Source organism: Kitasatospora sp. NPDC028055, from assembly GCF_040637885.1.
Taxonomy (GTDB): domain Bacteria; phylum Actinomycetota; class Actinomycetes; order Streptomycetales; family Streptomycetaceae; genus Kitasatospora.
Genome location: NZ_JBEZXE010000011.1, coordinates 136174 through 183535 on the forward strand (window position 1 = coordinate 136174; position 47362 = coordinate 183535).

The 47362-nt window shown below is 71.8% G+C and carries 41 protein-coding genes and 2 pseudogenes (1 of these 43 cut by a window edge); 29 read left to right on the forward strand and 14 right to left on the reverse strand.

Annotated features, from left to right (window positions below; genetic code table 11):
- The 5 genes and pseudogenes from lepB to AB0F71_RS15205 all read left to right on the forward strand — a co-directional run.
- Positions 1 to 315, forward strand: partial view of a signal peptidase I gene (gene lepB / locus AB0F71_RS15185; protein WP_360233168.1) — the final stretch only. Its footprint begins 441 nt before the window's first position; 315 of the gene's 756 nt are visible here — the last part of the coding sequence; the start codon falls outside the window, past its left edge; its stop codon occupies positions 313 to 315.
- A 112-nt stretch (positions 316 to 427) separates the two neighbouring features.
- Positions 428 to 901 (forward strand): NUDIX domain-containing protein, encoded by a 474-nt coding sequence (locus AB0F71_RS15190; protein ID WP_360233171.1) that lies wholly within the window; start codon positions 428 to 430, stop codon positions 899 to 901.
- Positions 902 to 956: 55 nt separating this feature from the next.
- Complete coding sequence (locus AB0F71_RS15195; protein ID WP_030056781.1) at positions 957 to 1283, forward strand: DUF2469 domain-containing protein; 327 nt, start codon at positions 957 to 959, stop codon at positions 1281 to 1283.
- Positions 1284 to 1481: 198 nt separating this feature from the next.
- Entirely contained in the window at positions 1482 to 1970 is a 489-nt protein-coding gene (locus AB0F71_RS15200; protein WP_360233283.1) for a YraN family protein, read from the forward strand.
- A gap of 1 nt (position 1971) precedes the next feature.
- Positions 1972 to 2130 (forward strand): annotated as a pseudogene (locus AB0F71_RS15205) (magnesium chelatase domain-containing protein); the annotation flags it as partial.
- 114 nt (positions 2131 to 2244) lie between these two features.
- On the opposite strand, the gene hemC (AB0F71_RS15210) reads toward AB0F71_RS15205, so the two are convergent.
- A complete protein-coding gene (hemC, locus tag AB0F71_RS15210) occupies positions 2245 to 3183 on the reverse strand; it encodes a hydroxymethylbilane synthase (RefSeq protein WP_360233174.1) in 939 nt (312 codons plus the stop codon).
- A gap of 99 nt (positions 3184 to 3282) precedes the next feature.
- Here hemC (AB0F71_RS15210) and hemC (AB0F71_RS15215) point away from each other — a divergent pair, with 99 nt between their 5' ends.
- Positions 3283 to 4209 (forward strand): hydroxymethylbilane synthase, encoded by a 927-nt coding sequence (gene hemC / locus AB0F71_RS15215; RefSeq protein ID WP_360233177.1) that lies wholly within the window; start codon positions 3283 to 3285, stop codon positions 4207 to 4209.
- Here the strand turns inward: hemC (AB0F71_RS15215) and AB0F71_RS15220 are convergent.
- From AB0F71_RS15220 to AB0F71_RS15230, 3 genes are all read right to left on the reverse strand, one after another.
- Positions 4206 to 5165: a hypothetical protein gene (locus AB0F71_RS15220; protein WP_360233180.1), complete on the reverse strand. Its 960-nt coding sequence runs from the start codon at positions 5163 to 5165 to the stop codon at positions 4206 to 4208. The genes hemC (AB0F71_RS15215) and AB0F71_RS15220 overlap by 4 nt on opposite strands.
- A 125-nt stretch (positions 5166 to 5290) precedes the next feature.
- Positions 5291 to 5467, reverse strand: coding sequence for a hypothetical protein (locus tag AB0F71_RS15225; protein ID WP_360233183.1), 177 nt, complete (start codon positions 5465 to 5467; stop codon positions 5291 to 5293).
- Entirely contained in the window at positions 5464 to 5880 is a 417-nt protein-coding gene (locus tag AB0F71_RS15230; protein WP_360233186.1) for an ATP-binding protein, read from the reverse strand. Before AB0F71_RS15230 ends, AB0F71_RS15225 begins: the two co-directional genes overlap by 4 nt.
- Before the next feature lie 283 nt (positions 5881 to 6163).
- Between AB0F71_RS15230 and AB0F71_RS15235 the strand changes: the two genes are divergently transcribed.
- The gene (locus tag AB0F71_RS15235; protein ID WP_360233189.1) at positions 6164 to 7498 is read left to right on the forward strand and encodes a tetratricopeptide repeat protein; all 1335 of its coding nucleotides are present in this window, start codon (positions 6164 to 6166) and stop codon (positions 7496 to 7498) included.
- A 58-nt stretch (positions 7499 to 7556) separates the two neighbouring features.
- Here the strand turns inward: AB0F71_RS15235 and AB0F71_RS15240 are convergent, their stop codons facing one another.
- The 4 genes from AB0F71_RS15240 to AB0F71_RS15255 all read right to left on the reverse strand — a co-directional run bounded on the left by AB0F71_RS15240 (position 7557) and on the right by AB0F71_RS15255 (position 13379).
- Entirely contained in the window at positions 7557 to 7961 is a 405-nt protein-coding gene (locus AB0F71_RS15240) for a hypothetical protein (protein WP_360233192.1), read from the reverse strand.
- Positions 7958 to 10099: an integrase gene (locus AB0F71_RS15245; protein WP_360233195.1), complete on the reverse strand. Its 2142-nt coding sequence runs from the start codon at positions 10097 to 10099 to the stop codon at positions 7958 to 7960. The genes AB0F71_RS15240 and AB0F71_RS15245 overlap by 4 nt, the downstream gene beginning before the upstream one ends.
- Positions 10096 to 11742, reverse strand: coding sequence for a hypothetical protein (locus AB0F71_RS15250; protein WP_360233198.1), 1647 nt, complete (start codon positions 11740 to 11742; stop codon positions 10096 to 10098). The genes AB0F71_RS15245 and AB0F71_RS15250 overlap by 4 nt, the downstream gene beginning before the upstream one ends.
- Positions 11743 to 11825: 83 nt before the next feature.
- Positions 11826 to 13379 (reverse strand): integrase, encoded by a 1554-nt coding sequence (locus AB0F71_RS15255; RefSeq protein WP_360233201.1) that lies wholly within the window; start codon positions 13377 to 13379, stop codon positions 11826 to 11828.
- Between the two features lie 47 nt (positions 13380 to 13426).
- Here AB0F71_RS15255 and AB0F71_RS15260 point away from each other — a divergent pair.
- From AB0F71_RS15260 to AB0F71_RS15275, 4 genes and pseudogenes are all read left to right on the forward strand, one after another.
- Positions 13427 to 14860 (forward strand): annotated as a pseudogene (locus AB0F71_RS15260) (YifB family Mg chelatase-like AAA ATPase); the annotation flags it as partial.
- 119 nt (positions 14861 to 14979) lie between these two features.
- Positions 14980 to 16164, forward strand: a complete 1185-nt coding sequence (dprA, locus tag AB0F71_RS15265; protein ID WP_360233204.1) for a DNA-processing protein DprA — start codon at positions 14980 to 14982, stop codon at positions 16162 to 16164.
- 376 nt (positions 16165 to 16540) lie between these two features.
- On the forward strand, positions 16541 to 17587 hold the full coding sequence (whiG, locus tag AB0F71_RS15270) for an RNA polymerase sigma factor WhiG (protein ID WP_360233207.1): 1047 nt from the start codon (positions 16541 to 16543) through the stop codon (positions 17585 to 17587).
- Positions 17588 to 17699: 112 nt separating this feature from the next.
- The gene (locus AB0F71_RS15275; RefSeq protein ID WP_360233286.1) at positions 17700 to 18284 is read left to right on the forward strand and encodes a helix-turn-helix domain-containing protein; all 585 of its coding nucleotides are present in this window, start codon (positions 17700 to 17702) and stop codon (positions 18282 to 18284) included.
- 23 nt (positions 18285 to 18307) lie between these two features.
- Here AB0F71_RS15275 and AB0F71_RS15280 read toward each other — a convergent pair whose 3' ends face one another.
- Entirely contained in the window at positions 18308 to 18994 is a 687-nt protein-coding gene (locus tag AB0F71_RS15280; protein ID WP_360233210.1) for a M23 family metallopeptidase, read from the reverse strand.
- A gap of 593 nt (positions 18995 to 19587) precedes the next feature.
- Here AB0F71_RS15280 and rpsB point away from each other — a divergent pair.
- From rpsB to rlmN, 6 genes are all read left to right on the forward strand, one after another.
- On the forward strand, positions 19588 to 20460 hold the full coding sequence (rpsB, locus tag AB0F71_RS15285; RefSeq protein ID WP_360233213.1) for a 30S ribosomal protein S2: 873 nt from the start codon (positions 19588 to 19590) through the stop codon (positions 20458 to 20460).
- 129 nt (positions 20461 to 20589) lie between these two features.
- Entirely contained in the window at positions 20590 to 21429 is an 840-nt protein-coding gene (gene tsf / locus AB0F71_RS15290; protein WP_360233216.1) for a translation elongation factor Ts, read from the forward strand.
- 262 nt (positions 21430 to 21691) lie between these two features.
- Positions 21692 to 22456 (forward strand): UMP kinase, encoded by a 765-nt coding sequence (gene pyrH, locus AB0F71_RS15295; protein WP_030056790.1) that lies wholly within the window; start codon positions 21692 to 21694, stop codon positions 22454 to 22456.
- A 96-nt stretch (positions 22457 to 22552) separates the two neighbouring features.
- Positions 22553 to 23110 (forward strand): ribosome recycling factor, encoded by a 558-nt coding sequence (frr, locus tag AB0F71_RS15300; RefSeq protein ID WP_360233219.1) that lies wholly within the window; start codon positions 22553 to 22555, stop codon positions 23108 to 23110.
- Between the two features lie 251 nt (positions 23111 to 23361).
- Positions 23362 to 24588 carry a phosphatidate cytidylyltransferase gene (locus tag AB0F71_RS15305; protein WP_360233289.1) on the forward strand — a complete coding sequence of 409 codons (1227 nt, stop codon included), beginning with the start codon at positions 23362 to 23364 and terminating at the stop codon, positions 24586 to 24588.
- Positions 24589 to 24669: 81 nt separating this feature from the next.
- On the forward strand, positions 24670 to 25770 hold the full coding sequence (gene rlmN, locus AB0F71_RS15310) for a 23S rRNA (adenine(2503)-C(2))-methyltransferase RlmN (RefSeq protein ID WP_360233222.1): 1101 nt from the start codon (positions 24670 to 24672) through the stop codon (positions 25768 to 25770).
- A 53-nt stretch (positions 25771 to 25823) separates the two neighbouring features.
- Here the strand turns inward: rlmN and AB0F71_RS15315 are convergent, their stop codons facing one another.
- The 4 genes from AB0F71_RS15315 to AB0F71_RS15330 all read right to left on the reverse strand — a co-directional run bounded on the left by AB0F71_RS15315 (position 25824) and on the right by AB0F71_RS15330 (position 29865).
- Positions 25824 to 26975, reverse strand: a complete 1152-nt coding sequence (locus AB0F71_RS15315; RefSeq protein WP_360233225.1) for a hypothetical protein — start codon at positions 26973 to 26975, stop codon at positions 25824 to 25826.
- A gap of 44 nt (positions 26976 to 27019) precedes the next feature.
- Positions 27020 to 27775: an ATP-binding cassette domain-containing protein gene (locus AB0F71_RS15320; protein WP_360233228.1), complete on the reverse strand. Its 756-nt coding sequence runs from the start codon at positions 27773 to 27775 to the stop codon at positions 27020 to 27022.
- Positions 27776 to 28000: 225 nt separating this feature from the next.
- Entirely contained in the window at positions 28001 to 29395 is a 1395-nt protein-coding gene (locus AB0F71_RS15325) for an aspartate aminotransferase family protein (protein ID WP_360233231.1), read from the reverse strand.
- Positions 29392 to 29865, reverse strand: coding sequence for an Lrp/AsnC family transcriptional regulator (locus tag AB0F71_RS15330; RefSeq protein ID WP_030306695.1), 474 nt, complete (start codon positions 29863 to 29865; stop codon positions 29392 to 29394). Before AB0F71_RS15330 ends, AB0F71_RS15325 begins: the two co-directional genes overlap by 4 nt.
- Positions 29866 to 30115: 250 nt before the next feature.
- Here AB0F71_RS15330 and AB0F71_RS15335 point away from each other — a divergent pair, with 250 nt between their 5' ends.
- The 3 genes from AB0F71_RS15335 (at position 30116) to AB0F71_RS15345 (ending at position 34433) form a co-directional block, all read left to right on the forward strand.
- Positions 30116 to 31609 (forward strand): gamma-aminobutyraldehyde dehydrogenase, encoded by a 1494-nt coding sequence (locus tag AB0F71_RS15335; protein ID WP_360233234.1) that lies wholly within the window; start codon positions 30116 to 30118, stop codon positions 31607 to 31609.
- Between the two features lie 175 nt (positions 31610 to 31784).
- Positions 31785 to 33143, forward strand: a complete 1359-nt coding sequence (locus tag AB0F71_RS15340) for an aspartate aminotransferase family protein (RefSeq protein WP_360233237.1) — start codon at positions 31785 to 31787, stop codon at positions 33141 to 33143.
- Positions 33144 to 33215: 72 nt separating this feature from the next.
- Complete coding sequence (locus tag AB0F71_RS15345; protein WP_360233240.1) at positions 33216 to 34433, forward strand: spermidine/putrescine ABC transporter substrate-binding protein; 1218 nt, start codon at positions 33216 to 33218, stop codon at positions 34431 to 34433.
- Between the two features lie 74 nt (positions 34434 to 34507).
- Here AB0F71_RS15345 and AB0F71_RS15350 read toward each other — a convergent pair whose 3' ends face one another.
- Positions 34508 to 36163, reverse strand: a complete 1656-nt coding sequence (locus tag AB0F71_RS15350) for a PucR family transcriptional regulator ligand-binding domain-containing protein (protein ID WP_360233243.1) — start codon at positions 36161 to 36163, stop codon at positions 34508 to 34510.
- 256 nt (positions 36164 to 36419) lie between these two features.
- Here AB0F71_RS15350 and AB0F71_RS15355 point away from each other — a divergent pair, with 256 nt between their 5' ends.
- The 9 genes from AB0F71_RS15355 (at position 36420) to AB0F71_RS15395 (ending at position 46849) form a co-directional block, all read left to right on the forward strand.
- A complete protein-coding gene (locus AB0F71_RS15355) occupies positions 36420 to 37931 on the forward strand; it encodes a gamma-aminobutyraldehyde dehydrogenase (protein WP_360233246.1) in 1512 nt (503 codons plus the stop codon).
- A gap of 62 nt (positions 37932 to 37993) precedes the next feature.
- Positions 37994 to 39253, forward strand: coding sequence for a spermidine/putrescine ABC transporter substrate-binding protein (locus tag AB0F71_RS15360; RefSeq protein WP_360233248.1), 1260 nt, complete (start codon positions 37994 to 37996; stop codon positions 39251 to 39253).
- Between the two features lie 37 nt (positions 39254 to 39290).
- Positions 39291 to 40430 (forward strand): ABC transporter ATP-binding protein, encoded by a 1140-nt coding sequence (locus AB0F71_RS15365; protein ID WP_360233251.1) that lies wholly within the window; start codon positions 39291 to 39293, stop codon positions 40428 to 40430.
- The gene (locus AB0F71_RS15370) at positions 40427 to 41356 is read left to right on the forward strand and encodes an ABC transporter permease (protein WP_360233254.1); all 930 of its coding nucleotides are present in this window, start codon (positions 40427 to 40429) and stop codon (positions 41354 to 41356) included. Before AB0F71_RS15365 ends, AB0F71_RS15370 begins: the two co-directional genes overlap by 4 nt.
- Positions 41356 to 42159, forward strand: a complete 804-nt coding sequence (locus AB0F71_RS15375) for an ABC transporter permease (protein ID WP_360233257.1) — start codon at positions 41356 to 41358, stop codon at positions 42157 to 42159. The genes AB0F71_RS15370 and AB0F71_RS15375 overlap by 1 nt, the downstream gene beginning before the upstream one ends.
- 60 nt (positions 42160 to 42219) lie before the next feature.
- Positions 42220 to 43614, forward strand: a complete 1395-nt coding sequence (locus tag AB0F71_RS15380) for an FAD-dependent oxidoreductase (protein WP_360233260.1) — start codon at positions 42220 to 42222, stop codon at positions 43612 to 43614.
- 132 nt (positions 43615 to 43746) lie between these two features.
- Positions 43747 to 44178 (forward strand): hypothetical protein, encoded by a 432-nt coding sequence (locus AB0F71_RS15385; RefSeq protein WP_360233263.1) that lies wholly within the window; start codon positions 43747 to 43749, stop codon positions 44176 to 44178.
- 133 nt (positions 44179 to 44311) lie between these two features.
- A complete protein-coding gene (locus AB0F71_RS15390) occupies positions 44312 to 45076 on the forward strand; it encodes a nucleotidyl transferase AbiEii/AbiGii toxin family protein (RefSeq protein ID WP_360233265.1) in 765 nt (254 codons plus the stop codon).
- Positions 45077 to 45325: 249 nt separating this feature from the next.
- Positions 45326 to 46849, forward strand: coding sequence for a CoA-acylating methylmalonate-semialdehyde dehydrogenase (locus AB0F71_RS15395; RefSeq protein ID WP_360233268.1), 1524 nt, complete (start codon positions 45326 to 45328; stop codon positions 46847 to 46849).
- Positions 46850 to 47362: the final 513 nt, after the last annotated feature.

Here is a 47362-nt window from a genome sequence, read left to right on the forward strand (position 1 = left end):
CGGCTGTTCGTGCTCGGTGACAACCGGGTCGGCTCGCTGGACTCCCGCACCCACCTGGAGGTCGACGGGGGGACCGTCCCGGCCACCGCCGTCGAGGCGAGGGTCGAGGCCACCCTGCTGCCCCTCGGCCGGACCGCCCTGCTGGAGCGGACCTCGGCCTTCGACGGCTTCGCGGGCCCCCGGGCCGCGGAGCCCGGCCCGCTGGAGCCCGCCGCCTACGCGACCGTCGCGGGCGCGGCGCTGATCGTGCTGACCTCGGCGGTGGGCGGGGTGGCCGGCCTGGCGCGCCGCCTCCGCCGGGGGCGCAGCTCCTGAGCGCGGCCGTCGCAGGTCGGGCCGCTCTGTCGAACATCGCCCCGGACGGACGCGCCGGGTGGCAGGATCGGTAGCGCCACCGATGCGAACGGAAGGAGCGTGGAGCGCTGCCATGACTGCACAGCGTCGCCGGGCGGCGCGGATCCTGCTGCTGGACGGGCTGGACCGCATCCTCCTGTTCCTGGGCGTCGATCCCGCGGTGCCCGACGAGACGTGGTGGTTCACGCCCGGGGGCGGCTTGGAGCCGGGGGAGGACGTGCGGGCGGCCGCCGAGCGGGAGCTCGCGGAGGAGACCGGCTTGCGGGGTGTGGCCCTGGGGCCCTTGGTGGCGTACGGCACGGTGTCGTTCTCCTTTCGGGGACAGCGTTACGAGCAGGAGCAGTGGTTCCACCTGGCCCGGACCACGGAGACGGGCCTGGACCACTCGGGCATGGGCGAGGACGAGCACGCCCAGCTGCTCGCGGCGCGCTGGTGGACGGTCGAGGAACTTCGGGGGACCGCCGAGACGGTCTATCCGGCCGGACTGGCGGGCTTCCTGGAGCGACTGCTCGCAGAGGGCCCGCCGGTCGATCCGGTACGGCTCTGAGCGTGGGTGCGGTGGTCCACAATGGGTGGACGTGACAAGTTGAGGGGACGCCTGGATGAGTGCCGAAGATCTCGAGAAGTACGAGACCGAGATGGAGCTCAAGCTCTACCGGGAGTACCGGGACGTCGTCGGCCTGTTCAAGTACGTGATCGAGACCGAGCGACGGTTCTACCTCACCAACGACTACGAGCTGCAGGTGCACTCGGTCCAGGGCGAGGTGTTCTTCGAGGTGTCGATGGCGGATGCGTGGGTCTGGGACATGTACCGGCCGGCCCGGTTCGTCCGTAAGGTCCGGGTGCTGACCTTCAAGGACGTGAACATCGAGGAACTCGCGAAGAGCGATCTGGAGCTGCCCTCGGACGAGTCCGGCTTCGGGAACTGACGTTGAACGACTCCGTCCCGCGTTGTCCAGCCGAATTTCGCGTGACGGGGGCTTCTCACTCCTGCGGGTGACAAGAGTTGTCCACAGGCCCGGGTTATCCACAGGGGAACGGAATTTCCCGGCGTCGGTGTGCACGGTGGTGCAGCCTCCTCGGCGGAGGTGGTCACCGTGCAGAACACCATCGTGCAGGACCAGACCGTGCAGGAGCGGGCCGTACCGAACGCGGCCGCGACCGGGGCGGACGGCGGGGCCGGGGAGGACCGCGGCACCAGGAACGGGCTCGGCCGCTACGGCGAGCGGGTCGCCGCCCGGCACCTCACGGACACCGGGCTCCGCATCCTCGACCGCAACTGGCGCTGCGCCGAGGGCGAGCTGGACATCGTCGCCCTGGACGGCGACACCGTCGCGGTCTGCGAGGTGAAGACCCGCTCCGAGCGGGGCTTCCAACAGCCCAGCGAGGCCATCGACCGGGCCAAGGCCGCCCGGCTGCGGCGGCTCGCCGAGCGCTGGCTGGCCGAACGCTGGCCCGAGCACTTCGCCCGGCTGGCCGGGCCCGGGTACGACCCCGGGCCGTCCGATCCGCAGTGGCCGCCCGCCCCACCGGGCGGGGTGCGGATCGACCTGGTGGCCGTGGTCAACCGGGCCCGGGGTGCGGCCCTGGTCGACCACCTGCGGGGGGTGGTCTGAGATGGCCTTCGCCCGTACCTGTTCCGTCGCGCTGGTCGGCGTCGACGGAGTGATCGTCGAGGTCCAGGCCGATCTGGAGCCCGGGGTGGCCGCGTTCACCCTGGTCGGCCTGCCCGACAAGGCGCTCACCGAGGCCCGCGACCGGGTCCGCGCCGCGGTCTGCTTCCCTGTCAAGTTCTTGTGTTCAGGATTCTAGGTCGCTCCGTGGGGCAAGCGGGCGGGTGGTTTGGGGAGCGAGTGGGGGTCGTCGTGACGACCCCCACTCTGCCTTGGCTCAGTGAGCGATGGCGTCGATCAGCTCGCGGGCGCCGCCCTGGATCAGCTCTTCGGCGACGGCCTCGCCGAGAGCCGGCGGGGTGAGCCGGTCGCTGGTGCGGCTGGCAGTGATCACGGTCGCGCCGTCGGGGGAGAAGACCATCGCTCGCAGGGACAGGCGGTCGTCCTCGTGGGCGCGGGCGTATCCGGCGATCGGGCTGTTGCAGTGGCCGCGCAGGACGTTCAGGAGGGCCCGCTCGGCGTTGATCTCGCGCAGGGTGAGGCGGTGGCCGAGCGGGGTCAGCAGGGCGATCATCTCGATGTCGTCGGCGCGGCACTGGAGGCCGAGGACGGCGGCGCCCAGCGGCGGGCACATCTGCTCGACGGACAGCACCTCGCTGATCCGGTGGACCTCGCCGATCCGCTCCAGGCCGGAGGCGGCGAGGACCAGGGCGTCGACCTCGCCCCGTTCCAGGGCCTCGATCCGCAGGTTCGCGGTGCCCCGGACGGGGGCCAGGTCCAGGTGGGGGTGGCTGGCGGTGAGCTGGGCGATCCGGCGGACGGCGGAGGTGCCCACGCGGGTGCCGGGCGGCAGCTGGTCCAGGGTCAGGCCGCCGGGGTGGATCAGGGCGTCGCGGATGTCGGCCCGCTTCGGGTGGGCGGCGAAGATGGTGCCCGGCGGGTTCAGCGGGTGCCCGGCCACGTCCTTCATGCAGTGCACGGCCATGTCGCAGACGCCGGCTAGGAGGGCTTCCTCGATCTCGCCGGTGAAGGCGCCCTTGTCGTGCAGCTCGGCCTGGCGGCCGGGCTCCAGGTCCCCGGCGGCGGTGAACGGCACCAGCTCGACCGTGGCCTCGGGGTAGCGCTCGCGCAGGTCCTCGGTGACGCGGGCGACCTGGGCGAGGGACATCGGGGAGGTGCGGGCGCCGATGCGGATGGTGCGGGCGGTGTCCAACACGGAGGGCTCCTTCGGGGCTCCGACATACCGTCGGAAACCGGGTGTGTTCGATGCGAGTAGCATGCGGTCAACAAAGGTGCATATGGCGGGAGTTGGGATATGAGCACACTGGTGGTGGGGTCGCGGGCCAGTCATCTGGCAAGGGCCCAGGTCAGGGAGTTCCTGGCCCCGCTGCGGGAGCGCTTCCCGGACGTGACCTTCCGCCAGAGGGTGATCACCGAGGCCGGCGACCAGGACCGCCGCTCGGCCCTCAAGGAGGTCTCCGAGCGCGGCGGCGGCTCGGCGTTCTCGGTGAACCAGGTGACCGCGCTGGCCTCCGGCGAGGTCGACGTGATCGTGCACTCCCTCAAGGACCTGCCGACCGCCAACCCGCCCGGCCTGGTCCTGCTGCCGCCGCCGAGGCGGGCGGACGTGCAGGACGCGCTGTGCGGCTCGACCCTGGCCGGTCTGCCGCAGGGCGGCCGGATCGGCACCTCCGCCTCCCGGCGGATCGCCCAGCTGCTGCACGTGCGCCCGGACCTGGTGCCGGTCGAGATCCGGGGCAACGTGCCGACCCGGCTCGGCAAGCTCAAGACGATGCGGCTGGACGCGGTGGTGCTGGCGGTGGCCGGGATCAGGCGCCTGGGCCGGGAGGCCGAGATCACCGAGATCCTGCCCGTCGAGCTGTTCCCCCCGAGCCCGGGTCAGGGCGCGCTGGGCATCCAGATCCGGGAGGACAACGAGCTGGCCCGCCAGATCCTGACCGGCGCGGGCGACCCGGTCACGGACGCGGAGGTGCGGGCCGAGAGGGCGATGCTCGCCGAGCTCCACGGCGGGTGCTCGGTGCCGGTCGGCGCGTTCGGCAAGGCCGTGGGCGACGTGCTGACCCTGCACGGGCAGGTCACCTCCGTGGACGGCAGGCGGCAGGTGGAGGCCAGCTTCTCCGGCCCGCTGTGCGAGCCGGAGAAGCTGGGGGTGCTGGTGGCCGGGATGCTGCTGGATCAGGGCGCGGAGGAGATCCTGGCCGGGGCCCGGGCGGCGGTCTAGGGGTTCATCTGGCGGGCCAGGTCGAGCGCGGCGTAGGTGATGATCCGCTCGGCCCCGGCCCGCTTGAGCATGGTGAACAGTTCCCCCAGCGGCTTGAAGTCGCGCCGCCCGGTCGCCGGGTCGCGCGGGGCCAGCAGGGTGTACTCGCCGGAGACGGAGAACGGCATCAGCGGCGCCGTCGTGCGGGCCTTGAGGCTGGTCAGCACGTCCACCGACAGCATGCCGGGCTCCAGCAGCAGCATGTCCGCCCCCTCGCCGAGGAACGCCAGGCCGGTGTCGACCGCCGACTCGGGGCTGCGGGGGCTGACCTGGAACGGCCGGTGGGCGCCGGAGGCGGGGGTGGCCCGCATCGTGGTGCGGTAGCCCTTGTAGAGGGCGGAGTCGAAGATCAGGTGCGGCATGGTCGCCACGTCCCGGTGGCCGGCCTCGTCCAGGGCCTGGCGGACGGCCGCGGTGGTGCCCCGGATCATCGCGGCCGGGCCCACGATGTCGGCGCCGGCCTCGGCCTGGATGACCGCCTGGGCGGCGATCAGCTCGGCGGTGGCCGCCAGGTCGATCCGGCCGGCGGCGCTCAGGTGGCACTCGCCGGTGTCGGTGTGCCCGCACAGGCAGTTCTCCGTCATCACCGCGACGCCCGGCTCGGCGTCCTTGGCGGCACGGATCGCCCGCACCATCAGGCTGTCGGCGGCGGTGGCGCCGCCGGCCTGCGGGTCGCGCTTGAGGCTGTTGGCGAAGATCTTCACCGAGCGCACGCCGACGGCGGCGAGGTCCCGGACGGTCTGGGGGATCTCGGCGACGGTGACGGTCGGCAGCGGCCGGTCGCCGTCCTCGCTGTCCTCGCGGACCAGCAGGACCATGCTCAGGTCGGTCGCGGTCAGCTCGGGGCCTTCCAGGAAGCTGCGGACGGCCGGGCGGCCGTGCAGCCGGTCTGAGGCGTTGTGCTGGGCGATGGTCATGTCGTCCTCTCGGTCCGTTGGGTGTGGTGCCGAGGTGCGGTGGGCGGGCGCCGGCCGGTGTCGTCGTCGGCCGGCGCCCCGGGCCCGCTCCGCCGGGAGACCGGGGGCTCCGGGCGGGACGGGGGTCAGGTGGCGCCGGGCGGTTCGGTGTCCGGCGCGGTTGCGGCGGCCAGGTCGGGCAGCGGGCCGCCGCCCAGCTGGTGGCCGGCGGCGATGCCGAGCAGGCCGAGGGCGGCGATGTGCCCGGCCAGCAGCAGGGCCTTCAAGGCGGCACTCACGGGGTCGCGGCGTGGTGCGCTCATGGCGTGCTCCCGAGCTTGAGGTCGGCGTGAAGGGTCTTGCCGTTGACCAGGAGGGTGGCCCCCCAGTGGCCGCGGGTGAGCTTGTGCACGAGGTCCAGGCCCCGGCCGCCCAGGGCGTCCGGGCCGGCGTCGATCCGTACCGGCATGGCCCGGCTGCCGTCGGTGACCTCGATCCGCACGCTGGTGTCGGTGATCAGGGTGATCGTGACGCGCATCTTGAGCTGGCAGCCGGTCTTGGCGGCGTTGCCCACGAGCTCGGAGACGATCAGCAGGGCGTCCTCGACCAGGCCGCCAAGGCCCCACCCGATCAGAGCGTTGCGGACCAGCCCGCGGGCCAGCGAGGCCGACTTCGGGTGGTAGGGCAGCTGGGCCTCAGCCGTGCGGACCGCCACCGCCTCCTGGACGGTGGCCACGGCGGTCACGACGGGCGGGACGTCGGCGGCCGGGTGTTGACCAGCAGGTTTCGGGGAGGCAGACCAGCGAACGCGGGCATGGCGGAACTCCAGGCGTGGTGTTGGGGGGCGTCATCAACGGCAGCAGGCCGCCTGCTGCTGGCCCGGACCGGCCAGGCAGGCGGAACACCCGTGAGCGGGTTGCTGCTGATGAACAGTCAACAGCGGTGGCCGGTAGCCGGATATGGTCGGGGCGAGCTGGGAAGTTGAAACCCTTGAAACCTGTCCGCAAGGGGGAACCGACGTGCGAAGCGACCGTCAGCCGAACCAGAAGCTCGCCGCGCTGCTGACCGAGGCCCACTGGGGCAACGGCGAGTTCGCCCGCGCCGTCAACCGGACCGGCACCGAGACCGGGCACCGCCTCAAGTACGACGCCTCGGCGGTCTCCCACTGGCGGGGCGGCACCTCACCGGTGGCGAAGGTCCTGCCCGTGGTGCTGGAGACGCTGACGCGCAGGCTGAAACGGCCGGTCACCGCCTACGAGGCGGGATTCTCCGACGAGCAGGCCGCCGTCGACCAGCCGACCGATACGGTGTCGGGACTGATCGACTTGGGGAGCGCGGACATGGACCCATCGCGGCGGGGCGTCCTGACGGCCGGCCTGTACTCGGCGGCACTCACCATCCCCGGCTGGCCCGACCTGGTCGGCCGGTTCACGATGCTGCGGACCGACCCGCACATGCGGATCGGCATGGCGGAGGTCCGGTCGGTTGCGGCGATGACCGAGAAGATCAGCGACCTGGACGACCAGTTCGGCGGCCGGATGGCCCGGCCCATGGCCGCTTCCTTCCTGGTGAACACCATCGTCCCGTTCCTGCGGGCCGACGCGCCCGAGGAGGTCCGCAAGGCGATGCTGTCGGCCGCCGCCGACCACTGCTACCTGACCGGCTACATGGCCATGGACGAGCGCCACGACAGCCTGGCCCAGCGCTACTACGTGAAGGCCCTGGAGCTGGCCGGGCACGCGGGCGACCACCTCACCTACTGCACCACCCTGCGGGGCATGAGCGTGCAGGCCGTCGACCTCGGCCACGGCTCCGCCGCCGTCCGGTACGCGAACGCCGCCTCCGCCGCCTCCCCGGAGGCCGGTCCCCGCATGCGGGCCTTCCTGGCCGGGCAGCAGGCCCACGCGGCGGCCCAGACCGGGGACCGGGCCGGGGCCCTGTACCACCTGCGGATAGCGGAGGCGGCGATGGAGCAGGCCGAGTCCAAGGCCAAGGCGTTCGGCTCCTACGACCCGTCCTCCCTGGCCTACCACGAGGCCAAGGTCCGCTGGGAGCTCGGCGACAAGGCCGGCGCCATCACCGCGATGGAGTCCTCCGACCGGCTGCGGTACTCCGTCTACGTGCGCAACCGGGTCCGGATGACCGGCATGCTCGCCGAGTGGAAGCTCCAGGCCGGCGGCCTCGAAGAAGCCTGCGCGTACTGGCACCGGGCCCTGGACGACTACCCGGCCGTCCAGTCCGGCCGGGCCGACGACCGGTTCCGCACCATGCTTGCCCTGGTCAAGCCCTACCAGGGCAACCAGTACGCCCGGGAGCTGTACGACCGGGCCCGGCCCATGGCCAAAGCTGCCTGACGCGTGCTCGCCCTGGGCGGGTGCTGCTGCCCGGCCCAGGGCGTCCATGGTTGGCTGGTCAGGACTTGGGGAAGCGCACGACGTTGTCGGGCAGCTGGGCCGCCTCCTCGGCCTTGCGCAAGCGGTCGGCCAGGACGGCTCCCGCGAGCGCGAGATGGGTGACCTGGTCCTTCAGCCCCGTGTTCTCCTCCGTCAGGTCGGAAACCCGCTCCTTCAGCTTGGTGACGCTCTTCCGCAGCCGTGCCTCGGCCTCCGGGACCTGCTTCGTCTCGGCGCGTACGCGCTCGTAGAACTCCTCCTTCAGGTCCGCGTGCCGCTTCATCAGAGCCATCCGGTGAACACCGGCCTCGGCGGCCAGGGCGACGACGGTCAGGCTCCCGTTGGAGACGGTGGCCTGACCGGCCAGGAGCCGGTCCATGGCCTCGCGGATGCGGGCGCGTTCGCCCTGCTGCTGGTCGTTCATGTCAGGGCCTCGGATCGTTGGGCAGTGGCGTCGTGGGTGTCGGCGACCTCGCGCAGGCGGTCCGCGTTGCGCTTCAGCCGCCGCCCGACCGGCTCAGGGGCGGCAGCGGCCAGAGCTTCCAACTCGCCCGCACGCTCCCGCAGGCCGGCGGCGTGGGTGTCGGTACGGACCGCGTTGCCGCACCCGAGCTCGCAGGCGAACTGGTTCGGCGCGATGGCGTCCGGGCTCGGGTCGCAGAGCGCGGTGTCGCGCTTGAACACGCAGATCAGGTGGGCGTCGGGGTTGTCGAACAGCACCAAGCCGTCGCGGGCCAGGAAGCTGGCGGCCTTCTTGGCGAACTTGGGGGTGACCAGCTTCCCCTCGAACCTGGGAGTGGTCGCGGCGGCGGTCAGTGCCCGGCGGGCGGCTGGGCCGGAGATCTTTTCCCCGGCCGCCATGCGGTCGTTCAGCTTTGCCGCGGTGTCCGCTGCCGCCATCACGGTCTCCACGTCGAGTTCGCCGTGGATGCCGCGCCGACTGCGGGCGCCGTAGCCGGTGGACGTGCGGGCGTCCAGGATCGTGCGCATGTGACCGTACTGAATGGCCAGAGCGATCAGCCCCCCGGGGCGGCGGGCGACATGCCAAGCCAACGTCCTACGGAACCTGGCCAGGCCGATTTTCCCGTGCGGATCTTCGGGGATGACTTGCTCGGCCAGTCCTTGGATCTGGGCCTCCTGGTTCACCCAGGCGACGAACTCCTCGATCCGCTGTCTCAGGGCACCCCGTTTCAGGGCACCGCGCAAGCGACGTTGCATGATGTCGTGATGGGCGGCGCTGAGTAGCAGTTCGCCGTCCGGGACCATGCGTTCCAGGACACGGATGGCGCGGACCACAGGGGTGATCGCGGTCCATGGCACTTCTCGGTCCTCTCCGGCTGAGATGTGGTTGCCGTCCGCGTCGGTGACACTCTTGTAGTGGCGGCTGTAAATCAGGTGATGCCCCGTGGTGCCGTCAGGGCGAGGCTCGGGGGTGGGGCAGCAGCCGGAGCGCAGGCCCTGAACCTCTTGCGGCCGCATGCCGGTCAAATATAGGCAGACCACCGCAGCGGCGGTGCCTAGGTGCCGGATCAGGACGCCTGCTTCGTCGAAGCTGATGAATTCCCGCCACGGCCGTCCCTCGATCAGCCCGGTTATCGCAGTAGGCAGGCGGGCGGGCTCGGCCCGTTCCGCCGCCAGCCTGGAAAGACCGTGCCGCCGGCCGAAATGGCTGACCTGCGAGAGGCTGGCGCCTGTTGTCGCGGCTATGAACGTCCTCGCCAGGGAGTGCGCTCTCGGGGTCCCGGAGGTCGGCAAGGGCGCGCCGGACTGGATGAGCGGCAGCAGGTATGCCTCCAGCGCAGCCTGCCCTTCGGGGTTCCCCCGGAGCGGGACGGCGATGTCGTTCATGCGGCACCGCTCGGCCCAGGCCGCCAGGATGTCGTCGGCGAAGTCCTCGACCATCCGGCTCGCCCATACAAGCAGAGGCCCGATGACCTGCGGGTCCAGCGGTTCGGTCGAGTTCTCCCTACCGCCCTCGCCCGTCTCGGCGGGCAGATGGTCATCGACACCGTCGACCATCCACGAGGGCTGGACGACGCCCAACGGGCTGGCGGTGAGCTGGTCGAAGGCCCACAGGTCCGTCAACCGGCCGAGGAGCTTCTTCCCGTCCTCGCGGCTGATGCCCTCAGCCTTGCGGTAGGCGGCGTAGGCGGCGAAGTCGTCCGGGGAACAGTCGGCAAGGTCCGTCGTGCCCCGCTTGACCAGCCAGCGTGCCAGGCGCATCCACTCGCGACAGGTGGTCGACAGTTCGGAGGCGGATGCCCGGCCACGTGCCGCGGCCCCCCGTTGCTTCAAGTGGGAGGGGCGGAGTTCGCCGTTGATCATGGCCCAGGCGACCTGCTTCAGCTGGTCACGCATCTCTTCGGGGCAGTTCTTCCAGTGAATGGACACCAGACTGGAAGCAGGGTTGTCGATCAGTGGAGCCAGCGGCCACACCAGGTCCCGGTAGCGGCCGTTGGGGTGGTCGTTGGTCGGGCTGATCCACTTGGGCAGTACGACCGCGCTGTCTGCGGTGGGCATTGACAGGATGTAGGGGTCGAGCTCGATGGCGGCGGTGGTCACGGAGCGAGCCCTCCCTTCAACAGGAGGCTGACGATGGCGCGGTCGGTGTCGCTGACCCGGGCCAGGGCGGCGGCCCAGGCGGCGGTGCCGACCTTTTCCCGCAGGTCTTCCAACCTCAGCAGGTGGTCACGCCAGCGCTCGTTCCAGTGGTGCTCGGGCAGAGCAGACCGCATGCTGTCCAGCTGCTGGTGCAGGTAGGCCAGGCGGGGATGGTGGCCGGGGTGGACGTGTGCGTTCCGGCAGGCCAAGCAGAGCAGGAAGTCCGCGCCGCAGCCATCGCCGGGCACGGCCCAGGGGCTGGTGCTCTCGTCCTCGCAGTCGACCGTCGCGCTCTGGCTGTGAGCGGGGTTCGGCGCGGCACTCAAGGTGCCGCCGAAGACGGCGGCCTGAGCCTTCTCCAGGGCCTCGAGAGCGCCTTCTCCGAAGACGTCCCGGGAGGCGGCCTGGACACGCTTGTCAGGCAGGACGTAGGTGCTCTGATGGGTGCCCCGACTGTGCTGGAGCGGGCGTCCCTCCTCGACCACCGTGGTTCGCCGGACCCGCTGGAACGGCGAACCGCCGAGACTGTGGCTCTCCGCCCAAGACTTTGCATCGTCCGCTGAGATGCCGAACCGCAGGGGTCCGACCGGGCGGGGCCGGTCCAAGTACTGGTCCACGCGCCCGACGAGCCCGGCACGGAAGGTGATCAGCAGATCGGTACCGGGAGCCAGGTGCGAGGCCAGGATCCGGCCGGGCTCGGTGGCTTCGAGTGCCTGCGTGATCAGTCTGCCGCGCGAGTCGGCGCCCGAGTCGGTGATGTTCTCGGTGGAAAACCAGCGCCCGCTGCCGGCCCGGTGCTTCTCCACCTGCACCTGATAGGTCACCGTCCTCGTCTCGCCCGAGGACGGTGCCGTCGTGGGCGCTGGCATGTGGCTGTAGACGGAGAGGTTCCAGGCGAACCGGTCAGTCAGGAGCAGAGCGAGAGCAGTTGCCTCGTGGCGTGTCAGGAGCAGGCGTCCCCATGTGAACTCCGCAGTGGAACCGCCGAGCAGGCGGCGGTTCGTCGCGTTGGCCGAGCCGGAAGGCGAGAACGTGCGAGGAACATCGCCAGTACGTGCGAGATGGTCGAGGACCCGCCCGATCCGCCATTCGCGGCTTCCCTCGGACAGGGCCCCTGCCCGCCAGCGCTCCAGCAACTCGGTGTTCTCGCGGATGCGCATCCATGCAGTTCGGAACTGCCGCTGGGCGGCCAGAACGACCTGATCCCGCTCCGTCTCCACGTAGGACTGCTTGCTCGGCTTGGGCGCGGGTATGCGCCGGGAGAGCTCCTCGGCCACCGGCCCCGTCCGCAGCCGGGCATCCCGCAGCAGGAGCTTCCGGACGCACATCAGGGTGGTCCTGCCGCCGTTGGTGGGGAGTTGACGCTCACGCCAGCGCTTCATCACGGCCAGCTCCAGGCCGTCCAGGTCGTCCGGAATGGTCGGGCGGCCGTTCAGGAAGCGGCTGAAGGCCAGCAAGGCGTTCCAGTACCCCCTCGCGGTGGTGTGCTGAGTCCACGTGCGCGACTGGCCAGCGAACGCCCTTGCGAGTGAACGCTGCATGGGTTCGGGAACCGGCAGCGTGGTGAAGTCGAAGCTCTTCGGGAACCCGGCCTTGTTGACCACAGTCACCACCAGGCCGTCCGGGCCAAGGGCCTGTGGGCTGCGGTGTTCGCGGGGTGGTGGCACCGCCCGGTGCCCGCGCCCGCTCACGCTCCCACCGCCGGAAGCGCGTCGACCAGATCGTCCACCAGCAGTTCCACGTCCTGGATTCCGGAGGTCTCACGCGCGAGCCGGGCGAACATCCCGTCCAGGTCCTCGATCTCCCGCCTGCTGGGGTCGGCGTCCGCAATGGCCAGGATCGACTCCAGTTGCAGATGTGACACCGGCGCGAGGTAGTGACGCTTGGTGGTCTCCACGTCCGCGTGTCCCAGCAACGTCTTGACCAGGAACCACGGGTCGCCGAACAGCAGCGCGAAGTCGCGCCGGTCCGCGGCGGTCAGCCCGAACCTGGTCTCCATCAGCTTGTTCAGCACGATCAACTGGTAGAGCGCCATCGAATGCCGGGCGGAGTGGGGGGTTGCCCACGGAGCCTTGCCCCGGATCTCCGCCAGACGGAAGTTCCGTCCCAAGCGCCGCTCCTGCTCGGTCAGCAGGACTGCCTCGCAGCGCAAGTTTGCATTCCTGAACACCGTGTTCCACCGGTCCGGCAGCATCGGCATGCCCTGCTCGGTCAGCCAGAGCCACGCCGGTTCCGGGCCGTTCGGTCCCTCCAGGAAGAGCCACTGCCGCTCCCGCCAGTCCAGCAACGTCAGCTTCAGCTCGCCCTCCACGCCGTCCCGGTCCACCCAGCGGACCTTCGGTTCCCGTCCCCGCGTCACCTCGGTGACCAGCCGCATGTACGGCAGCCGCTCGTATCGCCCCTCCTGCTGGGCGCGGTCGATCGCCCAAGCTCGTTCCGACTGCACGTACGCCTCGACCTGGCCCAGCGCCTCGACGCTCGCGTAGAACGTCCGGCTCTGCTTCGACCGAGTCAGGGCTGCGGCGATCTGCCCGTGGCAGTAGCGCCCGTACCTGAGCTTCTGCGTAGGCAGCTCGAACGTCAGCAGGGCACCGCCCTCTTGCCGTCGCAGCCCCGAACTCAGTTCGAGCTGCACGAATGAGGTGTTGCGCTCCTCCGTCCGTGAATCCCATCCGGCCGCCGGCACACCCTGCCGGGTGTGACCGCGCAGCCCGACGTTCGACCACAGGCCCCACGTGCGGGGCGTCAGCCACGACACCCGTGAGCTCACCGAGTCCGCTGCCCGGTCTTCTCGCCGTCCGATGTCCACGGGCATCGGGACTACCTTGGCCCACTTGTACAGACGGGTGAACGCGGCGGCCTCACGCTCCCACTTCGTACCGCCGATCCGCTTCGGGTTCAGCGGCGAGTCGCACCGCCAGTCCCGGTAGTCCAACAAGTCCTGCTCGGTCGCCACCCGCCACCGCACCCCGCGCGACGACAGGAAGTTCAGCAGCAGCCGGATATCCGTCCCGTAGTTGCGCTTCGTCTCCCGCTCCAGGCTGCGGAACTCCTTCGACCGCACGAAATCCAGCAAGTCGAGATCCACCTCGAACCGAGGCGAGACGAACACCGGATCGCCCGGCTTCAGACCGAGCCCAGCCACCGCCGTCGGCAGGTCAGTCACCCCCAGCACTCCCCCTTCCGGTAGCTGTCCCCATCTCTCCCGATCGGGCACCCACACCACCAGCCACTCGTTCACGACAGCCTCCCTTTGATGCTTGAACACATCTAATCATCAGGGAAGACATCAACAGCGGGGAGGCCTGGCCGCAGCGCAAGCTGACCGTCGGGCTCAGCCCCGCCTCGGTGCCCAAGAGCGGCAGCGGCTTCGACCTCGCGGTGGCCTGCGCCGTACTGGCCGCCGCCGAACGGCTGGACCCGTCCGCCATCGCCGACCTGCTGTTGATCGGCGAGCTGGGGCTGGACGGCCGGGTGCGGCCGGTCCGCGGGGTGCTGCCCTCGGTGCTGGCCGCGGCCGACGCCGGGTACGAACGGGTGGTGGTCGCCGAGCAGACGGCGCCCGAGGCCTCGCTCGTGCCGGGCGTGACGGTGATCGGGGTGCGCAGCCTGCGCCAGCTGGTCGCCGTCCTGACCGGGGCCGACGCACCGGAGGAGCCGCCGGGCCCGCTCGGCGGCCGGCCGGATCCGCTGATGGCCGGCCTGATGCTGCCCAGCGCGGGTGTCCGGGGCCTGCCCGACGACCGGGCGCTGCGCCTCGACATGGCGGACGTGGCCGGCCAGTACGAGGCCCGGCGGGCCCTGGAGATCGCCGCCGCCGGAGGCCACCACCTCTACCTCAAGGGGCCGCCGGGCGCGGGCAAGACGATGCTGGCGGAGCGGCTGCCCGCGCTGCTCCCGCCGCTGACCCAGAAGGAGTCGCTGGAGGTCACGGCCGTCCACTCGGTGGCGGGCCTGCTCCCGGCCGGGCGCCCGCTGATCGACTCCGCGCCCTACTGCGCCCCGCACCACTCCACCACGATGCCCGCGATCGTCGGCGGCGGCAGTGGCCTGCCGAGACCGGGCGCGGTCTCCCTCGCCCACCGCGGCGTGCTCTTCCTGGACGAGGCGCCCGAGTTCCCCGTGCGGGTGCTCGACGCGCTGCGCCAGCCGCTGGAGTCGGGCGAGGTGGTGATCGCCCGCTCGGCCGGTTCGCTGCGGCTCCCGGCGCGGTTCCTGCTCTGCCTGGCCGCCAACCCCTGTCCGTGCGGCCGGTACTCACGGCGGGGCGAGGGCTGCGAGTGCACTCCGGTCATGGTCAGCCGGTACCAGGGCAGGCTCTCCGGGCCGCTGCTGGACCGGGTCGACCTCCAGGTCCAGGTCGCCCCGGTGACCAGGATCGAGCTGATGGAGCGGGACACCACGGCGGAGACCACCGAGACCGTCGCGGCCCGGGTGCTGGCGGCGCGGGAGCGGGCCGCCGCGCGGCTGGCGGACACGCCGTGGCGGACCAACGCGGAGGTGCCGGGCCACGAACTGCGCACCCGTTGGCAGCTCGCGGCCGGCGCGCTCAACGACGTCGCCCGCCAGCTGGAGCGCGGGCTGCTGACGGCCCGCGGCCTGGACCGGGTGCTCCGGGTCGCCTGGACGGTCGCGGACCTGGCCGGCCGCGACCGGCCGGACCAGCGGGACGTACGCACCGCCCTGGTCCTGCGCACCGGTGTCGAGCAGGGGCTGCCGCTGCCCGAGCGCGGTCACGGCCGCCTGGGCGGCATCCCTGCCCAGCGCCGGAGCGGCCCCGACGACCGGCCCGCGACGCGGTCGCAGCCCGAGGGGACCCAAGGGAAGGACGAGGAGGCGGCATGAACCAGCTGTTGCGGTACTCCCGGGCAGCCCACGCGGACGAAGCCGGCCCGTCGGCCGCGCCCGAACCCGAGCGCGTGGCCCGGGTGCTGCTCAACCGGCTCAGCGAACCGGGTGACGCCGTGGTCGGCCGCTGGCTCGACGAGCTCCCCGCCGTGGACGTGGTGCGGGCGATCAGGGAGGGCGCCGTCCCCGACCACCCCGGGCTGGACGCGGCCCGGCTGGCCGCCTACCAGGCCCGACTCCCGGGCCTCGACCCGGTGGCCGACCTGAAACGGGTACGGGACGTCGGTGGACGCTTCATCATTCCGGGGGACACGGAATGGCCCAGTCAACTGGACGACCTGGGCGACGGACGTCCGATCGGGCTGTGGACCACCGGTACCGGTTCGCTGCGGCTGCTCGCCCTGCGCTCGGTGGCGGTGGTGGGCTCCCGGGCCTGCACGGCCTACGGCGCCCACGTCGCCGGCGAGCTCGCGGCCCAACTGGCCGAGCGCGGTTGGGTGGTGGTATCCGGGGCCGCGTACGGGATCGACGCGGCGGCCCACCGCGGGGCGCTGGCCGTCGGCGGGATGACGGTCGCGGTGCTCGCCTGCGGGGTCGACGTGGCCTACCCGAAGGGGAACGCGGAACTGATCCGGCGGATCGGCGAACAGGGCCTGCTGGTCAGTGAACTCCCGCCCGGCGAGCACCCGACCCGGTTCCGCTTCGTGCTCCGCAACCGGGTCATCGCGGCGCTGACCCGGGGCACGGTGGTGGTCGAGGCGGCCCTGCGCAGCGGAGCCCTGAGCACGGCCAGACGGGCGCGGGACCTCAACCGCCACACCATGGGCGTCGCGGGGCCCGTCACCTCGGAGCTCTCCGCCGGGGTGCACGCGCTGATCCGCAGCGGCGGCGCCACGCTGGTCACCGACGCGGCCGAGGTCACCGAGCTGGTCGGGGCGATCGGGGACGACCTGGCCCCGCAGTCCAGCGGGCCGGTGCTGCCGCGGGACTTGCTGGAGCCGCCGGTGGCCCGGGTGCTGGAGGCCGTGCCGGCCACGGCCGAAGGCGCTCCGGTCGAGCGACTGGCCCGGCAGTCCGGCCTCCCGCCGGACGAAGTCCTGCAACGGCTCTACGAGTTGGCCTCGCTCGGCTTCGTGGAGCGGCACGGCGCGCACTGGCGCGCGGTGCGGAGGAGGTGAGCGCCCAGGGGTACGAACACGGGTGCGCCCGGGGGAGGACGGCGGGGACGGTCCGGCTGACCTGCTGATCCGGTTCCTCCGCTCGTCTGGCCGGATCCGATGCGTGAACGCCACCGGATCGGGGGACGACCGAGTGGCGGTAGCGCTTTGCAGTGAGTCGGTCACGCTACGCTCCACATGCCTTCCCTATCAGCACATGACTCGGCAGAACGGCGCAGACCTACGTATGCCCACACACATTCCCGGACACAGAGTGACCGGTGGCGCTCGGTCCGCGGGAGGGCCGCGGACCGAGCGGCGACCCGCGACCGAGTTCCCGTCCAAGGCGGCGGGGACGAAGGGAGGCCTGTCGCGTCAGGGCGGCCGGCCGACGGTGGTGCCGGGCCAGCCCGCGGACACGACCAGGGACGCCGACCCGGCCCAGCGCGCCGACGCCGCTCGCGTCGGCGAGACGGTCCACGGCACCGGGGCACTCGGCGAGGCAGACGCGCCGGGGGGTGCGGCCGTACCCCGCGCCCCCCGGTTGCCTTCGAGCGCCCCTGCGCCGGACGCCACCTCCCCACCCGGGCCCTGGCCCAGCCAGGACCAGCCCGGGGCGGGGCGGGGGGCGGAGGCCAGGGACACTCCGGGCGCCCGGGACGACCGGGAGCCCGGCGCCCAGGGGCGCAGCGCCCTCGAAGAGCTCTGGCGCTCCTACAAGGAGACCGGCGACCAGCGGCTGCGCGAGCAGCTGATCCTCCACTACTCACCCCTCGTCAAGTACGTGGCGGGGCGGGTCGGGGTCGGCCTGCCCTCCAATGTCGAGCAGGCCGACTTCGTCTCCTCCGGGGTCTTCGGGCTGATCGACGCGATCGAGAAGTTCGACATCGACCGCGCCATCAAGTTCGAGACCTACGCGATCAGTCGCATCCGCGGCGCGATCATCGACGAGCTGCGCGCCCTGGACTGGATCCCCCGCTCGGTGCGGCAGAAGGCGAAGGCCGTCGAGCGGACGTACGCGACGCTGGAGGCCCGGCTGCGCCGGACACCGCACGAGCCCGAGGTCGCGGCCGAGATGGGTATCGCGCTCGAGGACCTGCACGCGATCTTCAGCCAGCTGTCGCTCGCCAACGTGGTGGCCCTGGACGAACTGCTGCACCCGGTGGGGGAGGGCGGCGACCGGCCCAGCCTGGTGGACACCCTGGAGGACCACGGCGCGGACGACCCGGTCGAGGTGGCCGAGGACCGCGAGCTGCGCAGACTGCTGGCCCAGGCGATCAACACCCTCCCCGAGCGGGAGAAGACCGTGGTCACGCTCTACTACTACGAGGGCCTCACCCTCGCCGAGATCGGCCAGGTACTGGGGGTGACGGAGAGTCGGGTGAGCCAGATCCACACCAAGTCCGTCCTCCAGTTGCGGGCCAAGCTCTCGGACGTCCGGTAGCGGGCGTTGGAGCCGCCCGCCGGGTCGGCTCCTGCTCCGAATGCGCGGCGCCGTTCCGGCCGCGCGTGCGGCTCCGTACAGTGGGTCCGTGCCGAAGATCCGAGCGGCCACGGTGGCCGAGCATCGCCAGCTGCAGCGGGCAGCCCTCCTGGATGCTGCCCGCACCCTGCTCACCGAGGGCGGCATGGAGGCCCTGACCTTCCCCTCGCTCGCCGCCCGCACCGGGCTGGCGCGCTCCTCCGTCTACGAGTACTTCCGCTCCCGTGCCGCCGTGGTCGAGGCACTGTGCGAGGTGGACTTCCCGCTCTGGGCGGCCGAGATCGAGGCCGGGATGGCGAGCTGCGAGACCGCCGCCGAGCGGATCGAGGCGTACGTCCGGGGTCAGCTGGCACTGGCCGGGGACCCCAGGCACCGGGCGGTCACGGCCATTTCGGCGCTGGAACTGGACGAGGCCGCGCGCGAGCGCATCCGGGCGGCGCACGGCGGGCTCGTCGGCCTGGTCGTCCGGGCGCTGGAGGAGCTCGGCCACGACCAGCCCCGGCTTGCCGCGGCGCTGCTGCAGGGGATCGTGGAGGCGGCCGTCCGCCGGACCGAGCAGTTCGCCACCGGGGACCGTACGGGCTGCCCGGTGGAGTCCCCGGAGGCGGTCGCGGACGCGGCGGTGGCCCTGGCGTTGCACGGCCTCGACCGGACCTGAGCCACCCCCACCGCCCCGCGCGGTCACGTTCCACCCAGCGGCAGCAGGCGGGCCCGTCCTGTGCCCAGCAGGGCCAGTGGATCGAGGTAACGGCCCGCGCGCAGCAGCCCCCAGTGCAGGCAGTCCCGCGCGCCGCAGTGCCGTCCGTCCGGGGCGAGCCGTCCGACGACCTGCCCGGCGGCCACCCCGGTGCCGACCGGGACGGTGCCGGTGACGGGGAGGTAGGTGGTCCGCAGTGGGGGAGTCCCGGAGCCCGGATGGACGACGGTCACCACCGGCCGCCCGGCCACCAGCCCGGAGAACGCGACCACCCCGGCGGCCGCCGACCGCACCTCCGCCCCGGGCGCGGCGGCGAGGTCCACGCCCCGGTGCCCGGCCGCCCACGGCGTGGCCGGCGGCTCGAAGCGCCCCAGCACCCCGCCGGGCCCGCCCACCGGCCAGGCCCGCGCCGGCCCCCGGCCGGTGGAGGCCCCGCCCGCGCCAGCTGCGCCCGGGCCGCCCCCGCCCACCGCGGCGGCCCGCACCACCCCCGCACCCGCCACCAGCGCGAGTGCCACCCCCAGCGCGATCCCCCGCACCACCCGCGTGACCACCGCGTCCGCCACCCCGCCCACCCCCACCGTCCTGCCACTCACCCACCCGACCATCCGGCCGAGCACCCGCCCGATCGCCTCCGCGACCGCCCCTCGAACCCCGCTGCGCCCAGTCATGCTCCGAGGCTGTCCGGACCCGGCCGCCCAGACCACCCCCTTCCGGATTCCTGTGGACAAACCACCCCCAGCGCCGGCCGCCATCCCCCTGACGGGTGTACGGGTGCCGCCGTCCGGTGTACAAACGGCATACGAGGACCGGTCGGTGGGCAGGGAGCCGACCAGCCGGCGCTCGTTCGCCGGTCGCCGCGGCCCCGTCCGCCGCGGCCGTTTCCCGGGCTTCCCCCAGGCCATCCGCCGCCCGGGCGCAGTCCGCCCGCGGGCCCCCGGGCGCCCGAGAAGTCGCTCGCCGCTCGGCGCTTCCCGTACACTTCACACGCGACCCGGTCCACCGGGTCGACTTCGCACGCCCCGCCACCGGTGGTCGGACGCGGTTCTTCCGCGGCCCCGCCAGGTGCGAGTGCCGCTCGGTCCGCCGAGCCCGACCGGTCCCGGACCGAGCGGGTGGAAGCGGCTCGGCACGATCGGGGCGTCAGGCGTGGCTGTCACCTGGCCGCCACGGACAACCGAGACTGACCCGGCCGTAGGCACTTCACCCGAGGGAACCCCCGAGGGTCGCCGCAGCCGGGCCGTAACACCTGAGGAGCACGGCAATGGCCGTCGTCACGATGCGGGAGCTGCTGGAGAGCGGCGTCCACTTCGGTCACCAGACCCGCCGCTGGAACCCGAAGATGAAGCGCTTCATCATCACCGAGCGCAACGGCATCTACATCATCGACCTGCTGCAGTCGCTGAACTACATCGACCGCGCCTTCGAGTTCATCAAGGAGACCGTTGCCCACGGCGGCAGCGTCCTCTTCGTCGGCACGAAGAAGCAGGCCCAGGAGGCCATCGCCGAGCAGGCCACCCGCGTGGGCATGCCCTACGTGAACCAGCGCTGGCTCGGCGGCATGCTGACCAACTTCTCGACCGTCTACAAGCGCCTGCAGCGCCTCAAGGAGCTCGGCGAGCTGGACTTCTCGGACGTGGCCGGTTCCGGCCTCACCAAGAAGGAGCTCCTGGTCCTCCAGCGCGAGCACGACAAGCTGGAGAAGACCCTCGGCGGTATCCGCGACATGCAGCGCGTTCCCAGCGCCGTCTGGATCGTGGACACCAAGAAGGAGCACATCGCGGTCGGCGAGGCCCGGAAGCTCAACATCCCGGTCGTCGCCATCCTCGACACCAACTGTGACCCGGACGAGGTCGACTACAAGATCCCGGGCAACGACGACGCGATCCGCTCCGTCACCCTGCTGACCCGCGTGATCGCCGACGCCGTCGCCGAGGGTCTGAAGTCCCGCGCCGGTGTCGCCAAGGGCGACGTCAAGGCCGAGCCGGGCGCCGACCAGCCGCTGGCCGACTGGGAGAAGGACCTCATCGAGGGCGAGAAGAAGGCCGAGGAGGCCCCCGCCGCCGCCGAGGCTCCGGCCACCGAGGCCCCGGCTGCCGAGGCTCCGGCCACCGACGCTCCGGCCGAGCAGGCCTGACGTACCACGGGTGAGGGGCACCCGCCGGTACGACACCGGCAGGTGCCCCTCTCTCCCGCGCCGGGACCGAACCATCGGTCCCGGCGCCACTCCACGCAGACACGCGAGACGCGAGAAGAGATTCACACCATGGCGAACTTCACCGCCGCGGACGTCAAGAAGCTCCGTGAGCTCACCGGCGCCGGCATGATGGACTGCAAGAAGGCCCTGGACGAGGCCGAGGGCAACGTCGAGAAGGCCGTCGAGCTCCTGCGCATCAAGGGCCAGAAGGGCGTTGCGAAGCGCGAGGGCCGTGACGCCTCCAACGGCGCCGTCGCCGCGCTGATCGCCGAGGACAAGAAGTCCGGCGTGCTGGTCGAGCTGAACTGCGAGACCGACTTCGTCGCCAAGGGTGACAACTTCGTCCAGGTCGCCGACGCGATCGCCGCCCACGTCGCCAAGAGCGCCCCGGCCGACCTGGACGCCGCCCTGGCGTCCGAGATCGAGCCCGGCAAGACCGTCCAGCAGTTCGTGGACGAGGCCAACGCGACCCTGGGCGAGAAGATCGTCTTCCGTCGCTTCGCCCAGTTCGACGGTGACGGCTTCGTCGCGGTCTACCTGCACAAGACCAGCCCCGACCTGCCGCCGGCCGTCGGCGTCCTGGTCGAGCTGGACAAGGAGAACGCCGAGGTCGCCAAGGACGTCGCGCAGCACATCGCCGCGTTCGCGCCGAAGTACCTGTCCCGCGAGGAGATCCCGGCCGAGGCCCTCGAGAACGAGCGCCGCGTCGCCGAGGCCACCGCCCGCGAGGAGGGCAAGCCCGAGGCCGCCCTGCCGAAGATCGTCGAGGGTCGCGTGACCGGCTTCGTGAAGGAGAACTCCGTCCTGGAGCAGGCCTTCGCCAAGGACAACAAGAAGACCGTCGCCAAGGTCCTCGAGGAGGCCGGCGTCTCCCTCAAGCGCTTCGCCCGCTTCCGCGTCGGCGCCTGAGCCACGTTCCACCTGGTCCCCGGCCCCTCTAGGCTGGGAACCGCCCCCGCCCACTGACCGGGGCGGGCGGATCGCCGAACGGGCTCACCCAGCGCCAACCGTCCATGGGCGGGCCGTGTCGGCACCATGAACGACGAGGAGGCCATTGCCGTGCAGGACACCGAACCGGTTCCCGCGGCAGTGGCCTCCTCTCGTGTACGCGCAGGCCGGGCATCCGCACACCCAGGCCTGTGAGCCAGCAGGTGCACTAAAGGAGAAGTCCATGCAGGAGACGCAGGAGACCGCGCAGGACCCCAAGGCGGGCTCGCGTCGCCGGGTGCTGCTCAAGCTGTCCGGTGAAGCCTTCGCCGGTGGTGGCGGCCTCGGCGTCGACCCGGACGTCGTGCACGCGATCGCCCGTGAGATCGCCACGGTCGTGCGCGCCGGTACCGAGGTCGCGGTGGTCATCGGCGGTGGCAACTTCTTCCGGGGCGCCGAGCTGCAGGTCCGCGGCATGGACCGGGCCCGCTCCGACTACATGGGCATGCTGGGCACCGTGATGAACTGCCTGGCGCTGCAGGACTTCCTGGTCAAGGAGGGCATCGAGACCCGGGTCCAGACCGCCATCACCATGGGCCAGGTCGCCGAGCCGTACCTGCCGCTGCGGGCCGTCCGGCACCTGGAGAAGGGCCGTGTGGTGATCTTCGGTGCCGGTATGGGCATGCCGTACTTCTCCACCGACACCACGGCCGTCCAGCGCGCGCTGGAGATCCACGCCGACGTCCTGCTGATGGGCAAGAACGGCGTGGACGGGGTCTACGACTCCGACCCCCGGACCAACCCGGACGCGGTCAAGTTCGACGCGCTGGAGTACTCCGAGGTCATCGCGCGCGACCTCAAGGTCGCCGACCTCACCGCGATCACCCTGTGCAAGGACAACAACCTCCCGATGCTGGTGTTCGAACTGCTGGCGGAGGGCAATATCGCGCGTGCGGTGAAGAGTGAGAAGATCGGCACACTCATCAGCCAGGATTCTGTCCGGGCCTGAGCAGCAACCCGCCGTACGGGACGGCGTCCGCCGCGACCGGCCCCGATGCCGACACCGGTCGGGACAACAGCAGATGAACCGGACAGGGAGTTCACAGTGATCGAAGAGACCCTCCTCGAGGCCGAGGAGAAGATGGAGAAGGCCGTCGCCGTTTCCAAGGACGACCTCGCGGCCATCCGTACCGGCCGTGCGCACCCGGCGATGTTCGCCAAGATCGTCGCCGAGTACTACGGCGCCATCACGCCGATCAACCAGCTGGCCTCGTTCTCGGTGCCGGAGCCGCGCATGGCGGTCGTCTCGCCGTTCGACAAGACCGCGCTGAAGGCCATCGAGCAGGCGATCCGCGACTCCGACCTGGGCGTCAACCCCTCGAACGACGGTTCCATCATCCGTGTGGTGCTGCCGGAGCTCACCGAGGAGCGCCGCCGGGAGTTCATCAAGATCGCCCGGACCAAGGGCGAGGACGCCAAGGTCTCGATCCGCGCCGTCCGCCGCAAGGCCAAGGACGCCATCGACAAGCTGGTCAAGGACGGCGAGGTCGGCGAGGACGACGGCCGCCGCGCCGAGAAGGAGCTCGACGACACCACGGCCAAGTACGTGGCCCAGGTCGACGAGCTGCTCAAGCACAAGGAAGCCGAGCTGCTCGAGGTCTGATGAACGACGCCCCTGACGCCCCTGGCTACTGGGGCCCGTCCGACCAGCAGTTCCAGCCCTACCGCCCGGCGCCGCAGCCGCAGGCACCCCGGCCGCCGGGCGGTCCGGCGCCGGGGCACCCCGGCCACCCGGAGCCCCGGGCCGCCCACCAGGGCGGGCCGGGTGCCGGCCCGGGGGACCAGGACCTCCGTTCGGATCACTCGCAGCAGCCTCCGGTGTACTGGGGCGGCGACGCGGAGGAGACTCAGGTCATGCCTCCCGTACCGGCCGATCCCGGCCCGCACCCCGGTGCGCCCGACCGCGGGCCGGCGAACGGCCCCGCGAACGGTTCGGTGACCGGCCCCGCGAACGGCCCGGCCGGCGCTCCGGCCGGCCCCGCCGCCGACCAGGCCCGGGAGGCCGGTCGGACGGGCGGTCCGCTGTTCCGGGACGAGCAGCCCGGGACGCCGCCGGGCGTGACGGAGACGGTCGTGCTGCGCGCGATAACCGACGACGCCACCCCCGCCCCCGGCCACGGTGCCCCGCCGTACCCGGGGGCTCCGGTGCATCCCGCGCCGCCGCAGAGCCACTGGGCGGCCGGGCAGCCCCCCTTCGTGCCGTCGTCCCATCCAGGGCAGGAGACACCCGTGGCCGCCCAGCCCGCCCCGCAGCCGGAGCCGCGCAAGCAGCGCGGCGGCCGTAACCTCCAGGCCGCCATAGGCGTGGGAGTCGGCCTCGGCGTGGTGATCGTCGCCACGCTGTTCGTCGTCAAGGCGCTGTTCCTGTTCGTCGTGATGGCCGCGGCGTCGGTCGGCGTCTGGGAGCTGACCAGTCGGCTGTCCGAGCGCAAGCAGATCAAGGCGCCGCTGATCCCGTTGCTCGTGGGCGGCGTCGCCATGATCGCCACCGGCTACTGGGCCGGCGTCGAATGGGCCGCGGCCTCGCTCGCGCTGACCGGGCTGGCGGTGATGGTCTGGCGGATGGCCGAACCGCCGGAGAACTACCTCCGGGACATAACGGCAGGGGTGTTCACCGCCTTCTACGTGCCGTTCCTGGCGACCTTCGTGGCGATGATGCTGGCGGCCGACGACGGTCCCCAGCGGATCGTGCTCTTCCTGATCGTCACGATCTGCAGCGACACCGGCGCCTACGCGGTGGGCTACAAGTTCGGCCGGACCAAGCTGGCCCCGACCATCAGCCCCGGCAAGACCCGCGAGGGCCTGGCCGGTGGCATCGGCCTGTCGATGCTGGCCGGCGCCGTGCTGATGCAGCTGATCATCGACGACGGCAGCTGGTGGCAGGGCCTGATCCTGGGCGGCTGCGCCGCGGTCACCGCGACCCTGGGCGACCTGGGCGAGTCGATGATCAAGCGCGACCTCGGGATCAAGGACATGGGAACCCTGCTGCCCGGCCACGGCGGCATCATGGACCGGCTGGACTCGCTGCTGCCGACCGCCCCGGTGGTCTGGCTGCTGCTGGCGGCCTTCGTCGGGAGCTGACCCGCCCACCGACCGTTCCGCGACGGGGCCCCGGACGCCAGGCGACCGGGGCCTCCGCGCGTCTGCGACACTGGAACAACCATGCCTAAGCCCGGAGAACTCACCTTTGTCGCGCCGCGCGGCGCCAAGCCCCCGCGACACCTCGCCGACCTGAGCCCCGCCGAGCGCAAGGAGGCCGTCGCCGAGCTGGGCGAGCAGCCGTTCCGCGCCAAGCAGCTCTCCAACCACTACTTCGGCCGGATGTCGAACGACCCGGCGAGCTGGACGGACATCCCCGCCGCCAGCCGGGAGAAGCTGACCGAGAGCCTGCTGCCCGAGCTGATGTCGGTGGTGCGGCACGTCTCCTGCGACGACGACACCACCCGCAAGACGCTCTGGAAGCTGTTCGACGGCACGCTCGTCGAGTCGGTGCTGATGCGCTACCCGGACCGGGTCACCATGTGCATCAGCTCGCAGGCCGGCTGCGGCATGAACTGCCCGTTCTGTGCCACCGGCCAGGCGGGGCTGACCCGCAACCTGTCGACCGGCGAGATCGTCGAGCAGATCGCCGCCGGGATGCGCGCGCTCAAGGCCGGCGAGATCCCCGGTGGCGAGGCGCGGCTGTCGAACGTGGTCTTCATGGGCATGGGCGAGCCGCTGGCCAACTACAACCGGGTGCTGGCCGCGATCCGCCGACTGACCGACCCGGCTCCGGACGGCTTCGGCCTGTCCCAGCGCGGCATCACGGTCTCCACGGTCGGGCTCGTGCCGGCCATGAACCGGCTGGCGGACGAGGGCCTCAGCTGCCGCCTGGCGCTGTCGCTGCACGCGCCGGACGACGAGCTGCGCGACGAGCTGGTCCCGGTGAACACCCGGTGGAAGGTCGCCGAGGTGCTGGACGCGGCGTGGAACTACGCGGAGAAGTCCGGCCGCCGGATCTCCATCGAGTACGCGCTGATCAAGGACATCAACGACCAGGCCTGGCGCGCCGACCTGCTCGGCCGGCTGATCAAGAACCACCGGGTGCACGTCAACCTGATCCCGCTGAACCCGACCCCGGGGTCCAAGTGGACCGCCTCCCGGCCCGTGGACGAGCGCGAGTTCGTCCGCCGGCTCCAGTCGCACGGCGTGCCGACCACCGTCCGCGACACCCGCGGCCAGGAGATCGACGGCGCCTGCGGCCAGCTCGCCGCGGCGGGCTGAGTACCGCGGTAGCGGCGTACTGAGGACCCCGGCAGGCTCTCCTGCCGGGGTCCTCAGCGCAGTCCGGCGGCCGCCAGCGCGGCGGTCGCCCCGCCGGTCAGCAGCAGCGTGGTGCCCACCGCGAGGGTGCGCAGGGCGACCGCGCCGAACAGCAGTCGGGGCGAGGCACCGAGGCGCAGCAGTGCCTCGGTGATCTCCCGGCGGTCGGTACGGACCTCGGCGAGCCGGGCGACCACCGCGGCGACCGTGCAGCCGAGCACCAGGCAGGCCTCGACGGCGGGCAGCGCGTCGGCGCTGTCGGGGGTGCCGATCCAGTAGCGGACGGTGGTCAGCACCAGGGCGACGACCAGGGTGAGCACGGCCAGCGGCGGTCCGAGCCGACGGGCCTGGGCGGTGAGGCCGCGTCCGGCGAGCAGCCGCAGCGGGGTGGGCCGGCCGAGGGCGAGCAGCCGTCCGGTCCAGGCGAGCAGCGGGCCGGTGAGCAGGGCGAGGCCGAGCGCGCCGCCGGCCCAGCCGCCGAGGGCGGCGGTGCTGGTGGTGCCGAGTCCGGCGGGCAGGTGGATCGGACGGCCGTCGGCGGGGGCGCCGGGCCGCAGGGCGATGAGTTCGAGCGCGGCGCCGATCACCACCAGTCCGACCGGTACGGCGATCCGCAGCGGGCCGAAGCCGGTCCGGCCGTGGCTGCGGCCACCGGGCAGGGTCTCGGCGACGGGCACCGCGAAGGCGGCGGCGAGACCGGCGGTGAGCGGGACCAGGGCGAGCAGGGTGACCGGCGCGGCGGCGGGCAGCGGCACGCCCATGCCGAGGTCGGGGGCGAGCGAGGGGCCGGCGATGTCGTTGCGCAGCACCAGGAAGAGCAGCAGGGTGAGCACGCTGCCGAGGGTGCAGGCGAGGGCGACCTCACCGGCGATCAGGGTGCGGATCCGGCGGGAGCCAGCCCCGGCGGCGGTGAGGCCGGCGATCCGCTCGGGCCGTCGGGCGGGCACCGAGCGGGCGGCGACGGCCGCGAACCAGGCGACGGCGGCGAGCGGCGGCAGGCACCAGAGCAGCCGCGCCAGCGCGTCGGCGCCGCCGAGCGGGTCGCTCAGCGCGCGGCCGAGGGAGCGCAACAGGAAGGCGGCGACGACGGCGGCCGCCAGGGCAGTGAGCAGCCAGCGGCCGAGGTCGGGCACCCGGTAGCCCCGGGCCAGACGGAGGTAGAACACGTCGACTCTTTCAGCGGCTCGGCTCTGTCAGCGACTGGTGGCGGTCAGCGGCGGGTGGCGGTGACGGCGGAGGCACCGGTCGTGCCCGGGGCGGCGGCGCCGCGCGGGACGGGGGCGGCGGGGGCGGTGAGCCGACCGTCGACGAGGGCGACGGAGCGGTCCGCGAACCGGACGAGCTCGGGGTCGTGGGTGGCCAGGACGAGGGTGAGCTGGTGCGAGCGGGCCGCGCTGGTCAGTATCCGCAGGACCTGGTCGGCGGCCTCGCGGTGCAGCGGGGCGGTGGGGTCGTCGGCGAAGACGACGGGCGGCAGCGGGGCGAGGGCGCGGGCGACCGCGATCCGCTGGCGCTGGCTCTGGACCAGCCGGTCGGGGCGCCGACGGCCGATCTCGCCGACGTCCAGGCGCTCCAGCCACTCGTCGGCGGCGGTGTAGGCGGCCTTGTTGCCGGCACCGGCGAGCAGCAGCGGCAGGGCGACGTTCTCGCGGGCGCTGAGCTCGGGCACCAGGTGGGGTTCGGAGCCGACGAAGCCGAAGCGGTCGCGGCGCAGCCGTTCGCGTCCGGCGCGGCCGAGGGTGTGGACGGGGGAGCTGTTGAACCAGACCTCGCCCTCGTCGACCGGGAGCTGGGCGGAGAGGCAGCCGAGCAGGGTGCTCTTGCCGCAGCCGCGCGGGCCGGTGACGGCGAGCACCTCGCCCTCGCGGACGCCGATGGAGATGCCGCGCAGGGCGGGGGTGCCGTCGTGGGACTTGACGATCCCTCGGGCCCACAGCACGTCGTTGTCAGGCGGTGCCGCTGACATGAGGTTCCATCCTGGGTGGCCGCAGGGATATGACAGTCGTCAGATTAGAACGACCGGGGCCGGTCGCGGTTGCGGCGCTCTGGTCCATCACGGGCAAATCACCCGCATTCAGGCATGTTTGGTCGTACGACTGTGATGTTCCGTGGCGTTGCGTGAACGCCGAAGGGCGGCCCCGCGGGTGCGGGGCCGCCCTTCGGCGGAGGGTGGGGAGGAGGGCTCAGGGGATCAGAGCTTCGCCCACGCGTCGGTGAGGCTGGTCCGCAGGATCTGCTCGATCTCGTCGAAGGTCGACTGGTCGGAGATCAGCGGCGGGGCCAGCTGGACGACCGGGTCGCCACGGTCGTCGGCGCGGCAGTACAGGCCGTTGTCGAAGAGGGCCTTCGACAGGAAGCCGTAGAGCACGCGCTCGGTCTCCTCGTCGTTGAAGCTCTCCTTGGTGACCTTGTCCTTGACGAGCTCGATGCCGTAGAAGTACCCGTTGCCGCGGACGTCGCCGACGATCGGCAGGTCGCGCAGCTTGCTCAGGGTGCCCAGGAAGCGCGACTCGTTGTCGAGCACGTGCTGGTTGAGACCCTCGCGCTCGAAGATGTCGAGGTTGGCGAGCGCCACGGCGGAGGAGACCGGGTGGCCGGCGAAGGTGTAGCCGTGCAGGAAGGTGTTGTCACCCTTGTAGAACGGCTCGGCGATGCGGTCCGAGATGATCGTGGCGCCGATCGGGGAGTAGCCCGAGGTCATGCCCTTGGCGCAGGTGATCATGTCCGGCACGTAGCCGAACTTGTCGGCGCCGAACATGGTGCCGAGGCGGCCGAAGGCGCAGATGACCTCGTCCGAGACCAGCAGCACGTCGTGGCGGTCGCAGATCTCGCGCAGGCGCTGGAAGTACCCGGGCGGCGGCGGGAAGCAGCCGCCGGCGTTCTGCACCGGCTCGACGAAGACGGCGGCGACGGTCTCGGGGCCCTCGAAGAGGATGGCCTCCTCGACCTGGTCGGCGCACCAGCGGCCGTACGCCTCGGGGTCGACGGTGCCGTCGGGGCCCTCGAGGTAGTGCGGGGCGCGGTAGATGTTGGTGTTCGGGGCCTTGTGGGTGCCCGGCACCAGCGGCTCGAACGGGGCCTTGAGGCCCGGCAGGCCGGTGATGGACAGCGCGCCCTGGGGGGTGCCGTGGTAGGCGATGGCGCGGGAGATGACCTTGTACTTGGTCGGCTTGCCGATCAGCTTGAAGTACTGCTTGGCGAGCTTCCAGGCGGTCTCGACGGCCTCGCCGCCACCGGTGGAGAAGAAGACCTTGTTGAGGTCGCCCGGGGCGTAGTTGGCCAGGCGCTCGGCCAGCTCGACGGCCTTGGGGTGCGCGTAGCTCCAGATCGGGAAGAACGCGAGTTCCTTGGCCTGCTTGGCGGCGACCTCGGCGAGCTCGGTGCGGCCGTGTCCGGCCTGCACGACGAACAGGCCGGCCAGGCCGTCGATGTACTTCCGGCCCTTGTCGTCCCAGATGTACGTGCCCTCGCCCTTGACGATGGTCGGCACGGGGGAGTTCTCGTACGACGACATGCGGGTGAAGTGCATCCACAGGTGGTCGTAGGCGGTCTTGGAAAGGTCCTTCTGCGCCGGGTCGGCTGTCATCGGGTGCCCCAGGTGTAGGTCTGTTTCCGGAGTTTCAGGTAAACGAAGCTCTCGGTGCTCCGCACGCCGGGAAGCGCGCGGATGCGCTTGTTGATCATTTCGAGCAGGTGCTCGTCGTCCTCGCAGACCAGTTCGGCCAGGAGGTCGAACGAGCCTGCGGTGCAGACGACGTAGTCGACCTCGTCGAGGGCGGCCAGCGCGTCGGCGACGGGCTCGATGTCGCCCTCGACCCGGATGCCGACCATCGCCTGGCGGGTGAAGCCGACGGTGAGCGGGTCCGTGACGGCGACGATCTGCATCACGCCTTGGTCGAGCAGCTTCTGGACGCGCTGCCGTACGGCTGCCTCGGACAGGCCGACGGCCTTGCCGATGGCGGCGTACGGGCGGCGCCCGTCCTCCTGGAGCTGCTCGATGATCGCCTTGGAGGCGGCGTCGAGGGGAACACTCGCGTTCCGGTCGCGGTTGGCCACGCCGCCACTGTGCCTGATCGTTCCCCTGTTCGCAAGCGTGGAAGCTGCTGATTTCGTCGTGCTTCTGGAAAACCCATGCGGATTTCATCGTGTACGCGCACCACGCCTGTCGATCCCGGCAGTCCTGCGGCTACTCTGGCACGGTACGCGCGCGCCCCCGCAGGGCGGCGCGCATTCCGCCACCAGTGGACCGCGCCGCTCTTGGCCGGGCCACTCGGCACCCTTCGTAGGCCGGATCCGTCGACGTACCATGGCGCCGGAATCTGCAACGCCGCAGGCCCAGACCGAGGAGAGACCCGTGAGCGACCTTCGCACGCTGCGCAACTACATCAACGGTGAGTTCGTCGACGCGGCTGACGGCCGCACGCTCGACATCGTCGACCCGACCACGGGCGAGGTCTACGCGACCTCGCCGCTGTCCGGTGCCGCTGACGTGGACGCGGCCATGGCCTCGGCCGCCGCCGCCTTCCCGGTCTGGCGCGACGCCACCCCGAGCACCCGGCAGAAGCTGCTGCTCAAGATCGCCGACGCGGTCGAGGCCCGGGCTGACGAGATCGTCGACGCCGAGGTGCGCAACACCGGCAAGCCCCGCGCGCTGACCCTCTCCGAGGAGATCGGCCCGATGGTGGACCAGATCCGCTTCTTCGCCGGTGCCGCCCGGCTGCTGGAGGGCAAGGCCGCCGGCGAGTACATGGACGGCATGACCTCGATCATCCGCCGCGAGCCGGTCGGCGTCTGTGCCCAGGTCGCGCCGTGGAACTACCCGATGATGATGGCGGTCTGGAAGTTCGCCCCGGCCATCGCCGCGGGCAACACCGTGGTCCTCAAGCCCTCGGACACCACCCCGGCCTCCACCGTGCTGCTGGCCGACATCATCGGCGGCATCCTCAAGGACCTTGAGCTGCCGGCCGGCGTCTTCAACGTCATCTGCGGCGACCGCGAGACCGGCAAGCTGATGGTCGAGCACCGGACCCCGGCGATGGCCTCCATCACCGGTTCGGTGCGGGCCGGCATCCAGGTCGCCGAGTCGGCCTCCAAGGACGTCAAGCGGGTCCACCTGGAGCTGGGCGGCAAGGCCCCGGTCGTGGTGTTCGAGGACGCCGACATCGCCGAGGCCGTCGAGGGCATCTCGGTGGCCGGCTACTTCAACGCCGGCCAGGACTGCACCGCCGCCACCCGCGTGCTGGTGCACGAGTCGATCCACGACGCCTTCGTCGAGGCGCTGGCCAAGGCCGCGGCCGAGACCAAGACCGGCGGCGTGGACGACGAGGACGTGCTCTACGGCCCGCTGAACAACGCCAACCAGCTCAAGCAGGTGGCCGGCTTCATCGAGCGGCTGCCCGCCCACGCCAAGGTCGAGGCCGGTGGCCACCGGGTCGGCGACAAGGGCTACTTCTACGCCCCGACCGTCGTCTCCGGCCTGCAGCAGGACGACGAGATCATCCAGAACGAGGTCTTCGGCCCGGTCATCACCGTGCAGAAGTTCACCGACGAGGAGCAGGCCGTCGAGTACGCCAACGGCGTCGAGTTCGCGCTGGCCTCCTCGGTCTGGACCAAGGACCACGCCCGCGCCATGCGGATGTCCCGCCGCCTGGACTTCGGCTGCGTCTGGATCAACACCCACATCCCGCTGGTCGCCGAGATGCCGCACGGCGGCTTCAAGAAGTCCGGCTACGGCAAGGACCTGTCGGCGTACGGCTTCGAGGACTACACGCGGGTCAAGCACGTCATGACCGCGATCTAGCGGGTCGTGACCGTCGAGCGCAGTATGACGGCGATCTGATCAATAAGTTGAACTGACAAGGGGCCCGGGTCTTTTCGACCCGGGCCCTGTCGCTTTGCACCCTGTCGGCGGGTCGTGCGTCCGGCTGACAGGATGAAACTGCACTTCGGAGGCGCTCGGCCCTAGCCTTACCGGCATGAGCATCCCCACCGCTGACTCAGCCGCCGGAAAGGCGGTCAAGGCCGCCGACCGCGCGCACGTCTTCCACTCGTGGTCCGCCCAGGCGCTGATCGACCCCCTCGCGGTGGCCGGCGCCGAGGGCTCGTACTTCTGGGACTACGACGGCAACCGCTACCTCGACTTCTCCTCGCAGCTGGTGAACACCAACATCGGGCACCAGCACCCGAAGGTGGTCGCCGCGATCCAGGAGCAGGCGGCGAAGCTCTGCACGCTCGCCCCCGGCTTCGCGGTCGAGGCGCGCAGCGAGGCGGCCCGGCTGATCGCCGAGCGCACCCCGGGCGACCTGGACAAGATCTTCTTCACCAACGGCGGCGCCGAGGCGGTCGAGAACGCCATCCGGATGGCCCGGCTGCACACCGGCCGGCAGAAGGTGCTCTCCACCTACCGCTCGTACCACGGCGCCACCGCCAACGCGATCGCCCTCACCGGCGACCCGCGGCGCTGGGCCAACGAGACCGGCGTCTCCGGCGTGGTGCACTTCTGGGGCCCGTACGCCTACCGCTCCAACTTCCACGCCGAGGACGAGGCGCAGGAGTGCGAGCGCGCGCTGGCGCACCTGGAGCAGGTGATCGCCTTCGAGGGACCGGGCACGGTGGCCGCGGTCATCCTGGAGACGGTGGTCGGCACCGCCGGCATCCTGATCCCGCCGCCGGGCTACCTGGCCGGGGTGCGGGAGATCTGCGACCGCCACGGGATCGTGTTCGTCCTGGACGAGGTGATGGCCGGCTTCGGCCGCACCGGCGAGTGGTTCGCCGCCGACCACTGGGGCGTGGTGCCGGACCTGATGACCTTCGCCAAGGGCGTCAACTCCGGCTACGTCCCGCTGGGCGGTGTGGCGATCAACGCCGAGATCGCCGCCACCTTCGCCGAGCGGCCGTTCCCCGGCGGGCTCACCTACTCGGGGCACCCGCTGGCCTGCGCCTCGGCAGTGGCCACCATCAACGCCATGGCGGAGGAGGGCATCGTCGAGAACGCCAAGCACATCGGCGAGACGGTGCTCGGCCCCGGCCTGCGCGAGCTGGCCGAGCGGCACCCCTCGATCGGCGAGGTGCGCGGCCTCGGCGTGTTCTGGGCACTCGACCTGGTGAAGGACCGGGAGACCCGGGAGCCGCTCGTCCCCTACAACGCCGCGGGCGCCGCCAACGCGCCGATGGCCGAGCTGGCCGCCGCCTGCAAGCAGCGCGGGCTCTGGCCGTTCGTCAACATGAACCGCTTCCACGTCGTCCCGCCGTGCACCGTCACCGAGGAGGAGGCCAAGGCCGGCCTCGCGGTCCTGGACGAGGCGCTGTCGGTGGCCGACGCGCACACCGTCTGACGTACCTACCAGGACGGCCCCGGGCGCACCCGCGTGTTCCCGGGGCCGTGCCACGCTCCGGAAGGCCTCCACATGTCCCGCAGCTCCACCCCGACCCGCCGATCCCCCGCCGACCGCCCGCAGGGCCCGACGCGCCTGCGCCGGCGTTCCGTCCTCGGCGGGGCCGCGCTGCTCGGCGCCGGCACGCTGACCGGCTGCGGCATCCCGTCCGCGTACGTCGCCGAGGACCGCCGCTCGGCGCCGGACCGCTCGGAGCACGACAAGCGGCTGAACTTCTCCAACTGGACGCAGTACATCGACACCGACGACCAGGGGAAGCGCCCGACCCTGGACGCGTTCAGCGAGAAGACCGGGATCGCGGTCACCTACACCGAGGACATCAACGACAACGACGAGTTCTTCGGCAAGATCAGCCCGGTGCTCACCCAGGGCGCCGACCCGGGCCGGGACCTGATGGTGATCAGCGACTGGATGGCCGGGCGGTACGTCTCGCTGGGCTGGGTGCAGGCGATGGACCGGGCCAACCTGCCCAACGTCACCGCCAACCTGGACCCGCAGCTGGCGAACCCGGTCTTCGACCCGGGGCGCCGGCGCAGCGTGCCCTGGCAGTCCGGGATCACCGGCATCGCGTACAACCGCAAGGCGCTGGGCCGGGAGCTCAGGTCCACCGCCGACCTCTGGGCGCCCGACCTCAAGGGCCGGATCACGCTGTTCGCCGGGCTGGACGAGGCGCTCGGGCTGCTGATGCTCTCCCAGGGCGCGGACATCGCGCGGTTCGGGGACGACGACGCGCACAAGGCGATGGACCTGGTGCAGAAGATGGTCGACAGCGGGCACGTGCGCCGCTTCACCGGCAACGACTACACCAGCGACCTCGCCTCCGGCGCCGCGATCGCCTGCCAGGCCTACTCCGGCGACGCCGTCCAGCTCACCGCCGAGAACCCCGACATCGCCTTCGTGGTGCCGGAGGAGGGCGGCGAGCTGTGGGCGGAGAGCCTGATGATCCCCAACCGGGCCGTCCACAAGCGCAACGCCGAGCTGCTGGTCGACTACTACTACCAGCCCGAGGTGGCCGCCGAACTCGCCGCGGCCGTCCAGTACATCTGCCCGGTGCCGGCCGCCCGCGAGGTGCTGGCGGACAGCGGGGACAAGGACAAGGCCGAACTCGCCGAGAACCCGCTGGTGTTCCCGACCGAGGAGATGCGCGCCCGGCTGCACAGCATGCGGGACGTCACCTCGGCCGAGCGGCCGGAGCTGCACAAGGTCTGGGGGCGCATCACCGGGGTGTGACCCCGCCCCGCCCCGCCCCGCCCCGGTCCGTCCGCCCGGCGCGCCCGGCCGGCCCGGCCCTACCCGGCCTGGCCCTACCGGCGCACGGCGTCCAGCGCGAGCAGCGCCACGTGCAGGGAGAGGCAGGACTCCACCTGGTCCAGGTCGACGCCCAGGATCCGCTCGACCTTGTGCAGCCGGTCGTAGAAGGACGGCCGGGACAGGTGCGCGGCGTCGGCCGCCGCCGACTTGTTCCGGCCCTGCTCCAGGTAGATCCGCAGCATCTGCACCAACTGGCCGTTGTGCTCGGCGTCGTGGGCCAGCAGCGGGCCCAACTCCCGTTCCACGTACGTCTGCAGACGGGCGTCGTCGCGCAGCAGGTGGAGCAGGCCGCGCAGCCGGACGTCCGGCAGCCGGTAGTAGGAGGCGGTCCGGCCCCCGCCGGGCGCGTCGTGCAGGGCCGCGTCGGCGACCTGGGCGGCCTCCAGCAGGGTGCGCCGGGCGTCGCGGACCGAGCCGACCGAGGAGCCGACCGCGACGACCGGCCCCGGGGTGTCGGCCGGCTCCCGGCCCGACTCGGCGGACATCCGGCGCAGGGTGGCCGAGAAGGCCTCCAGCGCGGAGTGCTCGTCCTGCTGGGCGCCGAGCGCGATCAGCAGGCCGACGCCCTCGTCGTCCAGCGCGCCGACCAGGGCGGAGAGCCGGCTGGCCCGCACCGCGCCGGCCGCCAGCTCGGTGAAGTCGCGCAGCCGGGCCTGGGCCTCCAGCGCGGCCAGGATCGGCCCGCGGCGCTGGCGCAGCACCACGCCGACCAGCCGTCGGCCGTCCAGCGGGACGCCGAGCGCCTGGGCGCGCAGGGCCACCTCGGAGACGGTCAGCGCGTGGGTGAGGATGCCGGAGAGCAGGGTGCGGTGGGTCTGCCGCTCCAGGCTCTCCCGGTCGCGCACCACCAGCCGGTTGAGCGCCAGCGCGGAGGCGCCGCGCTCCAGCAGCATGGCGTGCGGGTGGGCCTCGCCCTCCGGCCGCGGGCCCGGCTCCAGCACCAGGACCAGCCGGCCCCAGTCCTGGCCGCGGGCGCCGACGGTGGTCACCAGCCAGCCGCTGCGCGGGTCGTGGCCGGTACGGCCGGGCGGGCGGACCCCGCGCGAGCGGCGCTCCCAGTCCTCCAGCAGCTCGGCCTCGGGGCGTCCGGCGCTGTCGTGGGCGAGCACCTGGTGGGCCAGGTTCTCCAGGACGACCGGCGCGCCCGCCATCCGGGCCACCTGGCGGATCACCTCGGGCGGCTCGGCGCCCTCGACCACCAGCTCGTTGAACACCTGGTGGACCGACTCGGAGAGCCGCAGCTGCTCCAGCTGGGCGTTCACCACCAGGGCGTGCACGGCCTCGGTGACGGCGACGAAGCGCACCTCGCGGCGGAGCGCGATCAGCGGCAGTCCGCGCTGCTCGGCGGCGTGCACCAGGGCGCGCGGGAGCGAGTCGAAGTAGCGCCGGCCGAACTCGACCACCAGGCCGGCCACGCCGACCTCGTCCAGGTCGCGGACGTAGCGGGCCAGGCCCTCGCGGTCCTCGGGCAGCGCGATGCCGGTGGTCAGCACCAGTTCGCCGCCCTGCAGCACGCCGGCGACGTCGGGCAGCTCGCTGACGTGCACCCAGCGGACCGGTCGCTCCAGGTGGTCGGCGCCGGCCACCACCTGGGGCAGGCCGCGCCGCATCACCTCCAGGTCGAGCACGCGGGCGACGGTGGGGAGCATCGCGGGCCTCCAGGGCGGGGGAGGTGGGAGGGGAGGGGGTGGGGGGGACAGAGTGTCAGGTGAATCATGCATCGTCGCGACGACCTGTTGCCCTACGAAGAGCCTTGCACTCTGTAAGGCCCTTCATGGCGAGCCTGTCGAAGTGACCCTTGTCACGTCAACCCCGCAGTTGGCAAGGTCAGCGGGACCGCAGACCCCCACCGCGGAAGCGTTTCGCCGCAGCGCGGTCGAACCGCCGGCACTTGGAGGAACCCAGATGGACCTGACCGACTTCGGCGCGGGCGCCCAGTACATCGCGGGCCGGCCGGCCCGGGGGAGCGGCGAGCCCTTCCAGGTCGTCAACCCCGCCGACGGCACGGTGGTCGAAGAGGTCGCGCTGGCCACCGCCGGGGACGTGGACGCCGCCGTCGCCGCCGCGCGGGCCGCCCTGCCCGGCTGGTCCTCCGCCACCCCGGGGGCCCGGTCCGAGGCGCTCACCCGGCTGGCCGCCGTCCTGGGCGCGACCGCCGAGGACCTCGCCCGGGTGGAGACCGCGCAGACCGGCAAGCCGGTCAAGCTGGCCACCGAGTTCGACGTCCCCGGCACCGTCGACAACGCCGCGTTCTTCGCCGGCGCCGCCCGCAACCTGGAGGGCAAGGCGGCCGGCGAGTACTCCGGCGACCACACCTCCTACGTCCGGCGCGAGGCGATCGGCGTGGTCGGCTCGATCTCGCCGTGGAACTACCCGCTGCAGATGGCCGCCTGGAAGATCCTCCCGGCGATCGCGGCGGGCAACACCATCGTCCTCAAGCCGGCCGAGCTGACCCCGCTGACCTCGGTGATGTTCGCCCGGGCCTGCACCGAGGCGGGCATCCCGGACGGCGTGGTCAACGTGGTCACCGGCGCCGGGCGCACCGCCGGCGAGCACCTGGTCGCCCACCCCGGGGTCGCGATGGTCTCCTTCACCGGCTCCACCGCCGTCGGCAAGCGGGTCGCCGAACTCGCCACCGCGAGCGTTAAGCGCACCCACCTGGAACTCGGCGGCAAGGCCCCGTTCGTGGTCTTCGACGACGCCGACCTGGACGCGGCGGTGCACGGCGCCGTCGCCGCCTCGCTGATCAACGGCGGCCAGGACTGCACCGCCGCCACCCGTGCGTACGTCCAGCGCCCGCTCTACGAAGCCTTCGTGGCCGGCGTCGCCGAGCTCTTCGCGGCCGTCCGGATCGGCGACCCCCGCAACCCGCACACCGACCTCGGCCCGCTGGTCTCCTTCGCCCACCGGGACCGGGTGGCCGGGTTCGTCGAGCGTGCCCGCTCCTACGCCACCGTCGTCACCGGCGGCCCCGCGCCGGACCGGGGCCACGACGGCCACGACCTCACCCGGGGCGCCTACTACGCGCCGACCCTGATCACCGGCGCGGCCCAGGACAGCGAGGTGGTCCAGGGCGAGGTCTTCGGCCCGGTGCTGGTGGTGCTGCCCTTCGACGGCGACGACGAGGGCCTGCGGCTCGCCAACGACACCCCGTACGGCCTGGCCGCCTCCGCCTGGACGGGCAACGTGCACCGCTCGCTGCGCGCCACCCGGGAGATCGCCGCCGGGTGCGTCTGGGTCAACGACCACATCCCGATCATCAGCGAGATGCCGCACGGCGGCTACAAGGCGTCCGGCTACGGCAAGGACATGTCCCAGTACTCGCTGGACGAGTACACCCAGGTCAAGCACGTCATGTTCGACACCACCGCGGTGGCCCGCAAGGACTGGCACCGCACCGTCTTCGGAGACCGATAACCCCCCCCTCAGGCCAGGTGCTCCCCCCACGCACCCGCCGTCCCCCCCAGGAGGCCCGTTCCATGGCGTTCAAGGCGTTCAACGAGCTCACCGACGGTCTGCCCGAACCGGTCCGCAGGGCCTGGGAACGCAGTCTGACCAGCGGTCGGGCCGCGGTCGGCCGCCGTACCCTGCTGCGCGCCGCCGCCCTGACCGCCGGGGCGGGCACCCTGGCCGCCTGTGGCATCCCGGCCGCCCCCAGGGCGACCGGTGACTCGACCGCCAACGCCGCCGAGGACCACTCGGGGGGCGAGAAGGAGGTCGACTTCTCCAACTGGCCGCTGTACATCGACACCGACGAGAAGGACAAGCAGAAGCACGGCACCCTGGACACCTTCACCGCGGCCACCGGCATCAAGGTCAGGTACAACGAGGACGTCAACGACAACGTCGAGTTCTTCGGCAAGGTCAAGCCGCAGCTGGCGGCCGGCCAGGACACCGGCCGCGACCTGGTGGTGCTCACCGACTGGATGGCCGCCCGGCTGATCCGGCTCGGCTGGGCGCAGAAGCTCGACCCGGCGAACGTCACCACCGCGATCACCAACGTCGAGGCCCGCTTCCGTGCCCCCGACTGGGACCCGGGGCGGCTCTACACCTACCCCTGGGCCGGGATCCAGACCGTCATCGCCTACAACCGGAAGGCGACCAAGGGCAAGGAGGTCACCAGCGTCTCCCAACTGCTGGAGGACCCCGAGCTCAAGGGCCGGGTCACCTTCCTCTCCGAGATGCGCGACAGCATCGGGATGGTCCTGCTCGACATGGACAAGGACCCGGCGAAGTTCACCGCCGACGACTACGCCGGTGCGATCGCCCGGATGCAGAAGGCCGTGGACAACAAGCAGATCCGCCGCTTCACCGGCAACGACTACGGCCAGGAGCTGTCCTCCGGGGACATCGCCGCCTGCGTCGCCTGGGGCGGCGACCTGATCCAACTGCGCTCCGACAACCCGGACATCGAGTTCGTCATCCCGGAGAAGGGCTACCTCGCCTCGACCGACAACATGCTGGTCCCGGCCAAGGCGCGGCACAAGACGAACGCGGAGAAGCTGATCGACTTCTACTATCAGCCGAAGATCGCGGCGCAGCTGGTCGCGGGCATCGGCTTCGTCTCCGCCGTCACCGGGATGAAGGAGGAGCTCGCCGCCCTCGCCCCGGACAGCGCGGCCAACCCGCTGGTCGTACCCACCCCCGAGATGGCGGCCAAGGCGCACGTGTTCCGCACCCTCACCGAGGGCGAGGAGAGCGACTTCGAGCAGAAGTTCTCCAAGCTCATCGGCGCCTGACCCCCACCCCCGGCAGAAAGACCCAGGAAGACACCACATGACAGACCAGCTGCGCGCCGCGGCCGGCGGCGACGTCCGCCTCACCGGCATCGGCAAGACCTACGGCTCCTTCACCGCCGTCCACCCGCTCGACCTGACCGTCCCCCAGGGCTCCTTCTTCGCCCTGCTCGGCGCCTCCGGCTGCGGCAAGACCACCACCCTGCGCATGATCGCCGGCCTGGAGGAGCCCACCAGCGGCACCGTCCTGATCGGCGGCCAGGACGTCACCGCGCTGCCCCCGTACAAGCGCCCGGTCAACACCGTCTTCCAGAGCTACGCGCTCTTCCCGCACCTGGACATCTTCGAGAACGTCGCCTTCGGCCTGCGCCGGCGCGGCAAGAAGGACGTGAAGAAGCAGGTCGAGTCGATGCTGGAACTGGTCGAACTCGGCCAGTACGCCCGGCGCAAGCCGCACCAGCTCTCCGGCGGCCAGCAGCAGCGCGTCGCGGTCGCCCGCGCCCTGATCAACCACCCCCAGGTGCTGCTGCTGGACGAGCCGCTCGGCGCCCTCGACCTCAAGCTGCGCCGCCAGATGCAGCTGGAGCTCAAGCGGATCCAGACCGAGGTCGGCATCACCTTCGTGCACGTGACCCACGACCAGGAGGAGGCCATGACGATGGCCGACACCATCGCGGTGATGAACGGCGGCCGGGTCGAGCAGCTCGGCGCGCCCGCCGACCTGTACGAGAACCCCGGCACCACCTTCGTGGCCAACTTCCTCGGCCAGTCCAACCTGCTGCCCGCCGAGGTCACCGGCGGCGCGGGCGAGGACCTGCTGCTCACCGTGGCCGGCAGCCGGCTCGCGGTGCCGAAGGCGCGCTGCGCCACCGAGGCCAAGCTGGTCCACCTGGGCGTGCGCCCGGAGAAGATCACCATCAGCCACGCCTCCGAGACGGTCGCCGAGGGCCGCAACCGGCTCGCCGGCACGGTGCTCGACTCCAGCTTCATCGGCGTCTCCACCCAGTACGTGGTGCGCACCGACAGCGGCCAGGAGGTCACCGTCTTCGAGCAGAACATGGAGCGCGACGCCCGGATCGTCCCCGGCGCCCCCGTGCAGCTGCACTGGAACCCGGCGCACTCCTTCGCCCTGGACGCCGCGCAGGCGATCGACGCGGGCACCGCGGAGGAGGCCGCATGACCACCACCACCCCGGCGGCCGCCCCCCAGGTCATCCCGCTCGGCGAGCCCGCGCCGAAGCCGAAGCGCAAGCTCACCCCGTACTGGCTGCTGCTGCCCGGCATCGCCTGGCTGGTCGTCTTCTTCGCCGTGCCGATGGTGTACCAGGCGTCCACCTCGCTGCAGACCGGCTCGCTGGAGTCGGGCTTCAAGGTCACCTGGCACTTCGCCACCTACTGGGACGCCCTGGTCGAGTACAAGTGGCACTTCGTCCGCTCGTTCTCCTACGCGGCCATCGCCACCGTGCTCTGCCTGGTCATCGGCTACCCGCTGGCGTACACCATCGCCTTCAAGGCGAGCCGGCGCTGGCGCAACGTCATCCTGATCCTGGTCATCGCGCCGTTCTTCACCAGCTTCCTGATCCGCACGCTGGCCTGGAAGACCATCCTGTCCGACGGCGGACCGGTGGTCGGCGCGCTCAACACCCTGCACGTCCTGGACGTCACCAACGCCGTCGGGCTCACCTCCGGCGACCGGGTGCTCGCCACCCCGCTGGCCGTGGTCTGCGGCCTCACCTACAACTTCCTGCCGTTCATGATCCTCCCGCTGTACACCTCGCTGGAGCGGATCGACCCCCGGCTGCACGAGGCGGCCGGCGACCTCTACGCCCGGCCGTTCACCACCTTCCGCAAGGTCACCTTCCCGATCTCGCTGCCGGGCGTGGTCGCGGGCACCCTGCTCACCTTCATTCCCGCCTCCGGCGACTACATCAACGCCCAGCTGCTCGGCTCGCCGAGCGAGCAGATGGTCGGCAACGGCATCCAGAAGCAGTTCCTGAACGTGCTCGACTACCCCACGGCGGCAGCGCTGAGCTTCATCCTGATGGCCCTGATCCTGGGCATGGTGACGGTCTACATGCGCAAGGCCGGGACGGAGGAACTGGTCTGATGTCCCGCATCCTCAAGTGGGTCCGCGCCCACCTGGTGGTCCTGGCCGGCCTGCTGGCCCTGGCCTACCTGGTGCTGCCCAACCTGGTCGTGCTGGCCTTCTCGTTCAACAAGCCGGTCGGCAAGTTCAACTACGAGTGGAACGAGTTCTCCACCGACGCCTGGACCAACCCCTGCGGCGTGGCCGACATGTGCCAGTCGCTCTCGCTCAGCCTGCAGATCGCGGTGCTCGCCACCATCGGCGCCACCGTGCTCGGCACCATGGTCGCCTTCGCGCTGGCCCGCTACCGCTTCCGCGGCCGCTCGGCCACCACCGCGATGATCTTCCTGCCGATGGCCATGCCCGAGGTCGTCATGGCCGCCTCGCTGGGGACGCTGTTCCTCAACATGCGCATCCCCTTCGGCTTCACCACCATCCTCATCGCCCACATCATGTTCTGCCTGAGCTTCGTCGTGACGGCGGTCAAGGCGCGAGTGATGAGCATGGACCCGAGGCTCGAACAGGCCGCCCAGGACCTCTACGCGACCCCGACCCAGACCTTCCTGCGGGTCACCCTCCCGCTGGCCGCCCCCGGCATCGCCGCCGGCGCGCTGCTCAGCTTCGCGCTCTCCTTCGACGACTTCATCATCACCCAGTTCAACTCGGGCCCGACCACGGTCACCTTCCCGATGTTCGTCTGGGGCGCCTCGCAGCGCGGCATCCCGGTGCAGGTGAACGTCATCGGCACCGCGATGTTCGTGGCCGCGGTCGCGCTGACCGTGGCCGGCCAGTGGCTCGGCAACCGCCGCAAGGCCACCGCCTGACGTACGGTCGGTCAGCGGTGGTACGTACATCACCTATTCGTGGAAAGTGGCTGATAATGCATGGACTCCGCCCGCGCGCTCAGTGACGCCAGGCCCACCCCCTTCTGGCTGGAGGACCCCGGCCGGCCCGCGGCGCTGCCCGCCCTGGTCGGCGACACCACCTGCGACCTGCTGGTCGTCGGCGGCGGCTACTCCGGGCTCTGGACCGCGCTCATCGCCAAGGAGCGCGACCCCTCGCTGGACGTCGTCCTGGTCGAGGGCCACGAGGTCGGGTGGGCCGCGTCCGGGCGCAACGGCGGATTCTGCGCGGCCAGCCTCACCCACGGATTCGGCAACGGCCTGGAGCGCTGGCCCTCCGAACTCGCCCAGCTGGAACGCCTCGGCGCCGCCAACCTGGACGGCATCGAGGCCACCCTCAAGCGCTACGGCATCGACGCCGAGTGGGAGCGCACCGGTGAGATCGACGTCGCCACCCAGCCGCACCAGGTCGAGGAACTGCACGAGGTCGCCGAGGCCGTCGCCCGCTACGGCTTCGACCTCACCGTCCTGGACGCCGACCAGCTGCGCGCCGAGGTGAACTCGCCGACCTTCCTCGGCGGCCTCTGGGACAAGGACGGGGTGGCGATGGTCCACCCGGCCAAGCTCGCCTGGGGCCTCAAGGAGGCCTGCCTGGGCCTGGGCGTCCGGATCTTCGAGCACACCCGGGCCACCGAGCTGCGCGAGCACGGCAGCGGCATGGCCGCCCGCACCCCGTACGGCCGGGTCCACGCCCGCCGGGTCGCGCTCGGCACCAACGTCTTCCCGTCCCTGCTCAAGCGCGTCCGTCCGTACGTCGTCCCGGTGTACGACTACGCGCTGATGACCGAGCCGCTCAGCGACGAGCAGCTCGCCTCGATCGGCTGGCGCGGCCGGCAGGGGCTCGGCGACAGCGCCAACAAGTTCCACTACTTCCGGCTGTCCGCCGACAACCGGATCCTCTGGGGCGGCTACGACGCGGTCTACCACTACGGCGGGCACGTGCGGCACGAGTACGACCAGCGCCCGGAGACCTTCCGCACCCTGGCCAACCACTTCTTCCGCTGCTTCCCGCAGCTGGAGGGGCTGCGCTTCACCAACGCCTGGGGCGGTGCCATCGACACCTGCAGCCGGTTCTCGGCCTTCTTCGACACCGCCTACCGGGGCAAGGTCGCCTACGCCGTCGGCTACACCGGGCTCGGTGTCGGCGCCACCCGCTTCGGGGCCGAGGTGATGCTCGACCTGCTGGCCGGCGAGCGCACCGAGCGCACCTCGCTGGACATGGTGCGCTCCAAGCCGCTGCCGTTCCCGCCCGAACCGGTGCGCTGGGCCGGGATCGAGATCACCACCCGCTCGCTGGAGCGCGCCGACCGCAACGGCGGCCACCGCAACCTCTGGCTGCGCACCCTCGACCGGCTGGGGCTCGGCTTCGACAGCTGACCGCCACCGATCGTGGGGTATCTCCCGCGACCCGTGTAAGAGGGACCCGCCGTCCGCCTCTCCTCGGTGACGGCGGGTCTCGTTCTCCCGCCGCGTCCGACCGTAGGAAACGGCGAGGAGCGGGGACACGACATGGAGAGCACCGGACTGCACTGGCTCGCCCAGGTGGCAGCGGACCCGGAGGACTTCCGGGAGCAGTGGGAACGCACCGGGCTGGGCCTGGTCCTGCTACCGGCCGGGCGCCGCTGGGACGTCCTCGCCGTCCCCGGGCGGCTCGGGCGACCGGCGCTGGAGGTGCTGGACACCGGCTTCTGCGGACCGGTCCTCACCGACTTCGGCGGGGAGCACGTCAGCTTCCTGGTGCCCGTCGGCACCGCCGCCCGCTGGCTCGGCACCGGGGTGCGCTGCGCGGGGGAGGGCACCTGGATCGTCGTCCCGCACCCCGGACGCCGTAGCCGGGGCGTGCGCTGGCTGGTGCCGCCCGACGGCTCCGGGCGGCTCAACGACCCGGTGCTGCTGGAGCTGGCCCTGCACGAGGCGGCGGCCGGCCTCGGCGGCTGGTAGCGCGGGCGGGTCGCGGTCACGTCGTGTTCGGTTCGCGGACGGGTTGCGTTCGGCGCGCGGACGGGCCGCGGGAGGTTCGCGGACGGTTCGCGGTGGCAGGGCGCGGGGCGGGCGCCCGGGTCAGACTGGAGGCGTGACCACCGCTCCGCACGCCGTCGACGCCTCCCTCCGGCCGGGCCCCGCCCAGCTGCGCCTGGCCGCCCTCGCCGAGCCCGTCTGCACCCGGTACGGGCTGGCGCTGGCCGGCGGGCACGCGCTGCGCGCCCACGGGGTCCCGGCCTGCCGGCAGGACGGACTCACCCTGGCCACCGGCGGCGCCGACCTGCCCGAGGTGGCCGCCGCACTCACCGAGGCGTACCGCGCGGCGGGCGGCGGGGTCGCCGAGCGGCCCGGCACGCCACGGCTGGAACAGCTGACCGTACGGCTGGCGCTGGGCGGGCGGTCCCACTCGGTGGAGCTGCGGAAGGAGCCGCTCGGCCACCGGCCGGTCCGGCTGGACTTCGGCGCCCTGGAGGCGGAGGAGCCCCCGCTGGTGCTGCCGGTGGTGGCACTGGAGGATGCGGCGGCGCTCACCACCGCGCTGCTGGTCGACCGGGGCATGCCGCGCGACCTGATCGACGTACACGCCCTCACCCGCAACTACCGTGAGGGCGAACTGCTGGCCCTGGCCCGGGAGTTGGACCCGGACTTCCAGCCGGGCGGGCTCGCCGACCGGTTGGAGACACTGGCCGAGGCGGCGGACGGCCGGTTCCGTGCCCGCGGGGTCGAGGCCGGCGCGGTGGACGGGCTCAAGCGGTGGGCACTGGCCTGGGCGCAGGACCTGCGACTGGACCTGCTGGAGACCCAGGAGGCGGCGGACGGGCTGCACGACCCGTACCTGGAGGACGAGGAGTCCTGAGTGCTCCGGCTCCGGCTCCGGTTCCGGCTCCGGGGCCGTGGCCCCACCCGTTCGGCGGAGCGACCGGACGACCTGTAAGGCTGAATCCGCGATCCCCGTCAGCCTGTTCGTTGAGCCGCGGTCCGGAGGCCACCAGACTGGAAGACGAGCGCGGTAGCCCCGTGAATTCCCGTCGCCCGGCCCTCTCGCGGGCGGCGCCAGACCGGACCGGTGGCAGGACGCCGCCCGGGACTTCGGAGGCAGACGGACTTGAGCAAGCACATCACTCACTGGATCGGCGGCCAGTCGGTCGCCACCGCCGGTGCGGCGCCCCGCCGCGGTGACATCTTCGACCCGGCCACCGGCCAGGTCGCCGGCCAGGTCGACTTCGCCGGGATCGCCGAGGTCGACCAGGCTGTGGCCGCCGCCGCCTCGGCCTTCGCCGAGTGGCGCACCGCTTCGGTGGCCCGGCGCAGCACGGTGCTCTTCGCCTTCCGCGAGCTGCTGAACGCCCGCCGGAACGAGCTGGCAGAGATCATCGTGTCCGAGCACGGCAAGGTGCACTCGGACGCGCTGGGCGAGATCGCCCGCGGCCTGGAGGTCGTCGAGTACGCCTGCGGCATCCCGCAGCTGATCAAGGGCGGCTTCACCGAGCAGGCCTCCACCGGCATCGACGTCTACTCGATCCGCCAGCCGCTCGGCCCGGTCGCGATCATCTCGCCGTTCAACTTCCCGGCCATGGTGCCGATGTGGTTCTTCCCGATCGCCATCGCGGCCGGCAACACCGTGGTGGTGAAGCCCTCCGAGAAGGACCCGTCCGCGGCCAACTTCCTGGCCGGGCTGTGGAAGGAGGCCGGCCTGCCGGACGGCGTCTTCAACGTCGTGCACGGCGACAAGGTGGCCGTCGACCGCCTGCTGGAGCACCCGGACGTCAAGTCCGTCAGCTTCGTCGGCTCCACCCCGATCGCCCGCTACGTGTACGAGACCGGTACCCGCTACGGCAAGCGCGTCCAGGCCCTCGGCGGCGCCAAGAACCACATGCTGGTGCTGCCGGACGCCGACCTCGACCTCGCCGCCGACGCCGCGGTCAACGCCGGCTTCGGCGCGGCCGGTGAGCGCTGCATGGCGGTGTCCGTCCTGGTCGCCGTCGACCCGATCGGTGACGAGCTGGTCGACAAGATCAAGCAGCGGATCGCCACCTTGAAGGTCGGCCCCGGCTGCAACGGCGACTCCGAGATGGGCCCGCTGGTCACCGGCCAGCACCGCGACAAGGTCACCTCCTACGTGGAGTCCGGTCTCGCCGACGGCGCCGAGCTCGCCGTGGACGGCCGCAAGCACCCGGTCACCGCCGAGGACAAGAACGGCAGCCCGACCGCTGACGGCTTCTGGCTCGGCCCCACCCTGTTCGACCACGTGAAGCCCGGCATGTCCGTCTACAACGACGAGATCTTCGGCCCGGTCCTCTCCGTCGTGCGCGTCGCCTCCTACGACGAAGGCCTGGCGCTCATCAACGCCAACCCGTACGGCAACGGGACCGCCCTCTTCACCAACGACGGCGGCGCGGCCCGGCGCTTCCAGTTCGAGGTGGAGGTCGGCATGGTCGGCATCAACGTGCCGATCCCGGTGCCGGTCGCCTACTACTCCTTCGGCGGCTGGAAGGCCTCGCTGTTCGGCGACGCCCACGCGTACGGTCCGGACGGCGTCCAGTTCTTCACCCGCGGCAAGGCCGTGACCCAGCGCTGGCTGGACCCCTCGCACGGCGGCATCAACCTCGGCTTCCCCACCAACAGCTGAGGTCGCCGGGCTCGCCGAGCTCTGGCACCAAGGCAGGCCGGACCCCTCTCCCGGGGGCCGGCCTGCCCCCTTTTGCAGGTCGTTTGCATCCGGACCCAGATGCGCGTACAGTTCTTCGAGCTGCCCGGAAGGGAGCACCGGACACGCGTCTGCGCGGACGGTCCCTGAGGCAGCCAATCCCTTGAAACACCACTTCCGGTTCGTGCCGGTCGTTTCGCTTTTTCGCGTCTCGGCTCGGTGCTTATTCGGCGTGTGCGTTTTATCGGATTGCGGCTGGATTCGCTTTTCGGAGCGGGGATCGGCTAGAGTTTGAAACGTCGGACGGGGCGTCAAGCCGCAGAAGACACCGGCAAGTTGGATGACGAAGCGCCGGAAAACGGAGCGGAAAACATCTGATAAGCTGGAAACACGAAAGAACGAAGCGCCCGGAGGGCCCGCTGGAAGGCGGCCCGAAGGAAGCGTCCGTTCCTTGAGAACTCAACAGCGTGCCAAAAGTCAACGCCAGATATGTTG

Excerpts from the sequence above, each read along its gene's own strand:
- AB0F71_RS15190 (WP_360233171.1), top strand. The coding sequence starts at position 428 with ATGACTGCACAGCGTCGCCGGGCGGCGCGGATCCTGCTGCTGGACGGG.
- AB0F71_RS15195 (WP_030056781.1), top strand. The coding sequence starts at position 957 with ATGAGTGCCGAAGATCTCGAGAAGTACGAGACCGAGATGGAGCTCAAG.
- hemC (WP_360233177.1), top strand. The coding sequence starts at position 3,283 with ATGAGCACACTGGTGGTGGGGTCGCGGGCCAGTCATCTGGCAAGGGCC.
- AB0F71_RS15220 (WP_360233180.1), bottom strand. The coding sequence starts at position 5,165 with ATGACCATCGCCCAGCACAACGCCTCAGACCGGCTGCACGGCCGCCCG.
- AB0F71_RS15225 (WP_360233183.1), bottom strand. The coding sequence starts at position 5,467 with ATGAGCGCACCACGCCGCGACCCCGTGAGTGCCGCCTTGAAGGCCCTG.
- AB0F71_RS15240 (WP_360233192.1), bottom strand. The coding sequence starts at position 7,961 with ATGAACGACCAGCAGCAGGGCGAACGCGCCCGCATCCGCGAGGCCATG.
- dprA (WP_360233204.1), top strand. The coding sequence starts at position 14,980 with ATGAACCAGCTGTTGCGGTACTCCCGGGCAGCCCACGCGGACGAAGCC.
- AB0F71_RS15280 (WP_360233210.1), bottom strand. The coding sequence starts at position 18,994 with ATGACTGGGCGCAGCGGGGTTCGAGGGGCGGTCGCGGAGGCGATCGGG.
- rpsB (WP_360233213.1), top strand. The coding sequence starts at position 19,588 with ATGGCCGTCGTCACGATGCGGGAGCTGCTGGAGAGCGGCGTCCACTTC.
- tsf (WP_360233216.1), top strand. The coding sequence starts at position 20,590 with ATGGCGAACTTCACCGCCGCGGACGTCAAGAAGCTCCGTGAGCTCACC.
- pyrH (WP_030056790.1), top strand. The coding sequence starts at position 21,692 with ATGCAGGAGACGCAGGAGACCGCGCAGGACCCCAAGGCGGGCTCGCGT.
- AB0F71_RS15305 (WP_360233289.1), top strand. The coding sequence starts at position 23,362 with ATGCCTCCCGTACCGGCCGATCCCGGCCCGCACCCCGGTGCGCCCGAC.
- rlmN (WP_360233222.1), top strand. The coding sequence starts at position 24,670 with ATGCCTAAGCCCGGAGAACTCACCTTTGTCGCGCCGCGCGGCGCCAAG.
- AB0F71_RS15320 (WP_360233228.1), bottom strand. The coding sequence starts at position 27,775 with ATGTCAGCGGCACCGCCTGACAACGACGTGCTGTGGGCCCGAGGGATC.
- AB0F71_RS15325 (WP_360233231.1), bottom strand. The coding sequence starts at position 29,395 with ATGACAGCCGACCCGGCGCAGAAGGACCTTTCCAAGACCGCCTACGAC.
- AB0F71_RS15335 (WP_360233234.1), top strand. The coding sequence starts at position 30,116 with ATGGCGCCGGAATCTGCAACGCCGCAGGCCCAGACCGAGGAGAGACCC.
- AB0F71_RS15340 (WP_360233237.1), top strand. The coding sequence starts at position 31,785 with ATGAGCATCCCCACCGCTGACTCAGCCGCCGGAAAGGCGGTCAAGGCC.
- AB0F71_RS15345 (WP_360233240.1), top strand. The coding sequence starts at position 33,216 with ATGTCCCGCAGCTCCACCCCGACCCGCCGATCCCCCGCCGACCGCCCG.
- AB0F71_RS15350 (WP_360233243.1), bottom strand. The coding sequence starts at position 36,163 with ATGCTCCCCACCGTCGCCCGCGTGCTCGACCTGGAGGTGATGCGGCGC.
- AB0F71_RS15355 (WP_360233246.1), top strand. The coding sequence starts at position 36,420 with ATGGACCTGACCGACTTCGGCGCGGGCGCCCAGTACATCGCGGGCCGG.
- AB0F71_RS15360 (WP_360233248.1), top strand. The coding sequence starts at position 37,994 with ATGGCGTTCAAGGCGTTCAACGAGCTCACCGACGGTCTGCCCGAACCG.
- AB0F71_RS15365 (WP_360233251.1), top strand. The coding sequence starts at position 39,291 with ATGACAGACCAGCTGCGCGCCGCGGCCGGCGGCGACGTCCGCCTCACC.
- AB0F71_RS15370 (WP_360233254.1), top strand. The coding sequence starts at position 40,427 with ATGACCACCACCACCCCGGCGGCCGCCCCCCAGGTCATCCCGCTCGGC.
- AB0F71_RS15375 (WP_360233257.1), top strand. The coding sequence starts at position 41,356 with ATGTCCCGCATCCTCAAGTGGGTCCGCGCCCACCTGGTGGTCCTGGCC.
- AB0F71_RS15380 (WP_360233260.1), top strand. The coding sequence starts at position 42,220 with ATGGACTCCGCCCGCGCGCTCAGTGACGCCAGGCCCACCCCCTTCTGG.
- AB0F71_RS15385 (WP_360233263.1), top strand. The coding sequence starts at position 43,747 with ATGGAGAGCACCGGACTGCACTGGCTCGCCCAGGTGGCAGCGGACCCG.